Below are 57671 nucleotides of genomic sequence, written 5' to 3'. Positions count from 1 at the left end.
ATGGGCAGCGCCCAGAGTGCCCAACGCAACGACTTCTTCGCCACGTTGGTGCCGATGAGCAGCAGCCACGTGAAGCCGAAAATCAGTGGGAAGAGCGTCCCGGCGGTCTTGTGGACGTAACTCAGCTGGCCCAGCGCATCGCCGTTCATAACGCCCTGGAGCCTGCCGATGTAGCCGGCATCGAAGCCGCCGACCAGGGAATCCGGCATGGCCATGTCCCGGGAGAGCTGCGTCAGCTGGGTCAGGGTCAGCAGGTGCAGGTACCAGAACAGGAACAGGCTGGCCACCACACCGGCAATGACGATCAGGTTGCTGTTTCCCTGTGCCTTCTCGGGCGTGCGCGACGTGGTGGGGTTGACCACCGGCGGCAGGTGGTGCTGCGGCACAGCCGCGTTGGCGCCGTGCTTCTTGATCCGCTGGGCAGGGGTTTTGGCCATGGCACCATTATCCCGCCCCATAAACTGAACCCATGACCACTGGCCGACACAGCGCAGCTGTTCTTGACCCCTCATTGGATGACTACGACCTGGCGGCCGCCCTGGTCCGGGAAGCCGGGCAGCTGGCGCTCCTGATGCGCATGGCCGGGCTTGAGTCGGAACAAAAGACTTCTGTGTCCGACGTCGTCACCGCGGCCGACCACGCCGCTGAAGCCTACGTCCTGGAACAACTGCGGCGCTGCCGGCCGGACGATGGGATCGTGGGCGAGGAAGGTGCCTCCGTCCAGGGCACCAGCGGCCGGACGTGGGTGATCGACCCCGTGGACGGCACCTACAACTTCCTGCACGGTTCCACGTACTGGTGCTCAGCCATCGCCCTCAAGGACCGCCGCGATGTGCTGCTGGGCGCCGTCTTCCAGCCTGAAGAGGACAAGCTGTGGCTGGGCGGGCATGACCGGCAGGCCACCCTGAACGGTGAAGCGCTGACCTCGTTTGCCGTCGACGAAGGCAGGCGCAGCACCACCAGCGTCGCCGAACTCGGCGCTGCCACCTACATCCACCCCACCTGGTTGATGGACCCGATGTGTGCCATGCCGTGGCACGCTGCAGCCACCTCCGCCGCATCCCTCCGCATGCTGGGATCCGGTTCCTGCGACCTCGGCCGGGTTGCCGACGGGCAGCTGGGGTGCTGGTTCCAGCACAGCTGCCCGGAATGGGACTGGCTGCCGGGAAAGGCGATCGTCCTTGCGGCCGGGGGCGCCGTGGACACCGTCCGGGTCAACGGGCTGGAGTGGTTCATCGCAGGAGGAACGACGGCGGTCCGCGAGCTGCGTGCGGCCCTCGAGTCAGGCTCGGTGTCCTGAAGCAATCGCACGCGCAGCGGGAGTAATCCACAGGCTGGAAGGCGTTGTCGGTCCCACCGCCTAGACTTGTAGGCACCATGGATATGTTGTTTGACCCGTACTCTGACGGACCGTTCAAGGCCGCTCCCGCCTCCACTGCCCGTACAAGGACGGAGCCTGAGGGCGTTGCCACCACGGCAGGGCCGGGCGGAATGCCGGAGCCAAACGCCAGCGGGCACAACACCTCCGGGGGCTGGCAACAGTCCAACCACGACGCCGGCAACCGGCACCGCGGTGACGGTCACCAAGGCAGTCGCCGCCCCGGCGCCGCCCAGCTGCTGGAGGGACTGAACCCGCAGCAGGAGGAAGCGGTCAAGCACGGCGGATCGGCGCTGCTGATCGTCGCCGGCGCCGGATCCGGCAAGACGCGCGTGCTCAGTAACCGGATCGCGTACCTCATCGCCACCGGCCGTGCCCACCACGGCGAAATCCTGGCCATCACGTTCACCAACAAGGCGGCCGCGGAAATGCGGGAGCGCATCGAGGCGCTGGTGGGTGGCCGCGCCAAAATCATGTGGATCTCCACGTTCCACTCGTCCTGCGTCCGGATCCTGCGGCAGGAAGCGGCCAACGTCGGCCTGAAATCCAACTTCTCCATCTATGACTCCGCCGACTCCCTCCGCCTGGTCACGCAGGTTTCAAAAACCCTTGACCTGGACCCCAAGAAGTTCGCGCCAAAAGCCATCCAGCACAAGATTTCGGCGTTGAAGAACGAACTGATCGACGCCGAGTCCTTTGCCTCGGCAGCCAACTACAACGACCCCTTCGAACATGCGGTGGCAGACGTCTACAAGGGCTACACGCAGCGGCTCCGCCAGGCCAACGCCATGGACTTCGACGACCTCATCGCCGAGACCGTCTACATGTTCCGAGCCTTTCCGGCGCTGGCGGAGTCCTACCGCCGCCGGTTCCGCCACGTCCTGGTGGACGAATACCAGGACACCAACCACGCCCAGTACGCCCTGGTCCGGGAGATCGTGGGGGAGGGCCCCGGTGCCTCGGAGCTCACCGTTGTTGGCGACTCGGACCAGTCCATCTATGCCTTCCGCGGCGCGGACATCCGGAACATCGTGGAGTTCGAAAAGGACTACCCGGAGGCCCGCACCATCAAGCTGGAGCAGAACTACCGTTCCACCCAGAACATCCTGAGTGCCGCCAACTCGGTCATCTCCCGCAACCCCAACCGGCCGGAGAAACGGCTGTGGACCGCTGAGGGCGAAGGCCACAAAATCATCGGCTACGTCGGCGAAAACGAACACGACGAAGCGCAGTTCATCGCGAAGGAGATCGACCGGCTCCAGGACGAGGAGAACCTCCGCCCGGGCGACGTCGCCATCTTCTACCGCACCAACGCCCAGTCCCGTTCCATCGAGGACGTGCTGGTGCGCGTGGGCCTGCCGTACAAGGTGGTGGGCGGCACCCGCTTCTACGAGCGCAAGGAAATCAAGGACGCCCTGGCCTACCTGCGCGTCCTGGTGAACCCGGACGACGACGTCAACCTCCGCCGGGTGCTCAACGAACCCAAGCGCGGCATCGGCGACCGAGCCGAAGGCGCCGTGGCGGCCCTCGCCAGCCGCGAACGCACCTCCTTCATGGCGGCCGCCCGCCGCGCCGACCAGGCGCCCGGCATGGCCACCCGTTCGGTCAACGCCGTCCTGGGCTTCGTGAAAATGCTGGACGACCTCGCCGAGGTGGCTGCCGGGTCCGGGGCTGCCGCGGCACTCGAAGCAGTGCTCGAGCAAACCGGCTACCTTGCCGCGCTGCGGTCCAGCACCGATCCGCAGGACGAGTCCCGCGTGGAGAACCTGGCCGAGCTCGTGGCCGTGGTGCGCGAGTACGAGCAGGAAAATCCCGAGGGCAGCCTCGGCGCATTCCTGGAACAGGTGTCCCTCGTGGCAGACGCCGACCAGATCCCGGATGCCCCCGGCGCGGACATTGACGCCGCCGTCGCCGAGGCCAAACGGCTGGGCGTGGTAACGCTGATGACCCTGCACACCGCCAAGGGACTGGAGTTCCCGGTGGTGTTCCTCACCGGCATGGAGCACGGGCTCTTCCCGCACCAACGCTCCGCCACCGACCCCAAGGAACTGGCTGAGGAACGCCGGCTGGCCTACGTGGGCCTCACCCGTGCCCGGAAGCGGCTGTACGTGACCCGGTCCGAGGTACGCAGCATGTGGGGCCAGAGCCAGTACAACCCGGCCAGCCAATTCCTCGAGGAAATCCCCGCGGAGCTCCTGGAATGGAAACGGGAAGGAACCAGCCGGCAGTCGTGGGCCGGCGGCGGTTCAATCGGCTCGGGCCGGTACAGCGGATCGTTCTGGGGCGCCGGTACCGCCCGCGGAGCCGCGGCGGATTCTTCCGCCGGCTTCAATGCCGACGTCCCGGCATTCATCGCCAAGAACCGGGTGCAGCCGCAGAAGGAAATCATCGCCGTCAGCGTGGGGGACAAGGTCAACCACACCAGTTTTGGCAACGGAACGGTCCTGGCCCTCGAAGGCGCAGGAGACAAGACCGTGGCAAAGGTGAAGTTCGACGTCGGTGAAAAGCGCCTGCTGCTGCGCTACGCCCCGCTCACCAAACTCGACGCCTAGGAACGCCCGCGGACGGGCATAATGGAGGCCATGCGACGGACTGTATGGGGGATGCTCGCCGCCCTTTTCCTTATCACCGCCACGGGCTGCACGGTGACCACCAAGGACCCGGCCTACGTTCCGCCGGCTCCGCTGCAACCCATGGAACAGCTGGAAAAGGCCCCGCTGGCCGATGCGAAGACGTTCTCCAGCGGTGCAGATGTCCTCTCTTTCATCACCGCCGACCGGACCATCGCGTGCTCGCTCACGTCCGCCCGCGGGGAACACCTCAACCTCCCCTACGAGCAGAACCGCTACAGCGACGCCGCCAACAACAAGCTGCCCATCGTCCCGGTGGCCCACTGCGAGCTCGCCTCCTACCCGGCGCCCGAGCCAGGCGATATCAAGGACGACTGCGCCGGGACCCATCTTGGCTACCTGGGCGGAGTGGCCCTCCTGTCGCCGGACACCGCCCGCTACGGTGAATGCCGCTCCGGCGTCACATCCATGGAAGGAACCTACGGGCCCAAGGGGAGCAAGGCGGGAACGCTGACCCAGCTGCCCGTGCTTGCGGACGGGCAGAACCTGGAACGCAACGGGCTGCGCTGCTCCGCGTACAACGGCGGCGTGGCATGCGGAAACGTCTCCGCCGGCGTCGGATTTCTCGTTTCGCCCAAACGTTACGAGCTGATTCAGGGGCCGGCCAAAAGCGGCCAGCCGCCGCAGCAGGAGGGCCCAAAAACCCCGTAATTCCGCGGTTTTTCTACGCCCCATAGAATAGTGTGCTTACTCACATAAGGGGTAGTCTGGGACGGCCCGGTCCCTCCAAAGGACTAGAGTTCCCCATGGAGCATTACGCCGCGTGGCTCGTTTCCAGACAGGCCGCCGGTGCGTGCAATCCGCAGCCCGGTCATCGTCGTACAGATGGTGTCCGACTGTACAGAAACTACTTCGACGTAGAAGGACACTAAACCGTGGACCTGTTTGAATACCAGGCGCGCGATATGTTCGAGGCGCACGGTGTACCCGTGCTTGCCGGCATCGTGGCGTACACCCCAGAAGAAGCAAAGGCAGCTGCCGAGAAGATCGGCGGCGTGACCGTTGTCAAGGCACAGGTCAAGGTAGGCGGCCGTGGCAAGGCCGGCGGCGTCAAGGTCGCAAAGTCCGCTGATGAGGCGTTTGAGCACGCCACCAACATCCTGGGCATGGACATCAAGGGCCACACCGTCAAAAAGGTGATGATTGCCCAGGGTGCGGACATCGCCGAGGAGTTCTACTTCTCCGTCCTGCTGGACCGCGCCAACCGCAACTACCTGGCCATGTGCTCGGTTGAAGGCGGCATGGAGATCGAGCAGCTCGCCGTCGAACGTCCCGAAGCGCTGGCCAAGATCGCCATCGATCCCGCCGTGGGCATCGACCAGGCCAAGGCCGACGAAATCGTCGCAGCCGCAGGCTTCGCCGAGGAACTGCGCGGCAAGGTCGCCGCCGTAATCCTCAAGCTCTGGGATGTCTTCAAGAAGGAAGACGCCACCCTGGTGGAGGTCAACCCGCTGGTCAAGACCGGCGCCGGCGACATCGTGGCACTGGACGGCAAGGTCTCCCTGGACGAGAACGCCGACTTCCGCCACGCCAAGCACGCGCAGCTCGAGGACAAGGACGCTGCAGACCCGCTTGAGGCCAAGGCAAAGGCGCAGGACCTCAACTACGTTAAGCTCGACGGCGAAGTAGGCATCATCGGCAACGGTGCAGGCCTGGTCATGTCCACCCTGGACGTCGTCGCCTACGCCGGTGAAAACCACGGCAACGTCAAGCCCGCCAACTTCCTGGACATCGGCGGCGGCGCCTCGGCCGAGGTCATGGCCGCCGGCCTGGACGTCATCCTGGGTGACGAGCAGGTCAAGTCCGTGTTCGTCAACGTCTTCGGCGGCATCACCGCATGCGACGCGGTCGCCAAGGGCATCGTCGGCGCACTGGCCGAACTGGGCCACACCGCCAACAAGCCGCTGGTAGTCCGCCTCGACGGCAACAACGTCGAGGAAGGCCGCCGCATCCTCAACGAGGCCAACCACCCGCTGGTTACCCTGGCCGCCACCATGGACGAGGGCGCCGACAAGGCCGCCGAGCTCGCCAACGCAGCGAAGTAAAGGGACGCACCATGTCTATCTATCTGAACAAAGACTCCAAGGTCATCGTCCAGGGCATCACCGGCGGCGAAGGCACCAAGCACACCGCCCTGATGCTCAAGGCCGGCACCAACATCGTTGGCGGCGTCAACGCCCGCAAGGCCGGCACCACGGTCCTGCACGGCGAGAAGGAAATCAACGTCTACGGCACCGTCAAGGAAGCCATGGCTGAAACCGGCGCCGACGTCTCCATCGTCTTCGTGCCGCCGGCATTCACCAAGAACGCCGTTGTCGAAGCCATCGAGGCCGGCATCGGCCTGGTCGTGGTCATCACCGAGGGCGTTCCCGTCCAGGACTCCGCCGAATTCTGGGCCCTGGCCCAGTCCAAGGTGGACGCCGACGGCAACCAGGTCACCCGCATCATCGGCCCGAACTGCCCCGGCATCATCACCCCCGGCGAAGCACTGGTTGGCATCACCCCGGCCAACATCACCGGCAAGGGCCCCATCGGCCTGGTTTCCAAGTCCGGCACGCTGACCTACCAGATGATGTACGAACTGCGCGACCTGGGCTTCTCCACCGCCATCGGCATCGGCGGCGACCCCATCATCGGCACCACGCACATCGACGCCCTGGCCGCGTTCGAGGCTGACCCCGAGACCAAGGCCATCGTCATGATCGGCGAGATCGGCGGCGACGCCGAAGAGCGCGCAGCCGACTTCATCAAGGCCAACGTCACCAAGCCGGTCGTCGGCTACGTTGCCGGCTTCACGGCCCCCGAAGGCAAGACCATGGGCCACGCAGGCGCCATCGTCTCCGGCTCCGCCGGTACCGCCCAGGCCAAGAAGGAAGCCCTCGAGGCTGCCGGCGTGAAGGTCGGCAAGACGCCGTCCGAGACCGCCAAGCTGCTCCGCGAGGTCTACGCCGCCCTCTAGACAGCACTTCACGACGCGGGGCCACCCCCGGTCCGTTTCCAGTGATGGGACGGACCTGCGGGTGGGCCCCGCGTTCGCTGTTTAACGGATGACGACGGCGGCGGGCGGTGCCTGCCCAACCCGGTCGAGTAATGTTGGGACAGGAAAAACAGGGCGCCCCGGGCGCACAGGCAGGGGATTGACGATGGCAGAAAAGCGACCCACCCTGGTCGACGCCGTCGTGGACAAGGTCCTTGAGCACATCATCAGCGGAGAAATACAGGCCGACGACGCCCTGCCGCCGGAGGCCGACATCGCCAAGGAATCGGGAGTCAGCAGGCTGACGGCCCGGGAAGCCATGAAGGTGCTCAAAGCGCAGGACGTTGTCTACGTAAAGCGCGGCCGGGGCACTTTCGTCAACCCGCCCGAGCGCTGGACCGGGCTGGACGCCATCATGCGTGCAGCTTCCAGGGGAGTGGCCTCGGACCAGGTGGCGCTCCGCCTGCTGGAGGTCCGCCGCATGGTGGAGACCGGGGCCGCCGAACTCGCTGCCTCCCGCCACCGGCCGGTTGACCTCGCTGCGCTGCAGGACAGCGTGGAGCAAATGGAAGCCGCGCACCTGGCCGGAGACGTCGATGCACTGACCGTGGCCGATATCGCCTTCCATGACACCGTGCTGCGTGCATCCGGCAACCCGTTCGTACCCGCCCTGCTGGGACAGCTTTCCACCCTGCTGTACGCCATGCGGCGGGAAACCTCGGCCTTCCCGGACGTGCAGCGCCACGCGATCCACCACCACAAGATGGTCCTGGCGGCCATCGCGGCGGGCGATCCCGCCACGGCGCGGTCCACCATGGATGCCCACATCACCCAGACCTTTGAGGACTACGAGCAGTTCCTTGCCATGTCCAGCCGCAGCGGAACCACCGGCCGCTAGGGGCTCGCCCGCCAGGAACCCCGCCCGGCAGGCCCGGGACCCGGTGGCCTGCCTCCCTGTCCGCGTGCACGGCGATTATGTTGACGCCCACAACCACCTGTGATTAGAATCTCAGTCAGACATCAGACATCTGATATCACCCCCCAAAATGCCGCCAGCCAAAGGAGTCTTCATGCGCGCGCATTCCCCTTTTGAGGGTCCCCACACCACTCTTGGAGGCCTGCGATGACCTCCCGCACCACTGCCCCCGCACTCAGCCAGCTGGGCGAGACCACCCTTCGCAAGGTGCGCCGCCGGCTGATGCCCCTGATCGTCCTGCTGTACTTCATCGCCTACCTCGACCGGAACAATGTCGGCTTTGCCAAGCTCGGCATGCAGGGCGACATCGGCCTGACCGAAGCCGCGTACGGCCTCGGCGCCGGCATCTTCTTCCTTGGCTACGCCTTGCTTGAGATCCCCAGCAACGGCGGCATGTACCGGTATGGTGCCCGCAAATGGATCGCCAGGATCCTCATCACCTGGGGAATCTTCGCAACTGCCATGTTCCTGGTGAACGGTGAAACCACGTTCTACGTCATCCGCTTCCTCCTCGGCGCGGCAGAGGCCGGCTTCTTCCCGGCGATCCTCTTCTACCTGACGCTGTGGTTCCCGGCGGCCCAGCGCGTGACGGTGCTGGGCATCTTCATCCTCGCCCAGCCCATCTCGAATGCCCTGGGGGCACCGGTATCGGGCATGCTCCTGAACCTGGAAGGCGTCGCAGGCCTGCACGGCTGGCAGTGGCTCTACATCCTCGAGGGCATCCCGGCCATCATCCTGGGCATCATCACGCCGTTCGTCATGACGGACCGCCCCGAACACGCCAAGTGGCTCAAGCCCGAAGAGCGTGAATGGCTCTCCACCACCATGGCCGCTGAACTGGCCCACAAGCAAAAGTCCGGAAACCACAACTTCCTGGCCGGCCTGAAGGACCCCCGCACCATTGCCTACTCGGCGCTGTACTTCGGCCTGGTGTGCGGCATTTACGGCCTGGGACTCTGGCTGCCCACCATCGTCAAGGCGCTGGGCAAGTTTGACTCAACGCAGGTGGGGTTCATTGTCTTCATCCCGTACGCCATCGCAGCGGTGTTCGTCTACTTCTGGAGCAAGCGGTCCGACCGTACAGGCAACCGCGTGTGGCATGCCAGCGTCAGCATGGTGCTTGCCGCCGTCGGCCTCCTGGGCGCCGGCTTCCTGCTTCCCGTCAATGCCTTGCTCGCCATGGTCTTCCTGACCCTGGCAGCCATGGGCATCTACTCCGCGATTGCGCCCTTCCTGGCCATGCCGTCCGCCGCGCTCACCGGCGCCGCGGCGGCAGCCGGGCTGGCCATGGTCAACTCGCTCGGCAACCTGGGCGGCTTCGTGGCCCCCTACATCGTCGGCATCCTCAAGGACGCGACCGGAAACAGCCAGACGGGCCTGGTCTTCCTGGCTGCCTGCCTCGCGGTGACCGCCGTCGCCACTTACCTCTATGCACGCAACCGGCCTGAAGGTGTCTCTGCCCCCGCAGCCACCGCTCCTGCCGCCGAAACCCATTAGGAAACAGCAATGACTACAGAGCACGAATTCCCCACAGAACGTACCGCGGTCCTGACCGGGGCGGCATCCGCCCGGGGCATTGGCCGCGCAACCGCAGACCGGCTGGCCAGCCAGGGCTGGTCCATCGCCATCCTGGACATCAACGCCGAAGACGCCAAGGCGGCCGCGGCGGAAATTGGCTCCAGCCGGGCCGTCAAGGCCATCGGCGTGGGTGCCGACGTCTCGGACGAGGCGTCGGTGGACCGTGCCATCACGGAAATCGAGCAGTCCCTCCCGCCCATCGTGGGACTGGTCAACCTGGCCGGAATCAGTTCCCCCACTCCCTTCATGGAAACCACCGTGGCGGAATGGGACAAGGTCTTCGCAATCAACATGCGTGGCACCTTCGTGGTGTCCCAGCGCGTGCTCAAGGGAATGATTGAGCGGGAGCTGGGTCGGATCGTCAGCATCTCCTCCATCTCCGCCCAGCGTGGCGGTGGAACCTACTCCAAGGTTGCCTACAGTGCCTCCAAGGCCGGCATCCTCGGGTTCACCCGCGCCCTGGCACGTGAAGTCGGTGAGCACAACGTCACGGTGAACGCCATCGCACCGGGCCCGATCGACACGGACATCATGGGCGGAACGCTGAGCGATGAGCGCAAGGCCCAGATGTCCGAGGGGATCATGATGGGCCGGGTGGGAACCCGGGAGGAAGTGGCTGCCCTGATCGGGTTCCTCCTCAGCGAGGATGCCGGCTACATCACGGCCGCGACCTATGACATCAATGGCGGCCTGCAGGTTTCCTGACGCCCCTGCTTTCCCGGCGCTCCCGGAGCACGGTGCCGCACGGCCCAGCGGCCGCACGGTACCGTGCCCGGGGCGCGTCATCCGCAACGTCCCGCCCTGCAGCGGCTATAGGATTTCTACATGGCAACCAAGAACCAGGCCACCGGCGGGGTGAGCAGGCAGGTCCTCGCGGACCACGTCTATGAGGCGCTTTTGGTTGCCCTCATGGACGGCCGGCTGGAAGCAGGCACCCCGGTCAGTATTGACGGGATGGCCAGGGAACTGGACGTCTCACCAACGCCCGTGCGGGAGGCGCTTGCCCGGCTGGAAGCCACCGGCATGGTTCGAAGGATGGCCCTGCGCGGCTACCGGGTAGCCCCGCTGTTCTCTCCGGAAGAGCTGGCGGATCTGATGGACGCCCGGCTGGTGATCGAACCGGCGAACGCCTTCATGGCCTGCAAGCACGCGGACCAGGAGCTGACCGGGCAGCTCCAGCAGGCCATAGAGGACCTCAAGGCCGCGCCTCGCGGCCCGTCGTTCGCCGAGTTCCGCGCGTACTGGGAAGCGGATGAACGGTTCCACCGGCTCATCGCCGAATCGGCGGACAACCAGTTCCTGCTGTCCGCCTACAACGCCCTGGGCGGCCAAGTGCAGCGATTCCGCTTCTTCGGCGGCCTGGGCGTAACGGACGCGGACTACGCCATCGCGGAACATACCGGGATCCTCAAGGCCTTTGAAGCCGGCGACTCCGAACTCGCCCGGCAAAAAATGATCGACCACATCGAGGGCGTCAAGCAGCGCTCGCAGCACGACAGCGAAGTGCGCAGCTAGCAGCACGCCCAGGGGCCGGCAGGCCCCTCATCCCCGACTCCACCCCGGGGAGTCCACCAAAAGAACCCTTGACAGGATCCATTACCAGCGTAGATCCTATAGGAAATGCGATTCATGATCTGGAGTGACAATGCCGTACACCGCTGAAAACTGGCCCATCGCCGCCGCCCTGCTGCAGTTCCCCGGAACCCGGCCGGACGGAACCGCTGTCCAGGACGCCCCTGCCGGCGACTGGCAGCAGGTCTTCGAAGAAGTAGCCGATGCCGGTTTCACCAATGCCGACCTCACCGACAGCTGGGTCCGCCCCGGCGACCTTTCCAGCGCCCGCCTGGACGAACTGAAGGCCGCCGCCACGGCCGCCGGCCTTGGACTTCCCTCCATTTCCGCCATCCGCCGCAGCGTGATCGAGGAAGGCAACTGGGAAGACAACCTGGCCTACACCCACCGCACCCTCGAAGCCGCAGCACAGCTTGGCTGCGAGGTTGTCTCGATCGGGCTCCACCAGGCCATCACCCCCGAGCAGCGGAAGCAGCTGTGGTTTTGGACCGTCGAGGGCCACAAGGACCCGGTGGGTGACAAGGAAAGCTGGAACAACGCCGTCACCCGCATCCGCGAAGTGGGCAAGCACGCCGCCGAACTTGGCCTCCTGGTGTCCCTGGAAATGTACGAGGACACCTACCTGGGCACCGGCGATTCCTCCGTGCAGCTGGTCCAGGACATCGACCTGCCCAACGTGGGGCTGAACCCGGACCTGGGCAACCTGATCCGGCTGCACCGCCCCATCGAGGACTGGCGCGAACTGGTGCACAAGACCCTGCCGTACTCCAACTACTGGCACGTCAAGAACTACATCCGCGATGAAAACCAGGCCCGGAACCAGTATGTCGCCATGCCGGCACCCATGGAATCAGGCCTTATCAGCTACCGCGAGGCCTTCCAGTTCGCCATCTCCGTCGGCTTCCAGGGCGTCATCTGCACGGAGCACTACGGTGGCGACGGCCTGAGCGTCACCGCCGCCAACCAGGACTACCTGCGCCGCCAGGTCCTCCCCAAGCGCGACGGCTATGCCCTGGGCACCAGCCTGGTGGCCCAGGGCCGGCAAACTCCGGCGGCAGTCCCCGCACGCTAGCCGGCAGGCACCCCAACCGAGACAACCGGTTCAACGAGGAATCATGACAAAGATTTTTGACGATCCAGCGCAGTTCGCAGACGACGCCCTCGACGGCTTCGTGGCCGCCAACCGCCAGTATGTTGCGCGCGTTGACGGCGGCGTTGTCCGCTCCACCGAATCACCCGCCGGCCAGGTGGCACTGGTCATCGGCGGGGGCTCCGGCCACTATCCGGCCTTCGCCGGCCTGGTGGGGGCCGGGCTGGCGGCAGGGAGCGCCTGCGGCAACATGTTTGCCTCCCCCTCCGCGGGGCAGGTGTACCGCGTGGCCAAGGCATCCCAGGCCGGCGGGGGAGTCCTGCTCAGCTACGGAAACTACGCCGGCGACGTCCTCCACTTCGGCCAGGCCCAGGACAAACTGAACGCCGAAGGCATCGAAACCCGGACCGTCCTGGTCACCGATGACATCGCCAGCGCTCCGCTGGAGGAAATCGCCAAGCGCCGCGGCATCGCCGGGGACCTGACAGTCTTCAAGGTGGCCGGCGCGGCAGCGGACGCCGGCCTGGACCTGGACGAGGTGGAGCGCCTCGCCATCAAGGCCAACCACCGCACCCGCTCGCTCGGCGTTGCCTTTGCCGGCTGCACCCTGCCCGGAGCAGCCGAACCTCTGTTCACCGTGCCCGACGGCATGATGTCCGTGGGGCTCGGCATCCACGGTGAACCCGGCATCTCCGAGCAGCCCCTGCCCACCGCCAGCGAACTTGCCCGGCTCCTGGTGGACGGGCTGCTCAAGGACAAACCGGACGCCGCGGGCACCAGGGTGGTGCCGATCCTGAACGGCCTGGGAACGGTCAAGTATGACGAACTTTTCCTGCTGTTCGGCAAGATCGAGGCGCTGCTGACCGGGGCCGGACTGGAGATCGTGGAACCGGAGTGCGGCGAACTGGTAACCAGCCTGGACATGTCCGGACTGTCCCTGACGCTGTTCTGGCTGGACGCGGAACTGGAGAAATTCTGGGCCGCGCCGGCTGACACCCCCGCCTTCCGCAAAGGCAACCTGGCCCCGCGCCGTGCCCGGTCCGTCGAATCCCTCGCCGAGGCGGCAACGGCGCCGGCGCTCGCCGCCACCCCGGCGTCGACAGCCCTGGCCGCCACGGCGGTGGGCGCGCTGAAGGAAGCTCGGTCCGTCGTCGTCGAACATGAGGACGCGCTTGGGAAACTGGACGCCATCGCCGGGGACGGCGACCACGGCATCGGCATGCGCCGCGGCGTTGATGCCGCCGTCGCTGCCGCCGAGAAGTCCCACGCGGCCGGCGCGGGACTCGAGGAACTCCTCACCGCAGCGGGGGAGCAGTGGGCCGAACGCGCCGGCGGAACCTCCGGGGCCCTCTGGGGCGCTGCCGTCACCGCCGTCGGCAGGACCCTTGGCAGCAAGGACTCCTACACGGCGGCGGACGCGGCCGCCGCCGTCAACGCCCTCCGCGACGCCATCATCACCCTGGGCAAGGCCGAAGCCGGGGACAAGACCATGGTGGACGCGCTGCTTCCGTTTGCCGAGACCTTCAACCGGGCAATAGACGACGGCGGCAGCTTGGCCGGGAGCCTCCGTGCAGCTGCGGAGGCGGCAGCAAAAGCCGCTGACGAAACCGCCGGGCTCAGCCCGAAGAAGGGCCGTGCCCGCCCCCTGGCCGAAAAGAGCCTGGGCCACCCCGACCCCGGGGCTGTGTCCTTCGGCCTCATCGCCCGCAGGGTGGCCGATTACGCCGCCACCATCGAAAGCCACTAAAGGAGAACCCTTATGACTGAGCAATCCCAGCCAGGCTGGCGCATCGTCGTCGGCAATGACGAAGCCGGCGTCGAATACAAGAACGCCCTGCGCGAACTGCTGGAGGCGGACCCCCGCGTCGCCTCGGTGGAGGACATGGGAGTCGGCGCCGACGACACCACCGCCTACCCCCACCTGGCCGTCGCCGCCGCCCGCAAAGTGGCCGCCGGCGAAGCGGACCGCGCCCTCCTGATCTGCGGAACCGGCCTGGGGGTCGCCATCTCCGCCAACAAGGTGCCGGGCATCCGGGCCGTCACCGCGCACGACAGCTACTCCGTGGAACGCTCCGTGCTGTCCAACAACGCCCAGGTCCTGACCATGGGCCAGCGCGTCATCGGCCTGGAACTGGCCAAGAAGCTGGTGGGCGAGTGGCTCAACTACCGCTTCGATGAAAACTCCGCATCCGCGGCCAAAGTAGACGCCATCTGCTCCTATGAGGGCGCGTCGGAAGGACTTGAAACCACATGAGCACCCGTAACATCGCCGTCGTCGGCTCCGGCTACATGGGCGGCGGAATCGCCCAGGTCCTGGCACTTGCCGGAGCCCGCGTGGCCCTGGCGGACGTCTCCGCCGAAATCGCCCAAAGCAATTACGAGCGGCTGCTGAAGGAATCTGACGAGTTTGTGGCAGCAGGGCTCTTCCCGGCCAACGCCACGGACCTGCTCAAGGAAAACCTCTGGGCAGCCAAGGACATAGAAGAAGCCGTAGCGGACGCCGAATACATCGAGGAGGCCGTGCCTGAAGTCCTCGAAATCAAGCACGCCACCCTGGGCCGAATCAGCGCCGCCGCCCGGCCGGACGCCATCATCGGCTCCAACACCTCCACCATCTCCATCGCCAAGCTCGCCGAAGTGGTGGACAACCCGGAGCGCTTCCTGGGCGTCCACTTCTCCAACCCGGCACCCTTCATCCCCGGCGTGGAAGTCATCCCGCACGAGGGGACCTCCGAGGCAACCGTCCAGGCCGCCCGCACCATCGTGGGGGAGACCGGCAAGGAAACCGCCACCGTCAAGGACGTCACCGGCTTCGTGCTGAACCGGCTCCAGTACGCCCTCTTCCACGAAGCCGCGCAGGTGGTGGAGGAAGGCATCGCCACCGCCGAGGACGTGGACACCCTGGTCCGCACCACCTTCGGCTTCCGCCTGCCGTTCTTCGGCCCCTTCGCCATCGCCGACATGGCAGGCCTGGACGTGTACGCCTTCTGCTACAAGTCACTGCAGACCGGCTTCCCGGAGCGGTTCGCCACCCCGCAGATCCTCCAGGAAAAGGTCGACGCCGGCCAGCTGGGCACCAAGACCGGCTCCGGCTTCCTTGATGTCCCGGCAGAGCGCACCGCCGCCCTGGTTGCCTACCGGAACAAGGCCTACGTCGCCATGCAAAAGCTCATCGAGGACCTGGGCCCGGCCCCGCTGTCCTAGCCCTGCTTTCCTCAACCAGAAGGAACATTCCATGACAGTTTTCCCCGCAGAGCGCACGGTGATCGTCACCGGCGCAGTCTCTGAACGCGGCATCGGCCGCGCCACCGCGGACTACCTCGCCGAGCGCGGCTGGAACATCGGCGTGATCGACCTCGACGACGCCGCCAGCAAGGACCTGGCCAGGGAACTGGCCGAAAAGCACGGCGTCAAAGCCCACGGCGCCGGCGCCAACATCGGCGACGAAGCTTCGGTGCGTGCCGCCATCGACGAGATCGAAGCCGAGCTTCCCCAACTGGTGGCACTGGCAAACATCGCGGGCGTCAGCTCCCCGGTTCCCTACCTGGAGCTGGACAGCGCCGAATGGGACCGCGTCGTGAACATCAACATGAACGGCGTCCACTACGCCACCCGCCGCGCGGCCGAATCGATGGCCAGGAACCGGGTGGGACGGATCGTCAACATCTCCTCCGTCTCCGCGCAGCGCGGCGGCGGAACCTTCAGCAAGACTCCGTACTCCGTGGCGAAGGCCGGCGTCATCGGCCTGACCCGCGCCACCGCCCGCGAACTGGGCGAGTACGACATCACGGTCAATGCCATCTCACCCGGTCCGATCGACACCGACATCATGGGCGGCACCCTCAGCGAGGAACGCAAGGATGAACTCGTGAAGGACCTGGTGGTGAACCGGGTAGGCACCACCCGCGACATCGCGGCGGCCATTTCCTTCCTCATCGGTGAGGACGCCGGCTACATCTCCGGCCAGACGCTGAACGTCGACGGCGGCCTGTACATGCACTGACGGCATCCGCCCCGGATGCCACAAGCCCCGCAGGCCGCCGGCCTGCGGGGAACCACCAACGTCACCACTCGAAGGAGAGTGTTGTGTCAGAAACCACCGCAACATCCAAGGAACTCCTGGCCCGTCCGGTCCTGAAGTCCGCGATTTCCAAGGCGGCCCGCCGGCTCATGCCGATGCTGGTCATCCTCTACGTCGTTTCGTTCCTGGACCGCACCAACGTCGGCTTCGCCGAGGCGGCACTGGGCGCGGACAAGGGGGTGTCCGCCGCGGCCTTCGCCCTGGGCGCCGGTATCTTCTTCATTGGCTACGCCATCTTCGAGATCCCCAGCAACCTGCTGCTCAAGAAGGTCGGTGCCAAGATCTGGCTGGCGCGCATCGCCATCACCTGGGGCATCGTCTCCGCGTGCTTCGCGTTCGTGCAGGGCGAGACCTCGTTCGTGATCCTGCGTTTCCTCCTGGGCGTCACCGAGGCCGGGCTGTTCCCCGGCGTCATCATGTACCTCGCCGAATGGTTCCCCAACAAGGTGCGCGTCCAGATGTTCGCCATCTTCTACCTGGCCCAGCCGTTCTCCCAGATGATCGGCAACCCGCTGTCCGGCTGGCTGATCAACATTGGCGACCAGGTGCCGGGCCTGCGCGGCTGGCAGGTCATGTTCTTCGTCGAAGGCATGCTCGCCGTCCTGGCAGGCATTGCGGCGTTCTTCTTCCTGATCAACGGACCGGAGAAGGCCAAGTTCCTCAGCCGCGAGGAAAAGTACGCGCTGAAGGAGGTCATGGCACTTGAGGACAACATCAAGGACGAGCACGGCCCCCGCGGCATCCTCGCCGCCATGCGCAACGGCCGCGTCTGGTACTTCACGGTCATCTACTTCTGCCTGCAGATCGCCGTCTACGGTGTGACGTTCTTCCTGCCGCAGCAGGTGTCCTCCCTGACCGGGCAGAAGGTGGGACTCGCCGTCGGCCTCCTCATCGCCGTCCCGTGGTTCTTCGGCATCTTTGCCTGCTACTTCATCGGCAAGGCGGCCAACACCGTGGCCAAGCGACGCAAATTCGGCACCATCCTGTTCATCTCCACCGGCCTGTGCATCTTCGGCTCGGCCTGGGCGGGAACCAACCACCAGCCGGTCCTGGGCATGATCTTCATAACCCTGGCAGTCTGCAGCTTCCTGGCCGTCGGCCCCGTGGTGTGGTCCTATCCCACTGCGTTCCTCGCCGGTTCCGCTGCCGCGGCAGGCATTGGGCTGATCAACTCGCTGGGCAACCTGGGCGGCTTCGTGGCACCCATCCTGCGGACCGCAGTCAACGAAGCCACGCAATCACCAACGGGGTCCATGGGCGTCTATGCCCTGGGTGTCCTGCCGTTCGTGGCGGCAGCGATGATGTTCGCCACCAGGCGGTTCAAGAACAAGGCCGACGACCTGCTCGACTGAGCACACCACCACCCACGCAAGGAAAACGATGAGCACCTCCGGCAGCAGCACAGGCAAGGGCCCCCTCTACATCGGTGTCAGCACCAAGATGTACTTGGGCTACCAGGCAAGCCTGCGCTGGCTGTCGGAGGTGCGTTCCATCGTTGATGACAGACCCGGACTGGGCATGGATTCCGCCAAGGAGTCTCCGGTCCGGGTCTTCGCCATCCCGTCCTTCCCTGTCCTGGAGCCCGCCGCGCGGATCCTGGCAGGTTCGCCCGTACTCCTCGGCGCACAGAACTGCGCCTGGGGCGACGGGCCGCTGACCGGTGAAGTCAGCCCCGGCATGCTGGCCGAACTCGGCGTCTCACTCGTCGAGATCGGCCATGCCGAACGCCGCCGGCTGTTTGGCGAGGACGACGCCGTGGTGGCACGCAAGGTGCGTGCCGCCGTCGGCCATTCCCTCACCCCGCTGCTCTGCATCGGCGAGCCGGACAGGCTCGACGCCGGAGCTGCCGCCGCCTTTTGCGTCCAGCAGGTCCGTGCCGCCACGGACGGCGACCCGGCCCTGCTGAACCGCCTGGTCCTGGCCTACGAACCGGTCTGGGCCATCGGTGCGCAGGAGCCCGCCCCACCGCGTCACGTCAACGCCGTCCTGGCGCAGATCCGCGCAGCCCTTGGCCCTGCCTGCCCGCTGATCTACGGCGGCAGCGCCGGGCCCGGGCTGCTTCCCCGGCTGCCGGCCGCGGACGGACTCTTCCTGGGCCGCTTCGCCCACGATGCCGCCAACCTTGGCCGCGTGCTGGACGAAGCCCTCCTCCTGCGTCAGACCGACGCGCCCGCCAACAGTTCGTCCAGCCGCTCATAGCCTTCGGACATGCCGCCCTCCATGCCTGAGTGCAGCATGCCGTCCCGCGCCTCCATGCTCTGGTACATGGCGTGGCCCCGCAGCCTGCACCGGCCGCCGTCGAGCTCCTCAAATGTCATGGACTCCAGGCTGACCGAGTCCGGATAGCCGCCAAACTCGAAGGTCTGCAGGGCGAACTCGTTCTCGCGCACCGTGTGGAAGATGCCACGGAACTCGTACGGCACCCCCTCCGGACCCGTGTGAATGTACCGGTAGCTCCCGCCGGTACGGAAGTCGTAGTGGTCCATTTCCATCTTCATGCCCCGCGGACCCAGCCATTGGGCCACCAGTTCCGGGTCCTTATGGGCCCGGAACACGTCCGCCACCGGAAAGTCGAACTCCCGCTCGAAGTCGATGTAGGGGAGTCCCTCGGGGGCCGTGATCTTCAGTTGGTTGGTCATTTCCTGTCCTTTGCCTTAGGCGCCGTGTGCCCGGCGCTGGATTCAAGCACCGCATCGAGGCTGCGGAACTGCCCTTCCCGGACCAGCCTGTACTGGTCGATCCAGGCAGTGAGCGCCTCCAGCCGTGCGGGGTTCAGGTGGACGGGCCTGCGCTGGGCGTCCCTGCTGCGGGTGACCAGATTCGCCTGCTCGAGTACCTGGATGTGCTTCGAGACTGCCTGCTTGGAAATCTCGAACGGCTCGGCCAGCTCGTTAACGGTGGCCGGGCCACGGCTTAGCCGGGCAATGATGCGTCGACGGACGGGGTCGGCCAGGGCAAGGAAAGCCACGTCCAAAGCCGCGTCGTCATCCGCCACCATTCCCGCCGTTCTTTTAATCAACCTAGAGCTTCATCAACGTTTTGGTTGATTAATAATACGCCCGCTCCGTTTGGCGGCGCAAGGGGGTCTTGTGGTGCCAAAATCAGATTTGTTAGTATGTCAGTACAAACTACTAAAGGAGAAGCTTCATGCCACTGGTTCGCATTGACGTCAACGAAGGCCGCACCGCCGATGAGCTGCAGCAGCTGAGCCGCGGCATCCACGATGCCATCCTTGCGGAGTACGGCATCCCGGAGCGGGACTACTTCCACATCCTCACCGAACACCCGCAGGGCCAGATCTTCGCCCAGGACGCCGGCCTGGGCTTCGAGCGCACCGGGGGAGTGGTGATGATCCAGATCTTTACCCAGGGTGGCCGGTCCCAGGAGGCCAAGCAGCGGCTCTTTGCCGCGGTGGCTGAAAAGCTTGCGGAAGTAGGGGTCGCCGGCGAGGACGTCTTCATTGGCTATGTCGAAAACACTGCCGGCGACTGGTCCTTCGGGTTTGGCCGTGCCCAGTACATGACCGGCGAGTTGGCCGTTCCCCGGAAGTAGTGCCGGCGTTCCCATCCGCGGCGGGATGGGGCGATCCAACGCTTGTTGTAAGTATGTCAGTACAAACCTTTGACAGGACATTCGATCTAGGGCAAAGTAGTTCCTGTGGCCCACGCCACGGCCTGCCAGTCCCGGAACTCCTGCTCCTCAAAGGATCCGAGTTCCACACCAGAAAGGTCCACGATTCCCGTGACCCACGAGCTTCTTACGATCGGGCGCATCAGCGTTGATATTTACCCGAACGACATCGGGGTTGGCCTGGAGGACGTCAACTCCTTCGGCAAATACCTTGGCGGTTCGCCGTCCAACGTCGCCGTTGCCGCTGCCCGGCACGGCCGCCGGACCGGCGTCATCACCCGCACCGGGGACGATGCGTTCGGCACCTACCTCCACCGGGAACTGCACAAGTTCAACGTCGACGACACCTTCGTTGCGCCGGTCGCCGGCCTGCAGACACCGGTGACATTTTGCGCGATCAAGCCCGCCACGGACGAGTTCCCGCTGTACTTCTACGGCCGTTTCCCCACCGCTCCGGACCTGCAGATCAAGGCTGAAGAACTGGACCTGGAGGCCATCCGCGGGGCCGGTATCTTCTGGTCCACCGTGACCGGCCTGTGCCAGGAGCCTTCCCGGTCCGCGCACATCGCCGCGCACCAGGCCCGTCCCCGCACCGAACTGGCCGAAGGGCAGTTCACCGTCCTGGACCTGGACTACCGTCCCATGTTCTGGGCGTCCGAAGAGGAAGCCCGCGCAGAGGTGGCCAGGGTCCTCCCGCACGTCACCGTCGCGATCGGCAATGACAAGGAATGCGCCGTCGCCGTAGGGGAGGGAACCCCTGACGAGCAGGCGGACCGGCTGCTGGCCGCAGGCGTGGAAATCGCCGTCGTCAAGCTTGGTGCCGAAGGCGTGATGGCCAAGACACGCACCGAGCGCGTGGTCTCCGCCCCCGTCCCGGTTGAAACCCTTAACGGCCTCGGCGCCGGCGATTCGTTCGGTGGCGCGTTCTGCCACGGGCTGCTGTCCGGCTGGCCGCTGGAGCAGGTCCTGGACTACGCCAACGCCGCCGGCGCCATTGTGGCCTCCCGCCTGTCCTGCGCCGATGCGATGCCGACACCGGACGAGGTCACCTCGCTGCTGGCCGAACGCGGACGTACTGTGCCGGGTACGGTCTCCGGCGCTTCCATTCCCGAAGGAGCAGCACTGTGACCCTCACCCCCCTTGCCTCGAACCACGCAGTGGATGATGATCCCCGCCGCTACGAGCACCTGAGCACCATCCGCCTCGAAGACCCGGACGCCGTGGCCCGTGCCGCGAAGGCACGCCGCCGCCACCCCGGCGTAAAGGCCGGCCGCCAGAACTTCATCGTCGCCGCCGACCACCCCGCCCGCGGCGCCCTGGCTGTCGGCAGCGATCCGGTGGCCATGGCGGACCGCCGGCAGCTGCTGGACCGGCTGCAGATCGCCCTGGCCAACCCGGCCGTGGACGGTGTCCTGGCCTCCCCGGACATCATGGACGACCTGCTCCTGCTGGGCGCCCTGGACGGGAAGCTGGTGTTCGGATCGATGAACCGCGGCGGGCTGTCCGGCCTGGTCAACGAGTTCGATGACCGGTTCACCGGCCACACCGCCGCCGCTTTGGCGGCCCTGGGTGCGGACGGCGGCAAGATGCTGACCCGTATCTGCCTGGGCGACCCGGACACCGTGGTGACCCTGGAAGCGACCGCCAAGGCCATCGACTCGCTGGCGGAGCGGAAGCTGATCGCCATGGTGGAGCCGTTCCTGTCGGTCCGCGAGAACGGCCGGGTCCACAACGACCTGTCTCCCAACGCCGTCATCAAGTCCATCGCCATCGCCGAGGGCCTGGGATCCACCAGCGCCTACACCTGGATGAAGCTTCCCGTGGTGGCGGAGATGGAACGCGTCATGGCCGCCACCACCATGCCCACCGTCCTGCTGGGCGGTGACCCGGACGGGTCCCAGGACGAGGTCTTCGCCACCTGGGGTGCCGCGCTGGCCCTCCCCGGTGTCCAGGGCCTGACGGTGGGCCGGACGCTGCTCTACCCCGCAGACGGGGACGTCGCCGGCGCCGTTGCCGCGGCAGCCTCGCTCCTGCACCACACCACAGAACTTCCGGAGAACTAGCCATGGGCACACCAACAGGAACGCGCAGAATGACGGTGGCGCAGGCCGTCGTCGAATACCTTTCACGGCAGTACACCCTGGACACGGTGGGCGGCGTTGACTACCGTGAGCGGCTCATCCCGGGCACGTTCGGGATCTTCGGGCACGGCAACGTGGCCGGCGTGGGCCAAGCCCTGAAGCAGTACCAGCAGCAGGACCCCACCCTGATGCCGTACTACCAGGGACGCAATGAACAGGCCCAGGTCCACCAGGCCGTGGGCTACGCCCGGCACACCCGCCGCCGACAGACCTACGCCATCAGCACCTCCATCGGCCCGGGTTCCTCCAACCTGCTCACCGGTGCCGCGCTGGCCACCACCAACCGGCTCCCGGTGCTGCTGCTGCCGTCCGACACGTTCGCCACCCGCGCTGCCGACCCCGTGCTTCAGCAGCTCGAACAGCCCTACGCCTACGACCTCACGGTCAACGACGCGTTCCGGCCGCTGTCCAAGTTCTTTGACCGGGTCACCCGGCCCGAGCAGTTGTTCTCCGCGTTCCACCACGGCCTGCGCGTCCTGACCGACCCGGCCGAGACGGGCGCGGTGACCATCTCGCTGCCGCAGGACGTCCAGGCCGAAGCCTTCGATGTTCCCGAAGAGTTCCTGGCAGAGCGGGAGTGGCGGATCCGCCGCCCCGAGGCCGACGACGACGACATCGCCCGTGCCGCAGCAGCCATCCGCGCAGCGAAGCGTCCGCTGATCATTGCCGGCGGGGGCGTCCTCTACGCCTTCGCCAACGATGAACTGGCCAGGTTCGCCGAGCTGACCGGCATCCCGGTGGGCAACACCCAGGCCGGCGTCGGGGTCCTGCCCTGGGACCACCAGTACTCCCTGGGCGCGATTGGCTCCACCGGCACAACGGCGGCCAACGCCATCGCCGCCGAAGCGGACCTGATCATCGGCATCGGCACCCGCTACGAGGACTTCACTACCGCGTCCCGGACCGCGTTCCAGAACCCGGACGTGCGCTTCGTGAACATCAACGTCGCCCCCATCGACGCGTACAAGCACGGCACCACGCTGCCGATCGTCGCCGACGCCCGCAAGGCCCTGGTCAAGCTCAACGCCGCCCTGGGCGGCTACCGGGTCGGGGCGGACCTGGAACAGAAGATCGCCGCGGAGAAGAAGCGCTGGAACGCCACGGTGGACGAAGCCTTCGACACCCGCTACACCCCGCTTCCGGCCCAGAACGAGATCATCGGCGCCACCAACCGGGCCATGGACGCCCGCGACGTGGTCATCTGCGCCGCCGGGTCCCTGCCCGGTGACCTGCACAAGATGTGGCGGGTCCGGGACCCGTTCGGCTACCACGTCGAATATGCCTACTCCTGCATGGGCTACGAGATCCCCGGCGGCTTGGGCGTCAAGCGTGCAGCAATCGCCGAAGCGGCCGGCACGACGGCGGCAGGCGGCGTTGGTGGGGAAGCGGCCCAGGTGCGGGACGTCGTCGTGATGGTGGGGGACGGCTCCTACCTGATGATGCACACCGAACTGGTCACCGCCGTCGCCGAACGCATCAAGCTGATCGTGGTCCTGATCCAGAACCACGGCTACGCCTCCATCGGCTCCTTGTCCGAATCCCTCGGTTCACAGCGGTTCGGCACCCAGTACCGGGCGCTGAACGAGGAACAGCACAGCTTCGACGAGGGCGAGACCCTGCCGGTGGACCTGGCCCTGAACGCCGAGTCCCTCGGCGTGAAGGTCATCCGGATCGAACCGGGGGAAAAGGTCATCGCCGAACTCGAACAGGCCATCCGGGATGCGAAGGCCGCCCCCGAGAACAGTGGCCCGATCCTGATCCACGTCGAATCCGACCCCCTCCTGGACGCACCGTCCTCCGAATCCTGGTGGGACGTCCCTGTCTCCCAGGTCTCCGAACTGGACTCCACCAAACAGGCCTTCCAGACCTACGTCGACCACAAGTCACGCCAGCGCAAACTGCTCGGCTAACCACGCTTTTTCACTACTCAAGGAAGAGTCCCATGACTGCCACCACCACCGAAACAACGGTCATCAACCACTTCATCAACGGCGCCGAGACCGCCGGCGAAGGCGACCGCACCACGAACGTGTACAACCCGGCCACCGGCGCCGTGACCGGCGAACTGCGCTTGGCCAACCGCGCTGACCTGGACACCGCCGTCGCCGCCGCCCGCAAGGCCGCCGACACCTGGGGTGACATTTCACTGGCTAAGCGCACCGCGGTGCTGTTCAAGTTCCGCGAACTCGTCGCCGCCCACGTGGACGAACTCGCCCAGCTGGTCACCGCCGAGCACGGCAAGGTCCTCTCCGACGCCAAGGGCGAGATCGGCCGCGGCCTGGAAGTGGTCGAGTACGCCTGCGGGATCCCCACCCTGCTCAAGGGCGACTACTCCGACCAGGTCTCCACCGGCATCGACGTCTTCTCCTTCCGCGAACCCCTCGGCGTGGTCGCCGGCATCACGCCGTTCAACTTCCCCGTGATGGTGCCGCTGTGGATGGCCCCGATGGCCATCGCCACCGGCAACGCCTTCATCCTCAAGCCCTCCGAACGCGACCCCTCCGCCTCGCTGCTGCTGGCCAAGCTGTGGAAGGAAGCCGGGCTGCCGGACGGTGTGTTCCAGGTCCTGCACGGCGACAAGGAAACTGTTGACGGGCTGCTGACCCACCCGGACGTGGACGGCATTAGTTTTGTTGGGTCCACCCCGATCGCGCAGTACGTTCACGAAACCGCCACCAAGCACGGCAAGCGCGTCCAGGCCCTGGGCGGTGCGAAGAACCACGCGATCATCCTGCCCGACGCCGACCTGGACAACGCCGCCGACCACCTCGCGGCCGCCGCGTTCGGCTCCGCCGGGGAACGCTGCATGGCCATCTCCGTCGCGGTCGCCGTCGGAGACGCCGCCGATGCCCTGGTCGCCAAGGTCCAGGAACGCGCCGAAGCCGTCAAGGTCAACAACGGCACCGAACCCGGCGCCGAAATGGGCCCGGTCATCACCCCCGCCTCCAAGGAACGCATCGTCAAGATCGTCACCGAAGCTGAAACCGCGGGCGCCGCCATGGTGGTGGACGGCCGCGACCTAGTGGTCCCCGGCCACGAAAACGGCTTCTGGGTTGGCCCCACCGTCCTGGACCACGTCAAAACCGAAATGAGCGCCTACCGGGAGGAAATCTTCGGACCCGTCCTGGTGGTGGTCCGCGTCGACACCCTTGAGGACGGCATCACGCTGATCAACGCCAACCCCTACGGCAACGGCACCGCCATCTTCACCTCCTCCGGCGCGGCCGCCCGCAAGTTCCAGCGCTCCGTGACGGTGGGCATGATCGGCATCAACGTCCCCCTCCCGGTGCCGGTGGCCTACCACTCCTTCGGCGGCTGGAAAGCCTCCCTCTTTGGCGATAAGCACATCTACGGACCCGAAGGCGTCAGCTTCTACACCCGCGGCAAGGTAGTCACTTCCCGCTGGCCCGAAACCCACCACGCCTCCGGCGCCTCCTACAACTTCCCCTCCAACTAGTCCCCACCGCCGCCCTCGCCTCGCAAGCTCGGCCAGGGAACCCTGGCGGCGTGGGCCCTACCCGTCGATTGCTCCGTAATTGTCGTTTTGAGCGTCCAAAACGACAATTACGGAGCAGCCGATGCAAAGGAAAAGACAATGACTGAGAACAAGCTGATCATCGGCACGGCGCCGGACTCCTGGGGCGTCTGGTTCGCGGACGATCCCAAGCAGACCCCATGGGAACGCTTCCTCGACGAGGTGGCCGAGTCCGGCTACAAGTGGATCGAACTGGGCCCGTACGGCTACCTGCCCACCGACCCCACCCGCCTGGCGGAAGAACTGAAGCAGCGCGACCTGCAGATCTCCGCCGGCACCGTCTTCACCGCCTTCCACCGCGGCCTGGACCAGTGGGAAACCGCCTGGGAACCGGCCCGCAAGGTTGCCGAGCTCACCGCGGCCATGGGCGGCGGCCACATCGTGGTCATCCCGGCCATGTGGCGGGACGACGTCACCGGCGAAGCCGTGGAGAGCGGCACGCTGAGTGAAAAGGCCTGGGACGACCTGTTCGCCGGCCACAACCGCCTGGGCAAGACCCTGCTGGAAGACTTCGGCCTGAAGCAGCAGTTCCACTCCCACGCCGACTCCCACGTTGGCGCGCAGACGGACATCGAAACGCTGCTGGCCGCCACCGATCCCCAGTACCTGAACCTCTGCCTGGACACCGGCCACGCCGAGTACTGCGGCGCCTCCAGCCTGGAACTGATCAAGAACTACCCGGACCGGATCGGCTACCTGCACCTGAAGCAGATCAACCCGGACATCCTCAGGAAGGTCAACGAGGAGAACATGACCTGGGCAGCTGCCAACCTGGCCGGCGTCATGACCGAACCGCCCAACGGACTCCCTGACCTGCGCGCGGTCATCGAAGCCGTGGAAGCGCTCAACCGGCCCATCTTCGGCATCGTGGAACAGGACATGTACCCCGTGGCCTTCGATGTACCGATGCCCATCGCCAAGCGCACCCGCAACTACCTGCTGTCCTGCGGTTCCCGCACTGCCGTCAGCTAACCCGCCCCACAGACACCACAAAGGACAGAACAATGACTGAAACCCTCCGCGTTGCCGTCATCGGCGCAGGCCGCATGGGCGCCGACCACATCCAGCGCATCAGCAAGCGCATCCACGGAGCCGAAGTTGCCGCCGTCGTGGACGTGGACCTTGCCCGCGCCCAGGCCGCTATTGAAGGCATCCCGGGCGCCGTGGCCCTGGCGGACGCTGACGAGGCCCTGAACAACGGCGACGTCAACGCCGTCCTGATCGCCACCCCCGGATTCCTGCACGAGGACATCCTGCTCAAGGCCCTCGCCAGGGACATCCCGATCCTCTGCGAAAAGCCGCTCACGCCCGACGCCGCATCGTCCTGGAAGATCGTCGAAGCCGAGGTGGCGCTGGGCCGCCAGCGGATCCAGGTGGGCTTCATGCGCCGCTTCGACGCCGAATACGCCACGCTGGGTTCGATCATCCGCAACCACGAACTCGGCGAGCTGCTGATGCTGCACCACCAGCACCGCAACCCGAGCACCCCTGAGGGCTTCACCAACGAGATGCTCATCAACGACTCGGTGGTCCACGAGTTCGACGCCATCCGCTTCTTCACCGGCGAGGAAATCACCAGCGTCCAGGTCCGCCTGGGCAAGGCCACCAAGAACGCGCCGTCCGGCCAGCACGACCCCCAGCACGTCTTGCTGGAGACCGAATCAGGCGTCCTGGCCGACGTCGAAATCTACGTCAACGCCAAGTTTGGCTATGAGGTGGCTACCCAGGCCTCCTTCGAAGACGGCATCGTCAGCATCGGCGGCGACAAGGGCCCCTACACCCGCAGCTCCGGCCGCTGGGGCGGCAACGTCACCCCCGGCTTCGAGGAGCGCTTCGGAGCGGCGTACGACGTCGAAATCCAGTCCTGGGTGGACGCGGCACTTAAGGGCGGAATCGGCGGCCCCTCCGCCTGGGACGGGTACGCCACCGCCGCCTGCTGCGAGGCAGGCGTCGAAGCGCAGAAGAACGGCGAAAAGGTCGCCGTGAAGCTGGCTCCGAAACCCGACCTTTACAAGTAACCAGGACCGGAAAGGGGGCGGAGCCATCCGTCCCCTTTCGTGTCTCCACCCTTCCTGATCCACAATGGAGTGTTTACGTGAAAATCGCACTTGACCCCACCCCGTTCCATCACTCGCACAGCCTGCTGGAGTTCCCCAAGGTGGTGGCCGACCTCGGCTACAAGTACATGCAGATGACCCCGCACGCGGACTTCATCCCGTTCTACAACCACCCCAAAGCGGACGACGAACTGGTGGGCCGGCTGGGCAAGGCCTGCAGGGACGCCGGGATTGAAATCGCCTCCATCCTCCCCGTGCTCCGCTGGTCCGGGCCCGACGAGGACGCCCGCGAAGCCGCCGTCCGCTACTGGAAGCGCGCCATCCAGATCGCCGTGGACCTGGGGGTCAGCACCATGAACACCGAGTTCAGCGGCCGGCCCGAGAAGGCGGAGGAGTCCGAGCGGGCGTTCTACCGGTCCATGGAGGAACTGCTGCCGATCATCGAGCGTGAAGGCATCGACCTGCTCATTGACCCGCACCCGGACGACTTCGTGGAGGAAGGCCTGGCCGCCATCCGCGTGATCCGGGGCGTGAACTCGAAGAACGTGGGCATGGTCTACGTGGCCTCGCACAGCTTCCACATGAAGAACTCTCCGCTGGACATCATGCGGGCCGCGGGGGACAAGCTGCGCCTGGTCCACGTGGCCGACACCATGGACCACCACGCCTCGCACGGACTGCGGTACATCACCAATCCGCCGGGCAACCCGGTCCGCGTCCACCAGCACCTGAAGATCGGTGACGGCGACGTCAATTGGGACGAATTCTTCGGCGGCCTGAAGGAAATCGGCTTCCTCGACCGGGAGGACACGGTGATGGTGTCCAGCGTCTTCGCTGAGGACGAGAACGCCGAAGAAGTGTCCCGGTACCAGCTGGAGACCATGAAGCAGTACGTCCAAAAGGTAAGCCTATGAGTTCGCCTGTTTCCGGAAAGGCAGCTGTCAAGCAGCCCGGCAACCATCAGCGGGCCCTGTGGACCGTCACCATCATCTCCACCTTCGGCGGCCTGCTGTTCGGCTACGACACCGGCGTGATCAACGGCGCCCTGCCGTACATGCAGGAGGACCTGGGCCTGACCCCGCTCACCGAAGGCCTGGTCACCTCATCCCTGCTGTTCGGCGCCGCCTTCGGCGCCCTGTTCGGCGGACGCCTGGCAGACCGCAACGGCCGTCGCAGAATGATCATGGTGCTGGCGGTCATCTTCCTCGCGGGCACCATCGGCTGCACGTTCTCGCCCAATACCGAGGTAATGATCGCCGCCCGGTTCGTCCTGGGACTCGCCGTGGGCGGGGCATCGGTGACGGTCCCCGTGTACCTGGCGGAGGTCTCGCCGAGCCACCGGCGCGGCCGGATCGTCACCCAGAACGAGCTCATGATCGTCACCGGGCAGCTGCTTGCGTTCATCTTCAACGCCTACCTGGGCAACTCCTTCGGTGAATCGCACGGCATCTGGCGCTGGATGCTGGTCATTGCCACCCTGCCGGCCATCGCGCTGTGGATCGGGATGAACTTCATGCCCGAGAGTCCCCGCTGGCTGGCTTCCATCGGCAGCTTCGGCGAGACGCTCAGCGTGCTGCAGCGGATCCGGTCGCAGGAGGAGGCCCGTAAGGAGTTCGAGGAAGTCAAGGCCATGGCCGTGGAGGACTACAAGTCCAAAATGGGTTCATGGAAGGACCTGGGCATCCCGTGGCTCCGCAGGATCTTCGTAGTGGGCCTGGGCCTCGCGGTGATCCAGCAAATCACGGGCGTGAACTCGATCATGTACTACGGCACCCAGATCCTCTCGCAGTCCGGTTTCGGCCGGGAAGCTGCCTTGACGGCCAACATCGCCAACGGGGTCATTTCGGTACTGGCCACGTTCGTGGGGATCTGGCTGCTGGGCAAGGTGGGGCGGCGCAGGATGCTGATCACCGGGCAGGTGGGAACCACCACGGCGCTGCTGCTGATCGGCTTCTTCTCGCTGATCCTGCCGGAAGGCTCCGCCCGGGGCTTCGTCATCCTGGCTTTGACCGTGACGTTCCTGGCGTTCCAGCAGGGTGCCATTTCCCCGGTGACGTGGCTGATGCTCTCGGAAATCTTCCCGCTGAAGATCCGCGGCCTGGGCATGGGGGCGTCCGCCTTCCTGCTGTGGATCGTGAACTTCCTGATCGGGTTCGGTTTCCCGCAGCTGCTGGCCGCCATCGGCATCTCCAACACGTTCTTCGTCTTCGCGGTCCTGGGTGTGGGGGCCATTGCCTTCGCCGCGAAATACGTTCCCGAGACCAAGGACAAGAGCCTTGAGGACCTGGAGCACTACTTCAAGAACGTTGCAGGCGGCAAAGCCGAGGTGTCCACCGCACAGGTTTCCTGACCGGACCAGCACGCCCGGTTCCCCACAGCAACGCCCCCATGAGGATCCTCGCGGGGGCGTTGCTGTTGTCCTAGGTGCGTGCGTGCAGCCGCGGCAGCGCATCCACCAGCGGTGCCAGTTCCGGAATGGCCAGGGCCGCGTCCAGGGCACGCTCCAGCGTGGCGTCGTGGACCGGCCGCGCTTCCGCGAGCAGGCTGCTTCCACTGGCGGTGAGCTCGGTGTAGATGCCGCGGCGGTCGTCGTCGCACAGAATCCTGGTCAGCAGGCCACGGTCCTCCAGGCGGTTGACCAGCCGGGTGGTGGCGCTGGGGCTCAGCGCCGTGGCGCGCGCCAGCTGCTGCATCCGCATGTGCCACCCGTCCTGCCGGCTGAGGGCATCCAGCACCGTGTACTCCACCACGGAGAGCTTCGACTCCGCCTGCAGGCTGCGTTCCAGTTCGTTTTCGATCAGCCCGTGCAGGGCTGCGAGGGTGCGCCAGCCCTGGGCACGGACCTCAACGGCGTCGTCCTTGATGCCCATGGTTGCTCCTTCGAAGATGGCGTAGGACGCCATCCGTTGCTCCGGTCATAGATAGTTGCTTGCGCGGCATATTTGCATGTGCAACAATAAATACCGCGTCTGCAACTATCTTAGGCGCCTTCCCGCCTCGGGAACAACCACGAACAGCTCAAAGGAGCATCCTCATGCCTGTTGGCCTGATAGCACTCGCCCTGGGCGGGTTTGGCATTGGACTCACGGAATTCGTGATCGCCGGCCTCCTTCCGCAGGTTGCCGCGGACTTTGCAGTCGGTGAAGCGTCCGCAGGCTGGTTCATCTCCGGCTACGCACTCTCCGTGGTGGTGGGAGCGCTGGGCCTGACCGCCGCCGTGACCCGCTTCCCGCGTAAACCCGTGCTGGCTGCCCTGCTGGTCCTGTTCATTGCCGGCAACCTGCTGTCCGCCACCGCGGACGGTTACTGGGCCATGATGCTGGGGCGCATCATCGCAGCCCTTTCGCATGGCGCCTTCTTTGGAATCGGGGCCGTGGTGGCGGCCGGTATGGTTCCGGCCAGCAAGAAGGCAGGGGCCATCGCGCTCATGTTCACGGGCCTGACGGCGGCCAATGTCCTGGGTGTTCCCTTCGGAACCCTGCTGGGCCAGGCGGCCGGCTGGCGCGCTACGTTCTGGGCCATCACCGTTATTGGCGTAGCCGCGCTCGCCGGCATCCTTGCACTCGTCCCCGCATCGGCCGGTGCATCGGACGAGGGAGGCAGCCTCCGTTCCGAACTCCGTGCCTTCCGCTCCGGGCAGGTATGGCTGTCCATCGTGGTGACCATCCTGGGCTTCGGCGGCATGTTCGGTGCGTTCACCTACATCGCCTACACCCTCACGGAGGTATCCGGATTCGCTGCCTCCACGGTACCGTGGCTGCTGGTCGTCTTCGGCGTGGGCCTCTTCGCGGGCAACACCCTGGGCGGTAAGGCCGCCGACCGCAACGTGGACCGGACGCTGCTCGTGGTGCTCGCCGCGCTGACCGTGGTTATGGTGGCCTTTGCCCTGACGGCCGCCAATCCTGTCCTGACGGTCATCTCCTTGGTCCTGATGGGCGGCTTCGGGTTCGCCACTGTCCCAGGCCTGCAGATGCGGGTCATGAAGTACGCCTCCGGTGCTCCCACCCTCGCCTCCGGCGCCAATATCGGTGCCTTCAATGTGGGTAACGCCCTGGGCGCCTGGCTGGGCGGCGTCACCATCACCGCCGGGTTCGGCTACACGTCGCCCATCTGGGCCGGCGCCCTCATCACCCTTGCGGGCGTTGCCGTCATGGCGTTCGCCGCGGCAGGCGCCAGGCGGAGCGAACAGCGCCGCGGTGGCCGCGGCACGGTCCAGGCCGCGGAGGAGCTGGTCAGCCGCTAGGCGGAGGGGTCGGACGAGCGGCGAACCATCAGGGCGGGTTCAAGCCTCCGGGTCACGGCTGGTCCGGCTGTCCCGGCAACCCGCTCCAGCATCGCCTGCGCCGCCAGCCGGCCCAACTGACCGGCGTGCTGGTCAATGGACGTCAGGCCAATCAGCGGCGAGGCGCCCACTTCGATGTTGTCGCAGCCAACGATCGCCATGTCGCCCGGGACGGACAGTCCCCGGGACGCCAGGGCCTCCATGATGCCAATGGCGGTGAGGTCATTGTGCGCAAAGACTGCCGTGGGAGGCGTGGCACCCGAATCGAGAAACTGCTCCATCACGGCCCGGCCGCCGCGTTCGGTCATGTCGCTGTGGACCAGCTGCGGCTCCAGTCCGAACTGCTTCATGGCGTGCAGGTAGCCCTCCCGCCTGGCCGTGTAGGGGAGCCAGTCAGAGATGTCCACGTGGGCAATCCGCCGGTGCCCCAGGTGGTACAGGTGCTCCACGGCGAGCGACCCGGAACGGAAGTCGTCGGTCAGGACGGAATCCACGCCGTCGGCCTCCAGCTCCCGGGTGATGACGACGGCGGGCGTCCCGCGCAGGGCCCCGGCCAGCTCCTCCGAGCTGCCGGTGTAGCCCGCCAGCAGCACGCCGTCCACGCGAAGGTCCACGAAGGAACGGACGGCCTCCAGTTCCGTTCCGGGATCGGCGGAGCCGACGGCGACCATCACCTGGTTGCCGCTGCCCGCCAGCCCGTCGGTGATGCCGTCATAGATATCGGCGAAGACGGAGTTGTGCAGGTCCAGGAACAGGACACCCAGCGTGTTGGTGCGGTGGCTCGCCAGGCGGCTGGCCAGCCTGTTGGGGGAGTAGCCCAGGGCGGCGGCGCTTTCCAGCACCGCCGTCCGCTTTGCGGGCGAAACCTTGGGTGAACCGCGCATCACCAGGGACACCAGGGCGCGGCTCACCCCGGCGTCGCGTGCCACGTCCTCCATGGTCACCGACCGCGGCGAAGGGGAAATCTGTTTCACAGAACTCCACTATGCCAGTCGCTGGCAGCCTGCCGGGGTGCCTACGCGCCGAACGGCAACCGGGGGTCGATGTTCTGGCTCTCCCACGTCTGCCGGACCCAGCCGTGGTGCGGGTCGTCGCTGATCAGCCACTCCCGTACCGGCCCGGGGCCGGCCATGACGTTGAGGTAGTAAAGGTCGTAGCCGGGTGCGGCCATGGCCGGGCCGTGCCAGCCATAGGGGACCAGGACAACATCCCCGGTCCGTACTTCGGCGGAAACGTCGATGGGGCGCTCGTCGGAGGCGTAGACGCGCTGGTAGCCGATGGCATCGGCGTCGGCAGGTGCGCCGGATCCAGCTCCCACCTGGGTTTCGAAATAGTAGATCTCCTCAAGGGAGGTCTCGCCGTCCTTCTCCTCGTCATGCTTGTGCGGAGGGTAGGAGGACCAGTTGCCGGCCGGGGTGAGGACCTCGCACACGATGAAGCGGTCGGCTTCCAGTGCGGCGGGGGTGCCGAAGTTGTGGACCTGGCGCGAGCAGTTGCCCGCCCCGCGCAGCTCCACCGGCGTTTCCGCCGCGGACACCAGGCGGGTGGGGTAGGACGCCTGGGCCGGCGCGGTGGCAACCGCCACCCTGCCGCCGTCGGCCGAGCTGATGCTGACGGCGCGGCCGGTGCCGGAGTACAGCACATCCGTCGGGCCGGCGAACACCGAGCGGCGCCCCGCCAACGGGTAGTCCGTGCCGTCCACGGTCACCGTGAAGGACCCGTTGAGGGGCACCACGATCCGTTCCTCATCCGCGGCGGGAAGTTCGACGGCGGCGCCCGCCGGCAGGGTGGCCACCTTCAGTCCGGTGTGCGCCCAGCCGTCCACGGCAAGGGAGGAATCGGAGGTTCCGATGGACACGTCCCAAGCGCCGTCGGCGGCGGTGCCCAGGGGATAGACCCAATTGGTCATGGAGTTGGCTCCTTGGTTAGCGCTGTACGAGTGTCATTTCAAAGCTGTAGGAATCGGCGCGGTACACGTGGTGGCCGGTTTCAACCCGGCGGCCGGTATCGTCCACGGCGGTGCGTTCCATGGTGACCAGCGCCGAGCCCGCCGGGGTGTCCAGCATGGATGCCTGGTAGTCATTGGCGGTCATGGCACCGATGCGCTGGGTGGCAAGCCGGAAGTTCACGCCGCCGCGGCGAAGGATCGAATAGAGGCCTTCAGCCTTGAGCATGGCCTCATCCATCTCCGCGATGTCATCACGCACCCAGTTCTCCATGAGGGCCAGGGGTTTGCCGCCCACCCTCCGCAGCCGGGTGAAGTGGTACACCTTCGAGCCCGCGGGAAGCTGCAGCGTGGTGATCGTGGCGTCGTCCGCCTCCAGATGCGAGAAGCTCAGCACCTCGGTGGTGGGCTTCTTGCCGTTGTTGGTCAGGTCGTCGTAGAGGCTGGAAAGTTCCAACGGCCGGCGGACCTGGCTGGACACCACCTGGGTTCCCACGCCCCGCTTGCGGACCAGCAGGCCGGACCGGACCAGTTCATCCATGGCCTTGCGCATGGTGGGCCGGGAGAGGTTGAGCTGGGCGGCAAGGTCGATCTCGTTGTCCAGCCTGCTGCCTGGCTCCAGCACCCCGCTGTAAATCGCCGCCTCAATGCCCTGGACCACTTGGTGGTACAGGGGCACGGGGGAGGAGCGGTCGATGTTGAGTCCCAGGTTGTTCGCCACGGTGCGTTCCCTTGTCTTCGGTGTCTGCGCCTCCCCCTCTTGGGAGGCTGCGCCAGCGGACACTTTGCCGCTATATGTTCGCTTGATAGGACATACTTTCTTCCTTGATCGTAGCAGGCGGGTCAGGTGGGTCAAGAGGGGTGTCGGCCAGGAAGAGGGAGGGACTGCGAAATTAAATTGTGCTGACATTAAGACTTTTTCTTGACTGGAACTATTAGAGCGCTCTAACGTTAGTGGCACGCATCACATTCCTGACCGGGTCCTCCGGTCCCCGAGAGAATTTGAGAGGCAACAATGCTGTTGCAGAAACAAACCATGGGCGCCACCGGCAGCAAGCGCCGCGGGTACCTCGCCCGGCTCACCGTCATCTCTACCCTGGGCGGCCTGCTCTTTGGGTACGACACCGGCGTGATCTCCGGCGCCCTGCTGTACATGAACGACTCCCTCAACATGAGCGCCGTCGAGGAAGCAACCGTGGTGAGCGCGCTGCTGTTCCCGGGTGCCGCCGTCGGCGCCCTCACCGGCGGCCGCATGGCCGACAAGCTGGGCCGCCGCGGCTCGCTGCTGGTCTGCGCACTGCTCTTCCTGCTCGGTGCCATGGGCTGCGCCCTTGCGCCCACCGTGACCTTCATGATTGCCGCCCGCATCGTGCTGGGCCTCGGGGTTGGTGCCGCCGCCGTGACATGCCCGCTGTACCTGGCGGAGATGGCTCCCGCCCATCTTCGTGGCCGGATGGTCACCATCAACGAACTCATGATCGTCACGGGCCAGATGCTCGCCTTCGCCATCAACGCCCTTCTCGACGCCCTGATCCACGACAATGAGGTCTGGCGCAGCATGCTGGGCATCGCGTCCATCCCTGCACTCGCACTGCTCGCCGGCATGCTGTTGCTTCCAGAATCCCCGCGCTGGTACGCCATCCGCGGCCGCCTGGAAGACAGCCGCCGCGTCCTGAACCTGAGCCGCAGCCCGGAAGAGGCAGCCGCCGAATTCGAGGAAATTGCCCTCGCAGCACGCACCGCCAAGGAAGAACGCGGCCACGCCCTCCGCGACCTCCGCAACAACCCCTGGATGCGCCGGCTGCTCTGGATCGGCATTGGCCTGGCCACCGTCCAGCAGGCAACAGGCATCAACACCGTGAACTACTACGCCCCCACCATCCTGGAAAAGAGCGGGCTTGGCGTCAGTGCCTCGCTTGTGGCCACCATTGGCGTAGGCGTCACCTCAGTCCTCATGACCATCCTGGGCATCTGGCTGCTCGGCTTTGTTGGGCGCCGCCGGATGCTGGTCATCGGATTCTCCGGTGTGGTCGGCTCCCAGGCCCTGCTGGCCATCGTCTTCCTCCTCCCGCAGTCCGACCTTGCCAGCTACACCATCCTGGCCGCGATGATGCTGTTCGTTGCCTTCGTCCAGTGCTTCATCGGCACCTGCGTCTGGCTCCTGTTGTCCGAAATGTTCCCGCTGGCCATCCGCGGCTTCGCCATGGGCATTGCGGTCTTCGCGCTGTGGACCGTGAACGCGGCCATCTCCTTCCTGTTCCCGATCGTGGTCAATGCCCTGGGATCCACCGGTACCTTCGGACTCTTCGTCCTGGTCAACCTGGCCTCCCTGGCGTTCGTCATCAAGTTCGTGCCCGAAACCAAGGGCCACTCCCTTGAGGACCTCGAAGCGCACTTCCGCGATGGTGAGGTTCCGGCAAAGGTCTCCGCTTAGCGACGCCCTACCGCGGCATCGCGCGGCACCTACGGCGGGGTTGGACCCAGTCCGTCCGGTATCAACCGGACTGGCACGGTCCGGCCCCGCTTTTTGCGTGGGGTGGCCTAGGCTGGCTGCATGATGTGGAGCGCGGGGCAGCAACCATGAATTTCGCCGGAAGCCTTGGTCCCCGCCCCCGCAACCTCGAAGTCCAGGACCTGGCCAGCTTCGACAGCCTGGTGGCCGGCGGTGCCGTCAACCTGCACGGCTGGCATGCGCAGTCGCTGGACCTGCGGGGCCGGTCGGCGGCACTCAAAAACGTCAGCGTCGAGGGCGCTATGTTCCTGGGCTGCCTCTTCGACGACGGCATGGAAGCCAACCTCCGCAGCCGCGGCGCCCTGATCTTCCCCAGGCTTGAAGGTGTCCCCTTCGACCCGTACCGGGCCGTCCTGTACTCCCCGGCCGAACTGTACGCGGGACTGGCAACCTCGCCGTATGAGGAGCTGCCGGATGCCCGGATCTACCACTGGAGCATCCAGCCCGGCCAGCGCCACCGGGTGGACTCAACGCTGGCCTCGGCCCTGCATGACCACGCCATCGGTGATGCACTGGATGAGCTGACCCGGTCCGGAGCGTGGCCCCGCCGCTCAATCGTCGGCGTGATGGGCGGCCACGCAGCGCCCCGCGGCAGCCGGGAATTTGCGGACGCTGCCCGGCTGGGCAGGCTCCTGGCCCTCGACGGCCACTCGGTGGCAACGGGCGGCGGCCCCGGGGCCATGGAGGCGGCGAATCTCGGGGCGTACCTCAGCCGGGCCTCCGACGGCGACGTGCAGGCCGCGCTTGCCACGCTCGCCGCTGTTCCCGGCTTCCGTCCCTCGGTGTCGGCGTGGGCACGTGCGGCGGCAGCCGTCGTCGAACGCCATCCGGACGGGACGCCGTCCCTCGGGATCCCCACCTGGTTCTATGGACATGAACCGCCCAACTACTTCGCCACGCACATCGCCAAGTACTTCGCCAATGCCATCCGCGAGGCCATCCTGCTGGAGCTGTGCCATGGCGGAATCGTCTTCCTGCCGGGAGCGGCCGGCACCGTCCAGGAGATCTTCCAGGACGCCTGCGAGAACTACTACGGTGCCCGCGAAAAGGTCGCACCCATGGTGCTGGTGGGCCGCCGGCACTGGGAGCAGGAGTACCCGGCCTGGCCCATGCTCAGGAGCCTGGCTGCAGGCAGGGCCATGGCGGACTACATCCACCTGGTGGACACGGTGGATGAAGCAGTGGAGGTCCTCCGGCAGCGCTGAACGCTGCCGGAGGACCTCCACGAAGGGTCCTTTGCCTGGTGCTAGCCGACGGCCGTGCCGAAGAGCAGGCCCAGCAGGTACGTGATGGCTGCTGCGCCCAGGCCGATGGCAAGCTGCCGCAGGCCGCGGGTGAGCGGGGACGTGCCGGACAGCAGGCCGACGGCGGCCCCGGTCGCCAGGAGCGCGATTCCCACCAGGGCGCCCGCCACTACGAGGGCAGCGACACCGGTGAGGCCGAACAGGAACGGCAGGATGGGAACGATGGCGCCGGAGGCGAAGAAGCAGAAGCTGGACAGCGCCGCACCCCAGGCCGTGCCCACTGCTTCATGCTGGTCCTCTTCCTCCGGCAGGTCCGGCTGCAGGGACAGGCTGGGATCGCAGTCGCAAGGCAACAGGCCCATGCGCTCGGCCACCCGGTGTTCGGCCGCTTCCCGGGACATCCCGCGGGCCAGGTACACCAGGAGCAGCTCGTTGTGCTCGAGGTCAAGCTGCGGCGCGGCCGCCAGCGTGACCTGCGTGGGCCGGGTGGCCGCCAGCAGTTCCCGCTGGGAGCGGACGGAAATGAATTCGCCCGCGCCCATGGACATGGCACCGGCCAGGAGCCCGGCGATGCCGCTGAGCAGCACCACGCTGCTGGCCACGCCGGACGCGGCCATGCCCATCACCAGGGAGAGGTTGCTGACCAGGCCATCATTCGCGCCAAAGACCGCGGCGCGGAAGGTGCCGGCCAGGCGGTTGCGGCCGCGGGTGGCCAGGCCCCGCACTACTTCCTCATGGATCTGTTCATCGGCGGCCATCGCAGCGGTGGCGTTGGGGTCCTTGGCGTAGGGGGAGCGGCCCTCGGCGCGCTGGGCCAGGGCCAGGACAAACACGGAACCGAAGTGGCGGGCCAGGAAGCCGAGGAACCGGCTGCGGGCGGAGGCCCTCTTCGGCTTGCCGGCGTGCTCGCCCAGCAGTGCGAGCCAGTGGGCCTCGTGCCGGCCTTCGGCCTCGGCCAGGGCCAGGAGGATGGACCGTTCCTCGCCTTCGCGGTTCTGGGCCAGGTCCCGGTAGACGGCGGCTTCGGCGCGCTCATCGGCCAGGTACTGGCGCCACCGCTTGATGTTCGACGGCGAGGGCTGGGCTGGGTTGGCGGCCTCCGGGGGCGTGGCGTGGGATTCGGGCTGGGCGTGCTGCGACACTGTAACTCCTGGGCTGGAAAGGGCATGAACTCGCGCCTTTGCCCTGCCAGCCTACTGCGGATTTCCGCGGTTTTTTGGCTGGCAAACCTCGCTGGGAAGTTTCGGTTTACCTTAAAACCGGCGGTGCCCGCGCCCGGGTTGCAGGCTCTTCTCCGGGTCCGCTGCGGCTATTGACCCGTCCGCCCGGCGGTGCTCTGATGAAGGTGTGGCGCAGGCTGCGCCCTACCTGAAAGAGCACGTCAGGCGAATATACGGAGGTTGAATCATGAGCACCACCGGACAGCACCCGGACATGCCGCACCTGGACGCCGTCGAAGCGGACCCCGCCTACGACTACGCCGAGGATGCACCGGTAGACGACGCGGACTGGGACGCGGAGGACGAGTTCATCGACGAGGAAGAGCCGGTGGTCCAGCCGGCCCCGGTAGTCATCGACGCCGAGGACCGTGAGGTCCCGCTGGATGACGACGAGCGCGACACCGGGGAGTAGGACTTACGACGACGGCACCTCCTTTCGCTGCAGGGCGAAAGGAGGTGCCGTCGTCGTGCGTTCAGTCCCTGCAGGTCAGCGGCCGGCGAGGACTTCCTCCGGAGTGCCTTCCTGCTCCAGCCCGGCAACGCGGCGCTGCCAGGCGCGCATGACCGCGGGATCGGTGGGGCGCGTGAGCAGCGAGGCGGCAACGTACACAACGGCTGAGCTGAGCAGGCCGTAGTAGATGGGTTCGTTGGCGTAGATGCCGTCCAGCGGAACCTCGGCATTGATCTCAAGGATGATCATGGTCCCCAGGGTCACCACGGAGCCGACCGCCATGGATGCCGCGGCCGCCGGGCCGGTGCCGCGCTTCCACACCAGCCCGCCGAGGATGGCCACGAGGAGGCCGCCCACCAGGATGTCGTACGCAATGGTCAGGGCCGCGACAACGTCCTTGGTGACGATGGCGATGACAATGGCCACGATGCCCAGCGCCAGGACCCAGATCCGGTTGGCCTTGACGTCGTGTTCTGGGTTTTCCGTGTCTCCGGTGTTGACCGTCTTGCCGAACCAGCCGGCCACGAACGGCAGGACGTCGGCGCGGGCAACGGTGGCGGCGGCGATCAGGGCGCCGGAGGCGGTGGACATCATGGCCGCCACGGCAGCCGCCAGGACCAGGCCGCCGATGCCGATGGGCAGGATGTTCTGGGCAACCTCGGCGTAGACGTCGTCCTTCGCGGCGATCTTGACGTTGGACAGTGCAACGTTGGCGGCCATGCCGATCAGGGAGCCGGCAACACCGTAGAGGATGCAGTAGATGCCTGCAGTGGCGCCGCCCCAGCGGGCCACCTTGGGGGTCTTGGCGGTGAACACGCGCTGCCAGATGTCCTGCCCGATCAGCAGGCCCAGGGTGTAGACCACGAAGTAGGTGATGATCGTCTGGATGCCGATGCCGTCGATCTGGAAGAAGCTGGCGTCCACCCGGCTGCGGATCCCGTCCAGGCCGCCGGCGGCGTTCAGCGTGAAGGGCAGCATCAGGAAGAAGATGCCCACGGTCTTGATGACGAACTGGACCTGGTCCGCCAGCGTGATGGACCACATGCCGCCGATGGTGGAGTACACCAGCACGATGGCGCCGCCGATGGCAATGGCCAGTGCCCGGTCAAGGCCGAAAAGAACGACGAAGATGGTGGCGTAGGCGCCCGTGGAGGTGGCGCAGAGCATCAGCGTGTAGGCGAGCATGACGATGCCGGACGCCTCGGTGGCCCTGCTTCCGTAGCGGAGCGTGAGCATCTGGGACACCGTGTAGATCTTCAGCTTCTGGATGGTGCCGGCAAAGAGCAGGCTCAGGAGCAGGACGCCCGCACCGATGGCCACCACCAGCCACATCCCGGAGATGCCGAACTTGTAGCCAAGCCCCACGCCGCCCACGGTGGACGCTCCGCCCAGGACGACGGCGGCCATGGTTCCCGTGTACAGGAACGGGCCCAGGCGGCGTCCGGCCACCAGGAAGTCGCTGTTGTTCCTGGTGCGGGACTTGCCCCACCAGCCGAAGGCCAGCATCGCGAGAAGATACACCACCACAATGGCGATGTTGATGGCACTTGCATCCATAAATGGCTCCTTGGAGCTGTTGGGGCCGGGTGTGGGACCTTGGGCAGAAATGCCCGGAACCGCCGCGGACGAATACGGAGAGGGTCCTGCAATTGCCTTATAGGCAACAGGAGTTTCCAAAGACTAGGGTGTGACGTGCGTGACAGTCAAGGAGGCCGCGCCTGCAGCCGCGCGGGTGTGGCATGCGCGCGTCACAAAAGCGGTGCCGATTAGTATGGCTCGAGAGTGGAGCCGGACTGCCGGCCGTGAAAGGTTCGTAGATGAAGGCACTGCCAGTTGAGCCGAGCAATGTCCCTGTTGCCATCGGCTCCAGGATCCGGGCCGCCAGGCAGTCCCAGCGGCTCACCATCGAGCAGGTCGCGGATGCCACCGGGCTGACCAAAGGCTTCCTCAGCCGGGTGGAGCGGGACCTGACATCACCGTCCGTTGCCTCCCTGGTGACGCTGTGCCAGGTGCTCTCCATCTCCATCGGCGACCTTTTCGTGGCACCCGAAACCCACCTGACCAAACGCAACGACGGTCCCCGGATCTCGCTTGGCGGCCAGGGCATCGTGGAGCGGCTCCTGACGGCCCGCTCGGAGCGGCGGGTCCAAATCATCCAGGCGGTGATCGAGCCGCACGGCCGCGGTGAGTCCGAGTTGTACGCCGTGGACTGCGACGTGGATGTCCTGCATGTCATCAAGGGGTCCATCAAGCTCATCCTCACCAACGAGGAATACGACCTCGGGACGGGCGACACCGTGACCTTCCCGGGACGGGAACCCCACACCTGGGTCAACCCCACCGACAAGCCGGTCGAGGTGCTCTGGGTCCTGGTGCCCGCCGCGAGCCGCTGACCCGCTGATTGCACGCTCCTGCCGGCTTTGGTCCGGCGTCACGTGGAACAGTCTTTAAGCCGTTGCCTGCCTGGCTTTCCTTTAGAATCCGGGTTTCCCGCAGCTTTCGGCTGCCCAAAACGTGCTCTGCGTGACGGGGCATCCCAGGGCGGGGATGGCTTAGTAAACACCTGGTGCTCATTAGAAAACCGCGGTGTATGATGGCAGTCACACAGTCCCCTCAACTCCTCGAAGGAGAGGCCTCCATTGGAAGAGCTGCGCATTGAAGCCAACGGCAACCTTGGCCCCATCGATTCATCCCGGATCCCCCGCTATGCCGGAGCTGCCACGTATGCCCGCCTTCCGCGGCTGGACCAGGTGGCCAAGGCTGATGTGACGGTGGTGGGCGTGCCTTTCGACTCGGGCGTTTCCTACCGCCCGGGCGCCCGCTTCGGCGCAAACCACGTCCGCGAGGCCAGCCGGCTGCTGCGCCCCTACAACCCCGCCTGGGACGTCAGCCCGTTCGAGAACATCCAGGTGGCCGACGCCGGCGACATGGCGGTCAACCCCTTCAACATCAACGAGGCGATCGAGACCATCCAGCAGAACGCGCTGGACCTCACCGCTTCCGGCAGCAAGCTGCTGACCCTCGGCGGGGACCACACCATCGCCCTGCCGCTGCTCCGCGCCGCCGCCGAACGCGCCGGCCAGCCCATCGCCATGCTGCACTTCGACGCACACCTGGACACCTGGGACACCTACTTCGGTGCCGAGTACACTCACGGCACCCCCTTCCGCCGCGCAGTGGAAGAGGGCATCCTGGACACCGAAGCCATCAGCCACATCGGCACCCGCGGCCCCCTGTACGGGAAGAAGGACCTCGACGACGACCACCGCTTCGGCTTCGGCATTGTCACTTCCGCCGACGTCTACTACCAGGGCGTCCTGGAGACCGTCGCCAAGGTCCGGGACCGCATCGGCAACCGCCCGCTCTACATCTCGGTGGACATCGACGTCCTGGATCCGGCCCACGCGCCCGGTACCGGCACCCCCGAAGCCGGTGGCATTACCAGCCGTGAACTCCTGGAAATTATCCGGGGCTTCCGTGGCATGAACCTCGTGGGCGCCGACGTCGTCGAAGTCGCGCCCGCCTATGACCACGCCGAGATCACCGGCGTGGCTGCCAGCCACGTCGCCTACGAACTGGTGACCCTTATGGCGGACAACGCAGTGCCTGGCAGCCGGTTCGGGGCAGAGACCGGGTACCAGGCCCAGGCGCTCGGCCAGGAGGCCCGCCGCCCCGCCGGCTTCGCGGCCGCCGGCAAGGAGTAGGGCCATGACGGAATCCGGCGCCGCACCTGTCCCGGAGCAGGGGAGCGGTGCCCGCAACGGCGGGGACCTCGTCGTCGAAACCCTGGAAGCGCTGGGAGCCAAGACTGTGTTCGGCATCCCGGGCCAGCACGCCCTGGGCCTCTTCGATGCCATGGGCCGCGGGAACCTTCGCTTTGTCTCCTCACGGGTGGAGAACAACTCCGCCTTCGCCGCGGACGGATACTCCCGCGCCACCGGCGAAGTGGGCGTCCTGTTCCTGTCCACCGGCCCCGGCGCGCTGACGTCGCTGGCGGGGCTGCAGGAGGCCTACGCCACCGGCGTTCCGATGGTGGTGGTGGCCAGCCAGATCCCGTTGGAGGGGCTGGGTGCACGCCGCAAAGGGATGCTGCACCAGCTCGATGACCAGAAGGCCTCCGCGGCCAACGTCACCAAGAGCCAGCGGTTGATCCAGCACGCTTCGGGCATCCCCTCGGCCATTCAGGACGCCTGGACGGAGGCCATCTCCTCCCCGCAGGGCCCGGTATGGCTGGAGATCCCGCAGAACGTGCTGCTGGACCCGATGATGGTCCCGCCGGTGGAGGATGCCCTGGCAGAGGCGGCTGACAACCCGCCGCGTATCGAGCTGGTCCGCGAGGCCGTGAAGTGGCTGGAATCAGCACAGCGCCCGGCCATCATCGCCGGCGGCGGCACGCGCCGAGGGAGGGCGGAGAAGTCGCTGCTGTCCCTCGCGGAAAAACTGCGTGCGCCGGTGATCTGCACCCCGGGCGGCAACGGGGCGTTCCCGTGGAACCACGGGCTGTCCCTGCAGTCCTGGATCGAGGACCGGTATATGACCGACCTCCTCGAGGACGCCGACGTCCTGGTGGTCATCGGATCGTCCTTGGGCGAGGTCACCTCCAACTACTTCACCTTTGAGCCGCGCGGCAGGATCATCCAGATCGACGCCGAACCCCGCGTCCTGGAGTCCAACCGGCCAGGCCTGGGCATCCGCGCCGACGCCGGCCAGGCGCTCGCGGCGCTTGACGAGGCTCTTGACGGGGCCCTCGAGCCGGGCAGGACAACCACGCCGGACTGGCACGGCAGCACCCCGGAAGAGCTGGTCAAAGAGTCACTTGCCAAGGTCCGCGCCCGGCTGGAATCGCAGGACCTGGCCAAGGAGCTAAAGTTCATGGCGGATATCCGCGAGGCCGTGCCGGCGGACATGCAGACCTTCTGGGACATGACCATCGCCGCGTACTGGGGCTGGTCCTGCTGGGACGCCCGTGAAGGCCAGTTCCACTCCGCCCAGGGCGCCGGCGGACTGGGCTACGCGTTTCCCGGGGCCATCGGTGCTGCCGTTGGGCTGGAGACGCTGGGCAGGCCGGCTGGTTCTGCCCGCGTCCTCGCTGTCTCCGGCGATGGCTCGTCCATGTACTCCATTGCCGAACTGGCCACCGCGAAGCAGCACAACGTGCCGGTCACCTGGCTGATTGTGGACGACGGCGGCTATGGCATCCTGCGCGAATACATGGTGGATGCGTTCGGCAAGGCCACCGCCACCGAACTGGCCCGGCCCGACTTCGTGAAGCTCGCCGAATCCTTTGGTGTGCCTGCAACGCGGGTTGCCCCGGAGGATGTGGGGGACGCGCTCAGGGCCGGATTCGCTGCGGACGGCCCCAACGTCGTCGTGGTAGAAACCCTCCTGAAGATGTTCGGCCCCACCCACCTGGCACCCTGACTCAACGCCCCTGCAAGCTCCCCCGCTTACCGGATCACCTCCGGCTGAAGTGGGGGAGCTTGGCGTTTAAGCCGGCAATGCCACTAACTTCGTTTCCCTAAGCAACCTTTTCCTGATATAGTTGCTTGCAGCAACTAATTCTTAGGGAGCATCATGTCTGTCGCACCGGCCACCGCAGCCGACCTCGTCAGCCACATCTATGACCTCCAGCGTGCACTGCGCTGCGTGACCATGATCAACGTCAAAGGCCAGGACACCGGGATCGCCCTCCAGGGCGTACTCAAGTTCATCGGCGAAGGGGAGACCCGCGCAGCGCACCTGGCCGAGCGCCTGGGGGTCAGCGCGCCGGTGCTCAGCCGGCACGTGGCCGAGCTGGCTGACGCAGGCCTGGTGCTTCGCATGCCGGATCCGGACGATGGCCGGGCCCAGCTGCTGGCACTTTCCCCGCGGGGCAAGGAGAAGCTGGCGGAGCTGGTGCGGCACCGGGCGGAAACGCTTCAGGCGTACCTGTCGGACTGGAATGAGGACGATGCCGTTGCAACAGCCGCGATGCTGAACAAGCTCACGGCATCCCTGAAGAATTCCATCCGGGCAAGGGCGGCCGGAACAACCACCGAACAGAAAAACGCAGGAGTCCATTAATGGCTAACGTCACCGCCGCCGCCGCGGACCAGGAGCAGGAGCGCCAGCGCGAACGCACCGCCAGACAGGAATCGCGGCAATCAAAGCGCCACGAACCGGGCGCGCCCATGAACCACCGGCAGATCATGGAGGCCCTGACCGGCCTCCTCGCTGCCTTCTTTACCGCCATCCTCAGCAGCACCATCGTTGCCAACGCGCTGCCCACCATCATGTCCGAGCTCAAGGGCACGCAAACGGACTTCGCGTGGGTCATCACGGCGGCACTGCTGGCCAACGCGGCCACCACCCCCATCTGGGGCAAACTGGCAGACCTCTTCGACAAGAAGGTCCTGGTCCAGCTCAGCATCGTGATCTTCGTGGCCGGTTCGGTCATGGCAGGCTTCTCCGAAAACATCCCGTTCCTGCTCACCGCCCGCGTTATCCAGGGCATCGCCATGGGCGGCCTCACCGCCCTGGCCCAGGCGATCATTGGCTCCATCATCCCGCCCCGCGAACGCGGTAAGTACTCCGGCTACATGGGCGCCGTCATGGCCGTCGGTACCGCCGGCGGCCCTCTGCTGGGCGGTTTCATCGTAGACAGCTCACTCGGCTGGCGCTGGACCTTCTTCGTCTGCGTGCCGCTCGCCGTCGTCGCCCTGATCCTGCTCCAGGTCACGCTGAAGATCCCCCACGTCCGCCGTCCTGCCAAGATCGACTGGTTCGGCGCCATCCTGTTGACCTCCGGCGTCAGCCTGCTCCTGATCTGGGTTTCCTTCGCCGGGAAGGCCGACTACTACGACTGGTGGTCCTGGCAGTCGGCCGTCATGGTGGGCGGCGGCGTCCTGCTGCTCGCACTGCTGGTCCTGGTTGAGTCCAAGGTGTCCGCACCGATCATCCCGCTGAAGATCATCTCCGAGCGCACCACGGCGCTGGCCATCGTGGCTTCCGTGGCCGTCGGCGTTGCCATGTTCGGTTCCTCCACCTTCCTGGGCCAGTACTACCAGGTGGCCCGCGGTGCAACGCCCACCGAGGCTGGCCTGCTCACCCTGCCCATGATCGCCGGCAACCTCGTCGGCTCGGTGGTCTCCGGCCAGCTCATCAGCCGCTACGGCAAGTGGAAGCGCTTCCTGATCGGCGGCACCATCCTGCTGATCGGCGGCCTGGCCCTCGCCGGCACCATGGACCACACCACCGAACTCTGGCTGACCGGCCTTTACACCGGCATCTTCGGCATCGGCCTGGGCATGCTCATGCAGAACCTGGTCCTCGCGGTCCAGAACACCGTCCAGGCCAAGGACATCGGCTCCGCCAGCGCCTCCGTGGCCTTCTTCCGTTCCGTGGGCGGTGCCATCGGCGTGTCCGTCCTGGGCGCCGTCATGGCCAACCACGTCAAGGACCTGGCCACCGACGGGCTCGCCAAGCTGGGCATCCAGCCCGGCGGCAACAGCGGTGCCACCCTGGACCTCAAGGACCTGCCTGCACCGATCGCGGAGGTCATGCGCGCCGCCTACGGTGATGCCACGGCCGGCATCTTCATGATTTCCGCCGTGGTGAGCGCCGTTGCCCTCATCGCCGTGATTTTCATCAACGAAGTGCCGCTGCGCAAGACGGTGGACATCACCCCCGAGGCCACGCTGCAGGCCAACGCGGCCGGTGAAGCGGGCATGACGGCCATGACTGGCCAGCTGCCCATGGTCTCCGCTGCCGCGCCGGACAGGGGCGCCCCCGCCGGGGAGATCACCCCCCGGAGCGCCGTGCGGACTGCCGCGGCTCCCGCAAAAATGTACGACGCCGGTGCTGCCGCTGCGGCAGCAGCGTCCGGCAGGGTTGCCACGGAAGACTTCGAGGAAGTCTTTGCACGCAGCTTCCGCTCGGAAGAGCTGGACCTGCGGTCCGCGGACAACGTGGACAAAGCCGCCAACGCGATTGCCAGCGCCGCTGACACCCTGCAGAAGCTGCAGGACACCCAGCATCTTCTGGCCCGCCAGCAGGCCGAACTGGGAACCATGGTGCTGGACATCCAGGAACAGCTGCGCTCCCAGCAGGAGGTGGCTGCCAGGCAGGCCGCCACGGCGGCAGAGCTCAGCCGGCTGCAGCGCAAGCTGCTGAAGGAACGCAAGATCCAGGCAGCAGCCGCGCTGTACCTGGCCGGTCACGGCCGGCACAGTGCCGCAGCCCCGACTGCCACTCCGTCCGCCGATGGTGATTCGGAGCCGAACCAGGGACTGTAGCCGGCCCGCTGGCCGGCAATAAGCCGTCCCTGCCGGGGCCGGCCAAGCCACCGGCGGATAGCAACAAAGCCGCAGCCCGCACCCGGAAAACCTTCCGGGTGGGGGCTGCGGCTTTCCTGCATCATGCCGGCCCGGGGCGGTGTGCCGGGCCCCCGCCGTCACCAGCGGGTGGGCGCGGGAAAAGATGCTCCGCCGGAGCCCAAATGTCGGTGGGCGTTATTAGAGTTGAGTCCATGCTCCTCACCCTCATACGGCGCTACTCCAAACCGTATTTGCCGTATATCGCCGCCGTGGTCATTTTCCAGCTTGCCGCCACCATCGCCGCGCTCTACCTGCCCAGCCTGAACGCCCAGATCATCGACCAGGGCGTGGCGCGCGGAGACACCGATTTCATCTGGCGAACCGGTGCGCTGATGCTCCTGGTGGCTTTCGCCCAGGTGGCTGCGGCCATCGCCGGCGTCTATTTCGGCTCCAGGACGGCCATGGCCGTTGGCCGGGACCTGCGCCGCGCCGTGTTCGGCAAGGTCACCAGCTTCTCCGCCAAGGACGTCAATGCGTTCGGCGCGCCCACGCTGATCACCCGGGGCACCAATGATGTCCAGCAGGTGCAGATGCTCCTCCTGATGGGGCTGAACTTCATGGTGGCCACGCCCATCATGTGCATCGGGGGCATCATCATGGCGCTGCGCGAGGACCTGAACCTGTCCTGGCTGGTCTGGGTGTCCGTCCCGCTGCTGGCCGTGGTGGTGGGATACCTGGTGGTCCGGCTCATGCCGCTGTTCCGCTCCATGCAACGGAAGATCGACCGGATCAACGCCGTGCTGCGCGAACAGATCATCGGCATCCGGGTGGTCCGGGCCTTCGTGCGGGAACCTTATGAGACGGACCGCTTTGGGGGCGCCAACAAGGAACTCACGGACGTCTCGCTCCGCATCGGTGCCCTGTTCGTCCTCATGTTCCCGGCCATCAGCATGATCCTGCACCTGTCCACCGCCGCCGTGCTCTGGTTTGGCGGCCAGCGCGTGGACGCCGGTGCCATGCAGGTGGGGTCCCTGACCGCGTTCCTGCAGTACCTGCTGCAGATCCTGATGGCCGTCATGATGGGAACCTTCATGGCCATGATGATCCCGCGCGCCTCCGTCTGCGCCGACCGCATCGGCGAGGTGCTCGACGTCGAGCCCTCCATCCATGACCCCCTAAACCCCGAGGCCCCGGCCGCCCTTGCCGGGGTGGTGGAGTACCGCAACGTGACCTTCGCCTACCCCGGAGCCGAGTCGCCCGTACTGAGCAACATCAGCTTCACCGCCCGGCCCGGCCAGACCATCGCCATCATCGGCTCCACAGGCGCCGGCAAGACCTCCCTCCTGTCCCTCCTGCCGCGGCTGTATGACCCCGCGGAAGGCCAGGTGCTGCTGGACGGGGTCCCCGTGGACAGGCTGGACCGTGCAGAGATCACTCGGCGCGTGGCCCTGGTACCGCAGCGCCCCTACCTGTTCTCCGGCACCATCGGGCACAATCTCCGGTTCGGCAAGACCGAGGCCACAGACCAGGAACTGTGGGACGCCCTCCTGGTCGCACAGGGCGAGTCGTTCGTCCGCGAGAAGAAGCACGGCCTGGACTCCCGGATCTCCCAGGGCGGCACCAACGTCTCCGGCGGACAGCGCCAGCGCCTCTGCATCGCACGCGCCCTGGTGACCAAGCCGCGGGTCTACCTGTTCGACGACTCCTTCTCCGCCCTTGACGTCGCCACTGACGCCCGGCTCCGCGCAGCCCTCAAGCGCACCACGTCGGACGCCACCGTGATCATCGTGGCCCAACGGATCTCCACCATCACCGAGGCCGACCAGATCCTGGTGCTGGACAACGGGCGGATCGTGGACCGCGGCACGCACGAGGAACTCCTGGAAACCTCGCCCACCTACCAGGAAATTGTTGAATCCCAGCTGAGCGTGGAGGAAGTGGCATGAGTCCCCGCAGGAAGGATGCCGATTCCGTGGAACAGGCCACACAGCCCGCCCCGCCGCAGGACGACGACTACTTCGAGGAGGAATTCACGCCCTCCGAGGCGGACGGGGACATGTTCGGTGGCATGCCCGCCAAGAAGGCCCAGCACTTCTGGCCTTCCGCGAAACGCCTCATGGGCCTCCTGAAGCCCGAGGCCATGGGCATCTACGCGGTGGTGGGCCTGGTGGTCATCTCCGTGGTCCTGAACGTCATAGCTCCCAAGATCCTGGGCCAGGCCATGGACGTCATCTTCGCCGGGGTAGTCGGCAGGCAGCTGCCGGCCGGCGCCAGCAAGGAGCAGTTTGTGGCAGGCCTGCGCCAGCAGGGCCAGGACAACTTCGCGGACATGGTTTCCAGGATGGAACTGGTACCGGGCACCGGCATCAACTTCAGCAGGCTCAGCATGCTCATCGCCATCGTCCTGCTCATGTACTTCGTGGCCAACATCTTCATGTGGCTGCAGGGGTACGTGCTGAACCGCATCGTCATGAAAGTGATCCGGCGGCTCCGCGACGATACCGAAAGCAAGCTGAACCGCCTGCCGCTGAACTACTTCGACACCCGGCAGCGCGGCGACGTGCTGTCCCGCGTGACCAATGACGTCGACAACATCCAACAGGCCCTCCAGCAGGCGTTCGCGCAGCTGGTGAACTCCGTGCTGACCGTGGTGGGCATTGTGATCATGATGTTCATCGTCTCCTGGCAACTGGCGCTGATCGCCCTGGTGGCGCTCCCGCTGTCCGGGGTGGCGGCCGGGTTGATCGGGGCCCGGAGCCAGAAGCTGTTCGCAGCCCAGTGGAAAAACACCGGGTCGCTGAATGGCCAGATCGAGGAATCCTTTTCCGGCCACGACCTGGTCCGCGTTTTCGGCCGGGACGCTGACATGCTGGCCCGGTTCGAGGAACGCAACGAGGCCCTGTACAAGGCAAGCTTCGGGGCGCAGTTCGTCTCCGGGATCATCTTCCCCGTCATGCAGTTCGTGTCCTACCTGAGCTACGTGGGCATCGCCGTGGTGGGCGGACTCCGGGTGGCCTCCGGCGCCATGTCCCTGGGCGATGCCACCGCGTTTATCCAGTACTCCCGCGAGTTCACCCAGCCGTTGGGCCAGATGGCCGGAATGGCCAACATGCTCCAGTCCGGCGTAGCGTCCTCGGAACGCGTTTTCGAATTCCTGGACGCCGACGAACAGGATGCCGAAACCGCCACCGAACACCTGCCGGCCAAAACCGACGGGCACGTGGACTTCAGGGGCGTCACCTTCAGCTACACCCCGGACAAGCCGCTCATCGAGAACCTGTCCTTCACGGCGGAGCCTGGCAACACCGTGGCCATCGTCGGGCCCACGGGAGCCGGCAAGACCACCCTGGTGAACCTGGTGATGCGCTTTTACGAGCTCAACTCGGGCTCCATCATGCTGGATGGTGTGGACGTCACCCACCTCAGCCGCTCCGAACTGCGCTCCAAGGTGGGCATGGTGCTGCAGGACGCCTGGCTGTTCGGCGGATCCATCTACGACAACATCCGCTACGGCAACCTCGACGCCACAGAGGAGCAGGTCATGGCGGCCGCCAAGGCCACCTTTGTGGACCGGTTCGTCCGGGCGCTCCCCGAGGGCTACAACACCGTGATCGACGAAGAGGGCAACAACGTCAGTGCCGGCGAGAAACAGCTGATCACCATTGCCCGCGCATTTGTGGCCAACCCGTCGCTGCTGATCCTGGACGAAGCCACCAGTTCCGTGGACACCCGCACCGAGCTCCTGGTGCAGAAGGCCATGGCGGCGCTGCGCTCAGACCGGACCAGCTTCGTCATCGCGCACCGTCTCTCCACCATCCGTGATGCGGATACGATCCTGGTTATGGAGAACGGACGAATCGTGGAACAGGGCAACCATCAGGTGCTGCTCGCTGCCGGCGGGGCCTACCACCGCCTCTACATGTCGCAGTTTGCCGGTGCGGACGCCGGGGACTTCCCGGTTGACGATTCGACGGCGGTGCGCAGCTGAGCGCGCACGGCGGCCAGCGGATCGAGGTGCTGGTGCCGATGCGCTGGGGCGACATGGACGCCTATGGCCACATCAACAACGTCCAGATCGTGCGGATGCTGGAGGAGGCCCGCATCGCAGCCTTCGGACCGCCCCGGGGTGCGGGCCTCCCGGGGATGGAGCCCCCCGTGTCGCTGTTCAACGACGTCCCGGCCGGGACTCTTGCCCTGGTGGTGGACCACAAGATCCGTTACGTCCGGACACTGGAGTACCGCAACGTTCCTGCAGTGGTCCAGGTATGGATCGGTGCCGTCAAGGGCGCCAGCTTCGACATCCACTACCTGCTCCAGGACCCCGTTACCCGGGAGGACTGCGTGAAGGCGAGCAGCCATCTGGCGTTCGTGGATGAAGCCACGGGCCGGGTACAAAGGCTCAGCCAGGAACAAAAAGACCGGATGGCCCCCTACAGGCACTAAGACTCTGGACAGCCTGCACCGGACCTACTGGACTGGAACCACGTTGTACACCGAAAGGAAGCGCTCATGGCCGGCAACAAGAACCGCACCGCCCGGAAAAAGAAGACCTGGAAGGAAATGTCACCGGGTGCCAAGATGGGCACCATTGTGACGGGCCTGGTTCAGGTGTCCCTGCTGGTTGCCGCCCAGCGCGACATCTCCCGGCGGCCGGCAGAACTCATCAACGGGCCCAAGGCTGCGTGGCGGGCGGCGTCCTTCGTCAATTTCATCGGCCCCATGGGTTACTTCATCTTCGGCCGGAAGCACTCCGCAACCGGCAAGTAGTCCCCGCTGGCAGGAGGGCGGCCGGCACCCGTGGAGCGGCCGCCCAGCTTGACCCTGTAAATTTGAGGGCATGACCCCCACTGCCACTGTTGCCATGACCCGCGCCCTCGGCATCTCCAGGGAGATCGAGGACGCGGCATGGTTCGTGTTGGGTCCCGGCCTCCAAGGCAAGGCCTCGCCCCTGGACGGCCGCACCAGGACATGGTCCGTTCCGGCAGCCGCGGAGCTGCTCGACCGGCTGGACCGCGGCATCGCCGACCCCAAAGCCCCGATGATGACGAACCTCCGCGAAAACCTGGAGGGTGCCACGCGCGGAGCAAAACAGCTGGCCGTGGAGCTGCTCTTCCTCCAGTCCCTTCCGCTGGCCCACGAAGTGAAGTCCCTCAAGGTCAAGCGCGCCCGCGTGGCCGAAGCCGCCGGCTGGCTGGAACCGCCGCTGGAACTGCCAGAGGAGCTGTACGCCGGGATGACCGACCACGGCGTAATCCGGGACCGGACCGCCGAATTCAACTGGACCATCTGGGACCACCTGAAGTGGCTGTGCCGGTTCGTGCGGAACGTTGCCCAGCGGCCGGCGGCCGTGGTGCAGGCGGCCATCAAGGACCCCCTCCAGTTCCACCGCCTCGCCGCATCCACCCCCGACGACCAGCCCGCCATCCGCCGAAGCATCGAATTCCTGGCGTGGCCCAGCTACTTCGAGCCCGTCGTGGCGGACGTGGAGCGGCAGGAGATCCGCGACGCCTTCGCCTCCCTGGTGGGCGGCGCGAAGGGCGACGGGGAAGAGGACATCACCGCGGACATCCACCGCATCCGGCTGCACCTGGACGAGCAGGCCGGCCAGCGGATCGACTGGTACTCCCGTCAGCTGGTCAGCCAGTGGCGCAAGGTGGGTGACCCCGGCCGGCGCGCCTGGCTGCTCCGGACCCACAGCGACCATGCCGAGCTGCTCACCGCCTGGCACGGCGAGGAGAAGGTGACGCTCGACGTCGAGCATCTCCGCACGCTGGACCCCGGTGTCACCGCCGGCCTGGTGCAGCACGCCGTGGACGAGGACTACAAGCACCTCGGCTACGTGGAACGCGAGGACACCAAAACCGCGGTCTTTGCCTTCCTGACCGTCATGAAGCCCGGGGACCTGGTGCTGTACCAGCACGCCGGAACCGTACGGCTGGGCGGCGTGCTGGGGGAGCCCGAATACAACGACGACAACCGGCGCCTGCGCCGCAAGGTGCGCTGGTTCGACGACGGCCACACCGCCACCAGCCTTCCCCGGCACGTCCAGCGCCAGCTCGCCACCCCCGGCATCGTGGTGGACGTGACCCGCGTGGTCCAGGCGCTGCAGGCACTCCTGCCGGCGGAGGCGGAAACCGAGCCCGACGGCGATACTGACGGCGCCGCCGTCGTCCCCTCTGTCCAGGAGGGCTTCCGCCCTCTGACGCAGGAATTCGCAGCCTCGCTGCACATGGAACTGGAGCCCCTCCAGGAGATCGCCGACCTGCTGGAGGAAAACCGCCAGCTGGTCCTTTACGGCCCTCCCGGCACGGGCAAGACCTACCTGGCCAAGCACCTCGCCGCGGAACTGGCGGACAACACCACGGACGAACGCGTCAAGCTGGTCCAGTTCCACCCGTCCTACGCCTACGAGGACTTCTTCGAGGGCTACCGGCCGGACAAGACGGATGAAGGCCAGGTGTCCTTCAAGCTGGTGGCCGGTCCGCTGCGCCGCCTCGCCGAGGAAGCCGCCAAGCCCGGCAACGAGAAAAAGCCGTACTTCCTGATCATCGATGAGATGAACCGCGCCAACCTGGCCAAGGTGTTCGGCGAGCTGTACTTCCTGCTGGAGTACCGCGATGACCGGATCTACCTGCAGTACAGCCCCAACGAGCCGTTCACGCTGCCGGACAACCTCTACATCATCGGCACCATGAACACCGCCGACCGGTCGATCGCCATGATGGACGCGGCCATCCGCCGGCGCTTCTCCTTCATCGAGCTGCACCCGCAGACGGAGCCGGTCAAGGGTTCCCTGCTCCGGTTCCTGGAGGCCCGCCAACTGGACACCACCCCGGCGCTCCTGCTGGACGCGCTCAACGGGGCCATTGACGAGTGGGACCGGGACCTGATGATCGGCCCGTCCTATTTCATGAAGCCGGCAGCCCAAACCCCTGCAGGTCTGCGCCGGATCTGGAAGTACGAGCTCATGCCGCTACTGGAGGAGCATTACCACGGCCAGCTGACGCGGGCGCAGCTGGAGGAGCGGTTCGGGCTGGACCAGCTGCTGGGACGCGTTGCAGCGCGCTGACCCCGGCGCGTCCGTGCGGCACCTGGTCCTGGACGAGCTGTCCACCGGGCTGGTTGAGCGGCTGGATGCGCCAAGCGCTTCCTTCCTGAATTCCAGTGGCCTGGCCAAGGCCTCGCCCATGGGCATGGGGCTGTACCGGATCGAGCCGGTAGGCAAGGTGGGTTCGGTACGCACCTCCACGGTCCAGCTGGACGTCCGGCCCAAGGACCGCCTCGGGCTCAGCCGGCTCCTGTTCCTCCTCAGCTACGCGGGGGAGCAGGGGTTCCGCCCGGAGCTGGTGGCGGCGGACGAGGACCGGGAGCTGTGGAGTGCGCTGGCGGAGTCCCTGGCGCAGCTGGCCGAGCGTGCCCTGGGCCGCGGGGTCCTGCAGGGCTACCTCACCGTGGATGAATCCCTGCGCACGGTCAAGGGCCGGATCCGGATCTCGGACCAGATCTCCCGCCGCCCCGGCATGCTGGTCCCGCTGGAGGTCTCCTACGACGAGTTCACCGAGGACATCGCCGAGAACCGGATCCTGCGCGCCGCCCTGGAAAGGATGGGGCAGGTGCCCGGCGTCCGGCCCGAGGTGCTGGGGCGGCTGCGCCAGCTGAAGGGAAAGCTCGACGCCGTCACCCGCCTTCCAGCAGGCGCCCCGGTGCCGTCGTGGACGCCCACCAGGATGAACCTGCGCTACCACGCAGTGCTGCGCCTCGCGGAGCTGGTCCTGCGCAACGCGTCCGCCGAGGCGGGGGAGGGCAGGCAACAGACAGCGTCGTTCGTGGTGGACATGGCCCAGGTTTTCGAAGACTTCGTGGGAACGGCACTGCGCAGTGCGATGGCGTCATATCCGGGGGAGCTGCGGCTGCGGTACAACGCCCTCCTCAGCGAGGCGGTGCGCGATTCCGACCGGCTGTCCGTGCGCCCGGATGCCGTCCACATGCTCGGCGGACGCCCGGTGGTTGCCTACAACGCCAAGTACCGGGCGGCCTCGGATGCCGGCGCGTCGCTGACTGCCGACCACTACCAAATGCTGGCCCACTGCACCGCGCTCGCCGTGCCCACCGCCTGGCTGGTCTATGCGGGCAAAGGCGAGATGAAGCTCCGCCGCATCCTGAACACCGACATCGACATCGTGGAGTTCCCGCTGGATCTCAGCCAGCCGCCGTCGGCCATCCTGGAATCCTTACGGGACCTTGCCTCCCAATCCTGGGGCGAGGTGCTCAGGACCGCTGCACCGGAACCCGGAACGTAAACGTCGTTCCCTCGCCCAGCGTGCTCTCGACGTCGATGGTCCCGCCGTGGGCTTCCACGATCGCCTTGCTGATGGGCAGGCCCAGGCCGACGCCCGGGATGGCGGTGCGCCGGACGTTGCTGGTCCGGAAGAACTTGGCGAACACCTCGGAGGTGTCCTCCGGGCTCATGCCCATCCCCGTGTCCTTGACCCGGCAGGCCAAATGGCCGTTTTCCCGCGCCAGCGACACCACCACCTCGCCGCCGTCAGGGGAGTATTTGATGGCGTTGGACACCAGGTTGTCCAGTACCTGGGAGATCCTGGCGCTGTCCACGCGGGCCTCCAGCCGTTCCGGGGTTTCCGCCCGCAGTTCCACGCCGGCTGCGGCTGCGCGGGGCAACGCCGAGGACACGCTGCTGCGCACCAGTTCGGCAACATCCACGGCGTCGGGCGAGACGATCAGCTGGCCGTTCCGGCTGGCCAGCAGGTCCGACACCAGGGTCAGGAGGCGCTCGGAATTCCGGCGGATGATCTCCAGCATCTCCCGTTCAGGCTCGTCCGGATCATCGGCCAGCAGGATCTCAACGTAGCCCAGGATGGACGTCAGCGGGGTCCGGAATTCGTGGGAGACGCTGGAGACGAAGTCGTCCTTGGCGGTGAGTGCATTCACCAGGTCCGTGACGTCGCTGAAGACAATCACCGAGCCGGTGAAGTTGCCGTCGGAGTCCTTCATGGCCCGGGCCGTGGTCACGAGTGCCCGCTGGTCCTTCCCGTCACCCAGCCAGACCAGGTAATCGGTGAAGGTTTCGCCCAGGACGGCGCGGCGCACGGGACGCTCCTGGACGGGGATCAGGGTTTTCCGGTCCGGGCCGTAGACCAGCAGCTGCGATTCGTTGGGGTCCGCAATGTTCTTTGGCCGGGCCAGTTCATGGTTGGCCCGCTGCTTCCGGTTCATCAGGATGTCATGGCCGTCGGCATCAATAGCCAGCACGCCCAGATGCACGGTATCCAGCACAGTGTTCAGCAGCGATTCCTGGCGCTTGCTGGTCCGCAGGTTGGCCCGCAGCTGCTCGTCCTTTTCTTCCAGCTGCTTCTGCTGGCGCATCATGCTCAAGGTCAGGACGCTCACGGACACGCCGATGCCCAGCATCATGACGGGCAGCAGCAGTGAGCGCGCGAAGTCCTGCGGCGTGAAGTTGCCCTTCAGGAGCAGCGGCACCCAGATGATGGCCAGCGGTCCAAGGAAGGAGAACCACAACGCGGCTCTCGGATAGTAGCCGGACGCGCAAAGCCAAATGACGGGAAACACGGCCAGCAGGCTGATTCCCGTCAGGCTTTCCTGGCCACCTTCGCGGCCTGCGCCGATGGAGATGAAGTCCAGCAGCGGGATGGCGAGGAAGCTGGTGTAGGGCAGCCGGTCCCAGGGGATCACATAGCAGAGCGCCATGATGGCCAGCTGCGAAACAAGGAACGTAACAAAGAGGGGATTGCCCATGGTGTCCGGGAAGAACGCCCACACCAGGAAAGCCGTGAGGAGCGTGGTCACGAACAACGGCATCTGGCTCAGGGCCACCCGGTCCGTCAGCCGGTACTCATGGAAGGGCCGCTTGAAAAACCGCAGCCGGCCCGAGGACCAGGCAGTGGGGTCGCTCATGGCGCGGGGGACGCGGATGTGGGGGTGTGCGGGACCATACCAGCAGGATATCCGCAGCCAGCTATACTTCAGACGTTGGCACTGAGGGGGCTCTATGAGTGAGGCACGTGTGGGTCTGGTCATCGAAGATGACCACGACATTCGG

General features: G+C 66.3%; 51 protein-coding genes (2 of these 51 running past the window's edge). 41 read left to right on the top strand and 10 right to left on the bottom strand.

The window, feature by feature from the left end:
• Positions 1-437, bottom strand: the 5' portion of a protein-coding gene (locus BACI349Y_RS15235) for a hypothetical protein (protein WP_159632840.1). 190 nt of this gene lie to the left of the window's left edge; 437 of the gene's 627 nt are visible here — the first part of the coding sequence; it begins with the start codon at positions 435-437; its stop codon lies off the left edge, out of view.
• 32 nt (positions 438-469) lie between these two features.
• Here BACI349Y_RS15235 and BACI349Y_RS15230 point away from each other — a divergent pair, with 32 nt between their 5' ends.
• The 16 genes from BACI349Y_RS15230 to BACI349Y_RS15155 all read left to right on the top strand — a co-directional run bounded on the left by BACI349Y_RS15230 (position 470) and on the right by BACI349Y_RS15155 (position 18481).
• A complete protein-coding gene (locus BACI349Y_RS15230) occupies positions 470-1300 on the top strand; it encodes an inositol monophosphatase family protein (RefSeq protein ID WP_159632839.1) in 831 nt (276 codons plus the stop codon).
• An 83-nt stretch (positions 1301-1383) separates the two neighbouring features.
• Entirely contained in the window at positions 1384-3930 is a 2547-nt protein-coding gene (pcrA, locus tag BACI349Y_RS15225) for a DNA helicase PcrA (protein ID WP_442858428.1), read from the top strand.
• Positions 3931-3951: 21 nt separating this feature from the next.
• Positions 3952-4659 carry a hypothetical protein gene (locus tag BACI349Y_RS15220; RefSeq protein ID WP_236560852.1) on the top strand — a complete coding sequence of 236 codons (708 nt, stop codon included), beginning with the start codon at positions 3952-3954 and terminating at the stop codon, positions 4657-4659.
• Positions 4660-4883: 224 nt separating this feature from the next.
• Positions 4884-6053 (top strand): ADP-forming succinate--CoA ligase subunit beta, encoded by a 1170-nt coding sequence (sucC, locus tag BACI349Y_RS15215; RefSeq protein ID WP_159632837.1) that lies wholly within the window; start codon positions 4884-4886, stop codon positions 6051-6053.
• Positions 6054-6064: 11 nt separating this feature from the next.
• Positions 6065-6967, top strand: coding sequence for a succinate--CoA ligase subunit alpha (gene sucD, locus BACI349Y_RS15210; protein ID WP_104996906.1), 903 nt, complete (start codon positions 6065-6067; stop codon positions 6965-6967).
• 184 nt (positions 6968-7151) lie between these two features.
• Complete coding sequence (locus BACI349Y_RS15205; RefSeq protein ID WP_159632836.1) at positions 7152-7883, top strand: FadR/GntR family transcriptional regulator; 732 nt, start codon at positions 7152-7154, stop codon at positions 7881-7883.
• Between the two features lie 225 nt (positions 7884-8108).
• A complete protein-coding gene (locus BACI349Y_RS15200) occupies positions 8109-9458 on the top strand; it encodes an MFS transporter (RefSeq protein WP_159632835.1) in 1350 nt (449 codons plus the stop codon).
• Positions 9459-9467: 9 nt separating this feature from the next.
• Complete coding sequence (locus BACI349Y_RS15195) at positions 9468-10244, top strand: SDR family NAD(P)-dependent oxidoreductase (protein ID WP_159632834.1); 777 nt, start codon at positions 9468-9470, stop codon at positions 10242-10244.
• Positions 10245-10364: 120 nt separating this feature from the next.
• Complete coding sequence (locus BACI349Y_RS15190; RefSeq protein WP_159632833.1) at positions 10365-11054, top strand: GntR family transcriptional regulator; 690 nt, start codon at positions 10365-10367, stop codon at positions 11052-11054.
• Positions 11055-11184: 130 nt separating this feature from the next.
• On the top strand, positions 11185-12183 hold the full coding sequence (locus BACI349Y_RS15185) for a sugar phosphate isomerase/epimerase family protein (protein ID WP_159632832.1): 999 nt from the start codon (positions 11185-11187) through the stop codon (positions 12181-12183).
• 43 nt (positions 12184-12226) lie between these two features.
• Entirely contained in the window at positions 12227-13948 is a 1722-nt protein-coding gene (locus tag BACI349Y_RS15180) for a dihydroxyacetone kinase family protein (protein ID WP_159632831.1), read from the top strand.
• A 12-nt stretch (positions 13949-13960) separates the two neighbouring features.
• Positions 13961-14455 carry a ribose-5-phosphate isomerase gene (locus BACI349Y_RS15175; protein ID WP_159632830.1) on the top strand — a complete coding sequence of 165 codons (495 nt, stop codon included), beginning with the start codon at positions 13961-13963 and terminating at the stop codon, positions 14453-14455.
• Positions 14452-15405 carry a 3-hydroxyacyl-CoA dehydrogenase family protein gene (locus BACI349Y_RS15170; RefSeq protein WP_159632829.1) on the top strand — a complete coding sequence of 318 codons (954 nt, stop codon included), beginning with the start codon at positions 14452-14454 and terminating at the stop codon, positions 15403-15405. Before BACI349Y_RS15175 ends, BACI349Y_RS15170 begins: the two co-directional genes overlap by 4 nt.
• A 31-nt stretch (positions 15406-15436) precedes the next feature.
• Entirely contained in the window at positions 15437-16204 is a 768-nt protein-coding gene (locus BACI349Y_RS15165) for an SDR family NAD(P)-dependent oxidoreductase (RefSeq protein ID WP_159632828.1), read from the top strand.
• Between the two features lie 83 nt (positions 16205-16287).
• Positions 16288-17634, top strand: a complete 1347-nt coding sequence (locus BACI349Y_RS15160) for an MFS transporter (RefSeq protein WP_159632827.1) — start codon at positions 16288-16290, stop codon at positions 17632-17634.
• 28 nt (positions 17635-17662) lie between these two features.
• Positions 17663-18481 (top strand): triose-phosphate isomerase family protein, encoded by an 819-nt coding sequence (locus BACI349Y_RS15155; protein ID WP_159632826.1) that lies wholly within the window; start codon positions 17663-17665, stop codon positions 18479-18481.
• Here the strand turns inward: BACI349Y_RS15155 and BACI349Y_RS15150 are convergent.
• Both BACI349Y_RS15150 and BACI349Y_RS15145 read right to left on the bottom strand, forming a co-directional pair.
• Positions 18439-18921 carry an SRPBCC family protein gene (locus tag BACI349Y_RS15150; RefSeq protein ID WP_159632825.1) on the bottom strand — a complete coding sequence of 161 codons (483 nt, stop codon included), beginning with the start codon at positions 18919-18921 and terminating at the stop codon, positions 18439-18441. The genes BACI349Y_RS15155 and BACI349Y_RS15150 overlap by 43 nt on opposite strands.
• On the bottom strand, positions 18918-19280 hold the full coding sequence (locus BACI349Y_RS15145; RefSeq protein ID WP_159635747.1) for an ArsR/SmtB family transcription factor: 363 nt from the start codon (positions 19278-19280) through the stop codon (positions 18918-18920). The genes BACI349Y_RS15150 and BACI349Y_RS15145 overlap by 4 nt, the downstream gene beginning before the upstream one ends.
• 149 nt (positions 19281-19429) lie before the next feature.
• Here BACI349Y_RS15145 and BACI349Y_RS15140 point away from each other — a divergent pair, with 149 nt between their 5' ends.
• From BACI349Y_RS15140 to BACI349Y_RS15100, 9 genes are all read left to right on the top strand, one after another.
• Positions 19430-19834 carry a tautomerase family protein gene (locus BACI349Y_RS15140; RefSeq protein WP_159632824.1) on the top strand — a complete coding sequence of 135 codons (405 nt, stop codon included), beginning with the start codon at positions 19430-19432 and terminating at the stop codon, positions 19832-19834.
• A 189-nt stretch (positions 19835-20023) separates the two neighbouring features.
• Positions 20024-21040, top strand: coding sequence for a 5-dehydro-2-deoxygluconokinase (gene iolC, locus BACI349Y_RS15135; RefSeq protein WP_159632823.1), 1017 nt, complete (start codon positions 20024-20026; stop codon positions 21038-21040).
• Positions 21037-21975 (top strand): Cgl0159 family (beta/alpha)8-fold protein, encoded by a 939-nt coding sequence (locus tag BACI349Y_RS15130; RefSeq protein ID WP_159632822.1) that lies wholly within the window; start codon positions 21037-21039, stop codon positions 21973-21975. Before iolC ends, BACI349Y_RS15130 begins: the two co-directional genes overlap by 4 nt.
• A gap of 29 nt (positions 21976-22004) precedes the next feature.
• Positions 22005-23963 (top strand): 3D-(3,5/4)-trihydroxycyclohexane-1,2-dione acylhydrolase (decyclizing), encoded by a 1959-nt coding sequence (iolD, locus tag BACI349Y_RS15125; protein WP_159632821.1) that lies wholly within the window; start codon positions 22005-22007, stop codon positions 23961-23963.
• A 32-nt stretch (positions 23964-23995) separates the two neighbouring features.
• Positions 23996-25510, top strand: coding sequence for a CoA-acylating methylmalonate-semialdehyde dehydrogenase (locus tag BACI349Y_RS15120; protein WP_159632820.1), 1515 nt, complete (start codon positions 23996-23998; stop codon positions 25508-25510).
• A gap of 138 nt (positions 25511-25648) precedes the next feature.
• Positions 25649-26560 carry a sugar phosphate isomerase/epimerase family protein gene (locus tag BACI349Y_RS15115; RefSeq protein WP_159632819.1) on the top strand — a complete coding sequence of 304 codons (912 nt, stop codon included), beginning with the start codon at positions 25649-25651 and terminating at the stop codon, positions 26558-26560.
• Between the two features lie 32 nt (positions 26561-26592).
• Positions 26593-27606, top strand: a complete 1014-nt coding sequence (locus BACI349Y_RS15110; protein ID WP_159632818.1) for a Gfo/Idh/MocA family protein — start codon at positions 26593-26595, stop codon at positions 27604-27606.
• A gap of 77 nt (positions 27607-27683) precedes the next feature.
• A complete protein-coding gene (locus BACI349Y_RS15105) occupies positions 27684-28559 on the top strand; it encodes a sugar phosphate isomerase/epimerase family protein (RefSeq protein ID WP_159632817.1) in 876 nt (291 codons plus the stop codon).
• Complete coding sequence (locus BACI349Y_RS15100; RefSeq protein ID WP_159632816.1) at positions 28556-29995, top strand: sugar porter family MFS transporter; 1440 nt, start codon at positions 28556-28558, stop codon at positions 29993-29995. Before BACI349Y_RS15105 ends, BACI349Y_RS15100 begins: the two co-directional genes overlap by 4 nt.
• A gap of 70 nt (positions 29996-30065) precedes the next feature.
• On the opposite strand, the gene BACI349Y_RS15095 is transcribed toward BACI349Y_RS15100, so the two are convergent.
• A complete protein-coding gene (locus tag BACI349Y_RS15095) occupies positions 30066-30515 on the bottom strand; it encodes a MarR family winged helix-turn-helix transcriptional regulator (protein WP_159635744.1) in 450 nt (149 codons plus the stop codon).
• Positions 30516-30679: 164 nt separating this feature from the next.
• Between BACI349Y_RS15095 and BACI349Y_RS15090 the strand changes: the two genes are divergently transcribed.
• Positions 30680-31888, top strand: coding sequence for an MFS transporter (locus tag BACI349Y_RS15090; RefSeq protein ID WP_159632815.1), 1209 nt, complete (start codon positions 30680-30682; stop codon positions 31886-31888).
• On the opposite strand, the gene BACI349Y_RS15085 is transcribed toward BACI349Y_RS15090, so the two are convergent.
• From BACI349Y_RS15085 to BACI349Y_RS15075, 3 genes are read right to left on the bottom strand one after another with little or no spacing between them, the layout of a single operon-like run.
• On the bottom strand, positions 31885-32901 hold the full coding sequence (locus BACI349Y_RS15085) for a LacI family DNA-binding transcriptional regulator (RefSeq protein WP_159632814.1): 1017 nt from the start codon (positions 32899-32901) through the stop codon (positions 31885-31887). The two genes, BACI349Y_RS15090 and BACI349Y_RS15085, sit on opposite strands and share 4 nt — an antisense overlap.
• 41 nt (positions 32902-32942) lie before the next feature.
• Entirely contained in the window at positions 32943-33836 is an 894-nt protein-coding gene (gene iolB, locus BACI349Y_RS15080) for a 5-deoxy-glucuronate isomerase (RefSeq protein WP_159632813.1), read from the bottom strand.
• A 16-nt stretch (positions 33837-33852) separates the two neighbouring features.
• On the bottom strand, positions 33853-34593 hold the full coding sequence (locus tag BACI349Y_RS15075) for a GntR family transcriptional regulator (RefSeq protein WP_159632812.1): 741 nt from the start codon (positions 34591-34593) through the stop codon (positions 33853-33855).
• Positions 34594-34908: 315 nt separating this feature from the next.
• Between BACI349Y_RS15075 and BACI349Y_RS15070 the strand changes: the two genes are divergently transcribed.
• Entirely contained in the window at positions 34909-36306 is a 1398-nt protein-coding gene (locus tag BACI349Y_RS15070; protein ID WP_159632811.1) for a sugar porter family MFS transporter, read from the top strand.
• 146 nt (positions 36307-36452) lie between these two features.
• On the top strand, positions 36453-37589 hold the full coding sequence (locus tag BACI349Y_RS15065) for an LOG family protein (RefSeq protein ID WP_159632810.1): 1137 nt from the start codon (positions 36453-36455) through the stop codon (positions 37587-37589).
• 41 nt (positions 37590-37630) lie between these two features.
• Here BACI349Y_RS15065 and BACI349Y_RS15060 read toward each other — a convergent pair whose 3' ends face one another.
• A complete protein-coding gene (locus tag BACI349Y_RS15060) occupies positions 37631-38770 on the bottom strand; it encodes a VIT1/CCC1 transporter family protein (RefSeq protein WP_159632809.1) in 1140 nt (379 codons plus the stop codon).
• Between the two features lie 265 nt (positions 38771-39035).
• Between BACI349Y_RS15060 and BACI349Y_RS15055 the strand changes: the two genes are divergently transcribed.
• On the top strand, positions 39036-39260 hold the full coding sequence (locus BACI349Y_RS15055; RefSeq protein WP_159632808.1) for a hypothetical protein: 225 nt from the start codon (positions 39036-39038) through the stop codon (positions 39258-39260).
• A gap of 75 nt (positions 39261-39335) precedes the next feature.
• Here BACI349Y_RS15055 and BACI349Y_RS15050 read toward each other — a convergent pair whose 3' ends face one another.
• Complete coding sequence (locus BACI349Y_RS15050; RefSeq protein ID WP_159632807.1) at positions 39336-40856, bottom strand: sodium:solute symporter; 1521 nt, start codon at positions 40854-40856, stop codon at positions 39336-39338.
• Positions 40857-41116: 260 nt separating this feature from the next.
• On the opposite strand from BACI349Y_RS15050, the gene BACI349Y_RS15045 reads away from it, so the two are divergent.
• The 11 genes from BACI349Y_RS15045 (at position 41117) to BACI349Y_RS14995 (ending at position 55893) form a co-directional block, all read left to right on the top strand.
• Positions 41117-41692 carry a helix-turn-helix domain-containing protein gene (locus BACI349Y_RS15045; RefSeq protein WP_159632806.1) on the top strand — a complete coding sequence of 192 codons (576 nt, stop codon included), beginning with the start codon at positions 41117-41119 and terminating at the stop codon, positions 41690-41692.
• Positions 41693-41938: 246 nt separating this feature from the next.
• Positions 41939-43003 carry an agmatinase gene (gene speB / locus BACI349Y_RS15040; protein WP_159632805.1) on the top strand — a complete coding sequence of 355 codons (1065 nt, stop codon included), beginning with the start codon at positions 41939-41941 and terminating at the stop codon, positions 43001-43003.
• Positions 43004-43007: 4 nt separating this feature from the next.
• Complete coding sequence (locus BACI349Y_RS15035) at positions 43008-44720, top strand: thiamine pyrophosphate-binding protein (protein ID WP_159632804.1); 1713 nt, start codon at positions 43008-43010, stop codon at positions 44718-44720.
• Between the two features lie 153 nt (positions 44721-44873).
• The gene (locus tag BACI349Y_RS15030) at positions 44874-45362 is read left to right on the top strand and encodes a MarR family winged helix-turn-helix transcriptional regulator (RefSeq protein WP_159632803.1); all 489 of its coding nucleotides are present in this window, start codon (positions 44874-44876) and stop codon (positions 45360-45362) included.
• Positions 45362-47572, top strand: a complete 2211-nt coding sequence (locus BACI349Y_RS15025; RefSeq protein WP_159632802.1) for an MDR family MFS transporter — start codon at positions 45362-45364, stop codon at positions 47570-47572. The genes BACI349Y_RS15030 and BACI349Y_RS15025 overlap by 1 nt, the downstream gene beginning before the upstream one ends.
• Before the next feature lie 233 nt (positions 47573-47805).
• Entirely contained in the window at positions 47806-49539 is a 1734-nt protein-coding gene (locus BACI349Y_RS15020) for an ABC transporter ATP-binding protein (RefSeq protein WP_159632801.1), read from the top strand.
• Positions 49536-51581 carry an ABC transporter ATP-binding protein gene (locus BACI349Y_RS15015; protein ID WP_159632800.1) on the top strand — a complete coding sequence of 682 codons (2046 nt, stop codon included), beginning with the start codon at positions 49536-49538 and terminating at the stop codon, positions 51579-51581. Before BACI349Y_RS15020 ends, BACI349Y_RS15015 begins: the two co-directional genes overlap by 4 nt.
• A gap of 38 nt (positions 51582-51619) precedes the next feature.
• A complete protein-coding gene (locus BACI349Y_RS15010) occupies positions 51620-52036 on the top strand; it encodes an acyl-CoA thioesterase (RefSeq protein ID WP_159632799.1) in 417 nt (138 codons plus the stop codon).
• 66 nt (positions 52037-52102) lie between these two features.
• Entirely contained in the window at positions 52103-52360 is a 258-nt protein-coding gene (locus tag BACI349Y_RS15005) for a PLD nuclease N-terminal domain-containing protein (protein ID WP_159632798.1), read from the top strand.
• Between the two features lie 70 nt (positions 52361-52430).
• A complete protein-coding gene (locus BACI349Y_RS15000) occupies positions 52431-54662 on the top strand; it encodes an McrB family protein (RefSeq protein WP_159632797.1) in 2232 nt (743 codons plus the stop codon).
• A complete protein-coding gene (locus BACI349Y_RS14995; RefSeq protein WP_201302456.1) occupies positions 54649-55893 on the top strand; it encodes a 5-methylcytosine restriction system specificity protein McrC in 1245 nt (414 codons plus the stop codon). Before BACI349Y_RS15000 ends, BACI349Y_RS14995 begins: the two co-directional genes overlap by 14 nt.
• Here the strand turns inward: BACI349Y_RS14995 and BACI349Y_RS14990 are convergent.
• A complete protein-coding gene (locus BACI349Y_RS14990) occupies positions 55862-57526 on the bottom strand; it encodes a sensor histidine kinase (protein WP_159632796.1) in 1665 nt (554 codons plus the stop codon). The two genes, BACI349Y_RS14995 and BACI349Y_RS14990, sit on opposite strands and share 32 nt — an antisense overlap.
• Before the next feature lie 94 nt (positions 57527-57620).
• Between BACI349Y_RS14990 and BACI349Y_RS14985 the strand changes: the two genes are divergently transcribed.
• On the top strand, positions 57621-57671 hold the 5' portion of the coding sequence (locus BACI349Y_RS14985) for a response regulator transcription factor (protein WP_201302455.1). The gene runs 714 nt beyond the window's last position; only the first 51 of its 765 coding nucleotides appear in the window; the start codon lies at positions 57621-57623; its stop codon lies off the right edge, out of view.

It is taken from the genome of Arthrobacter sp. 8AJ (genome assembly GCF_902506025.1).
Lineage (GTDB): Bacteria > Actinomycetota > Actinomycetes > Actinomycetales > Micrococcaceae > Arthrobacter.
This window is presented reverse-complemented; position numbering and strand designations above follow the sequence as displayed.

Coding starts and splice junctions, on each gene's coding strand:
- BACI349Y_RS15165 (WP_159632828.1), top strand. CDS start 15,437: ATGACAGTTTTCCCCGCAGAGCGCACGGTGATCGTCACCGGCGCAGTC.
- pcrA (WP_442858428.1), top strand. CDS start 1,384: ATGTTGTTTGACCCGTACTCTGACGGACCGTTCAAGGCCGCTCCCGCC.
- iolD (WP_159632821.1), top strand. CDS start 22,005: ATGACGGTGGCGCAGGCCGTCGTCGAATACCTTTCACGGCAGTACACC.
- sucD (WP_104996906.1), top strand. CDS start 6,065: ATGTCTATCTATCTGAACAAAGACTCCAAGGTCATCGTCCAGGGCATC.
- BACI349Y_RS15220 (WP_236560852.1), top strand. CDS start 3,952: ATGGAGGCCATGCGACGGACTGTATGGGGGATGCTCGCCGCCCTTTTC.
- BACI349Y_RS15090 (WP_159632815.1), top strand. CDS start 30,680: ATGCCTGTTGGCCTGATAGCACTCGCCCTGGGCGGGTTTGGCATTGGA.
- BACI349Y_RS15095 (WP_159635744.1), bottom strand. CDS start 30,515: ATGGGCATCAAGGACGACGCCGTTGAGGTCCGTGCCCAGGGCTGGCGC.
- BACI349Y_RS15065 (WP_159632810.1), top strand. CDS start 36,453: ATGAATTTCGCCGGAAGCCTTGGTCCCCGCCCCCGCAACCTCGAAGTC.
- BACI349Y_RS15200 (WP_159632835.1), top strand. CDS start 8,109: ATGACCTCCCGCACCACTGCCCCCGCACTCAGCCAGCTGGGCGAGACC.
- BACI349Y_RS15150 (WP_159632825.1), bottom strand. CDS start 18,921: ATGACCAACCAACTGAAGATCACGGCCCCCGAGGGACTCCCCTACATC.
- BACI349Y_RS15115 (WP_159632819.1), top strand. CDS start 25,649: ATGACTGAGAACAAGCTGATCATCGGCACGGCGCCGGACTCCTGGGGC.
- BACI349Y_RS15045 (WP_159632806.1), top strand. CDS start 41,117: ATGAAGGCACTGCCAGTTGAGCCGAGCAATGTCCCTGTTGCCATCGGC.
- BACI349Y_RS15010 (WP_159632799.1), top strand. CDS start 51,620: ATGCGCTGGGGCGACATGGACGCCTATGGCCACATCAACAACGTCCAG.
- BACI349Y_RS15035 (WP_159632804.1), top strand. CDS start 43,008: ATGACGGAATCCGGCGCCGCACCTGTCCCGGAGCAGGGGAGCGGTGCC.
- BACI349Y_RS15000 (WP_159632797.1), top strand. CDS start 52,431: ATGACCCCCACTGCCACTGTTGCCATGACCCGCGCCCTCGGCATCTCC.
- BACI349Y_RS15230 (WP_159632839.1), top strand. CDS start 470: ATGACCACTGGCCGACACAGCGCAGCTGTTCTTGACCCCTCATTGGAT.
- BACI349Y_RS15175 (WP_159632830.1), top strand. CDS start 13,961: ATGACTGAGCAATCCCAGCCAGGCTGGCGCATCGTCGTCGGCAATGAC.
- BACI349Y_RS15170 (WP_159632829.1), top strand. CDS start 14,452: ATGAGCACCCGTAACATCGCCGTCGTCGGCTCCGGCTACATGGGCGGC.
- BACI349Y_RS15110 (WP_159632818.1), top strand. CDS start 26,593: ATGACTGAAACCCTCCGCGTTGCCGTCATCGGCGCAGGCCGCATGGGC.
- BACI349Y_RS15030 (WP_159632803.1), top strand. CDS start 44,874: ATGTCTGTCGCACCGGCCACCGCAGCCGACCTCGTCAGCCACATCTAT.
- BACI349Y_RS15205 (WP_159632836.1), top strand. CDS start 7,152: ATGGCAGAAAAGCGACCCACCCTGGTCGACGCCGTCGTGGACAAGGTC.
- BACI349Y_RS15120 (WP_159632820.1), top strand. CDS start 23,996: ATGACTGCCACCACCACCGAAACAACGGTCATCAACCACTTCATCAAC.
- BACI349Y_RS15005 (WP_159632798.1), top strand. CDS start 52,103: ATGGCCGGCAACAAGAACCGCACCGCCCGGAAAAAGAAGACCTGGAAG.
- BACI349Y_RS15070 (WP_159632811.1), top strand. CDS start 34,909: ATGGGCGCCACCGGCAGCAAGCGCCGCGGGTACCTCGCCCGGCTCACC.
- BACI349Y_RS14990 (WP_159632796.1), bottom strand. CDS start 57,526: ATGAGCGACCCCACTGCCTGGTCCTCGGGCCGGCTGCGGTTTTTCAAG.
- BACI349Y_RS15155 (WP_159632826.1), top strand. CDS start 17,663: ATGAGCACCTCCGGCAGCAGCACAGGCAAGGGCCCCCTCTACATCGGT.
- BACI349Y_RS15025 (WP_159632802.1), top strand. CDS start 45,362: ATGGCTAACGTCACCGCCGCCGCCGCGGACCAGGAGCAGGAGCGCCAG.
- BACI349Y_RS15140 (WP_159632824.1), top strand. CDS start 19,430: ATGCCACTGGTTCGCATTGACGTCAACGAAGGCCGCACCGCCGATGAG.
- BACI349Y_RS15145 (WP_159635747.1), bottom strand. CDS start 19,280: ATGGTGGCGGATGACGACGCGGCTTTGGACGTGGCTTTCCTTGCCCTG.
- BACI349Y_RS15190 (WP_159632833.1), top strand. CDS start 10,365: ATGGCAACCAAGAACCAGGCCACCGGCGGGGTGAGCAGGCAGGTCCTC.
- BACI349Y_RS15015 (WP_159632800.1), top strand. CDS start 49,536: ATGAGTCCCCGCAGGAAGGATGCCGATTCCGTGGAACAGGCCACACAG.
- BACI349Y_RS15180 (WP_159632831.1), top strand. CDS start 12,227: ATGACAAAGATTTTTGACGATCCAGCGCAGTTCGCAGACGACGCCCTC.
- iolB (WP_159632813.1), bottom strand. CDS start 33,836: ATGACCAATTGGGTCTATCCCCTGGGCACCGCCGCCGACGGCGCTTGG.
- BACI349Y_RS15195 (WP_159632834.1), top strand. CDS start 9,468: ATGACTACAGAGCACGAATTCCCCACAGAACGTACCGCGGTCCTGACC.
- BACI349Y_RS15100 (WP_159632816.1), top strand. CDS start 28,556: ATGAGTTCGCCTGTTTCCGGAAAGGCAGCTGTCAAGCAGCCCGGCAAC.
- BACI349Y_RS15050 (WP_159632807.1), bottom strand. CDS start 40,856: ATGGATGCAAGTGCCATCAACATCGCCATTGTGGTGGTGTATCTTCTC.
- BACI349Y_RS15055 (WP_159632808.1), top strand. CDS start 39,036: ATGAGCACCACCGGACAGCACCCGGACATGCCGCACCTGGACGCCGTC.
- BACI349Y_RS15185 (WP_159632832.1), top strand. CDS start 11,185: ATGCCGTACACCGCTGAAAACTGGCCCATCGCCGCCGCCCTGCTGCAG.
- BACI349Y_RS15020 (WP_159632801.1), top strand. CDS start 47,806: ATGCTCCTCACCCTCATACGGCGCTACTCCAAACCGTATTTGCCGTAT.